This is a genomic window from Streptococcus sp. SCPM-O-B-15304 (M98), assembly GCF_058200215.1.
Window position 1 is genome coordinate 1 of the sequence record NZ_JBYQGQ010000003.1, and the last position, 57671, is coordinate 57671.

The window sequence follows — 57671 nt, forward strand, 5'->3', positions numbered from 1 at the left end:
TGTGCTTGCTGATGTGCTTGCACTTGTTGAAGCTGACGTGCTTGCTGATGTGCTTGCGCTTGTTGAAGCTGATGTGCTAGCTGATGTACTTGCACTTGTTGAAGCCGATGTGCTTGCTGATGTGCTTGCACTTGTTGAAGCTGACGTGCTTGCACTTGTTGAAGCTGATGTGCTTGCACTTGTTGAAGCTGACGTGCTTGCTGATGTGCTTGCACTTGTTGAAGCTGATGTGCTTGCTGATGTGCTTGCGCTTGTTGAAGCTGATGTGCTTGCACTTGTTGAAGCTGACGTGCTTGCTGATGTGCTTGCGCTTGTTGAAGCTGATGTGCTTGCTGATGTGCTTGCACTTGTTGAAGCTGATGTGCTTGCTGATGTACTTGCACTTGTTGAAGCTGATGTGCTTGCACTTGTTGAAGCTGACGTGCTTGCTGATGTGCTTGCGCTTGTTGAAGCTGATGTGCTTGCGCTTGTTGACGCTGACGTGCTTGCTGATGTGCTTGCGCTTGTTGAAGCTGATGTGCTTGCACTTGTTGAAGCTGACGTGCTTGCTGATGTGCTTGCACTTGTTGAAGCTGACGTACTTGCGCTTGTTGAAGCTGACGTGCTTGCTGATGTACTTGCACTTGTTGTGGCTGACTCAGATGCTGATGTGCTCGCTGATGTGCTCGCTGATGTACTTGCGCTTGTTGATGCTGATTCAGATTGTGAAGACGATTGGCTTGTATTTGAATCCTCTTCAACAATTAAATTGAAAAAATTGGTAAAGTTTGGATCATCGCTTCTACCGGCATACGGACTAAATGTAAAGGAGGTATCTCCCCCAGATTGGATTATTGGAACGGTCCACGACGAGTTGAAACTTTGACCTAGCTTGGCCTGCCTCCCCATTAGCATGCCACCATTTCCCCAACTATAACCACTACCTTGTGTTGTTGTTGTAGAAGTATTATACTTCGTAACGACTTTACCACTCGAGTTTGTTATATAATTTTCTACATCAGATGGAGCACCAAAACCACTACCCAAAGTAAACATGGTTTGTCTAGATGTTCCAGTGTTATACAAAGGATACCCATCAGGTAAATTTGTAGGTTTTTCAACTGTTGAAGTTGTTGCAGGATTATCAAAAGTAATAGTATAGACAAAAGTCATTTTAGACCCATCATTTGTCACAGTCAACTTATAATAGATTGGAATATTATAAGTTGGAACTGTCCCTTTACCTGTGTACACTTTTGTATCGCCTACTGCAATGTCTAAGCTTGCACTTATAGCAGGACTGCCATTAACAGTTGTGTTGCCCGAAAAACCTGCAGTAGTCAAGGCTGACATTAACTCATCAACTGCACTTCCGAGTTGTTCCCGTTGTTGAGCATATTGTTCCAAAGTTGCATTTGATTTCAGTAAGCGATCACTATTAGAAATTTCAAACTGAATTTTTGCAATAGCAGCATCCAAAGAAGCCTTGTGCCCCAAGTTTGTTACTTTTGATGAATAATTTCCTGCAAGATTTGCAAGTATTTCTGCTTCTGATAAGTTTTGATCCAAAAGAACTTTAGCAGGTGATGACGAACCTTGACTAGTTGTTTCTCCTTCTTTCAAATCTTGATTAGAAGTACTTTGAGAAACAAAAGCTGCTATAGAATCACGAGCTAAAGTAGCCTTACTCACTGCCACGGTCAAATCGCTATTTGAATCTGCTAAAGCTTTTTCAATTTCTAATATAGCCGAATTTACCTTAGTGATAGCTGAATCAGCATCTGGCAAATCTACTGTTTTTGCAAGATATTCACCCATTTCAGCTGAAAGTTTAGCAAGTTTCTTACGATCTTCTTCTAACTTCTTAGCAGTTGCTTCTGTAGCAGCAGTTGTGGCTACAAGATCCGTTGCAGACGCTGAGAAGTTGGTAGTTGAATCTGCAACTTTCTCTACTTTAGAAATTTGGTTAGCAAAGGTTACCTTACCCTCTAAAGTTGTCGATACAGTTTCTGATGATTCACCTACTTTATCAGTTAGCGAGCTTGTTTCTTTGCCAGCTTCGGTTACAGTTTCTTTCGTAGCTGTTTGTGATCCTGCTACAGTTGATGAAGCAGAGATACTTGTTGAAGCAGACTCAGATGCGCTTGTACTTGCTGATTTAGAGGCACTTGTACTAGCAGATGCTGAAGCAGAGGTACTTGTACTAGCAGATGCTGAAGCAGAGGTACTTGCAGACTCAGACGCTGATGTGCTTGCTGACTGACTAACACTTGTACTAGCAGATGCTGAAACTGAAGCGCTTACTGATTCTGACGAAGATTCACTCACACTTAATGACTTAGAAGTTAAATCTGAAGTTGGTGTTTCTTGATCACCTTGCTCAACTGTTCCCAAGGTAGTTTGATCTGCATTAGCAAGAACTTCCTTACCTTCAACTACTTTTTCGACAGCAGTCTGTTCATTAGCATGAACATGAGATTGAGTCGCAATCCCTCCACCTATGACAGTCCCTGCAGCAGCTATCCCCTTGAGGATATCAAGCCCAGTTAGGGAAGATGAAGCACGATCTTCAACGACTTCTGTTGTAACTTGAGCTGTATCAATACCCCCACGAAGAACCTTGAACAAACCAAAAAGAGAGGTAGATGCTCGAAGCCAGTGTTTCCCTGACTTAATCAATTTATACCTTGTTACTCGGTCTGTTTCTCTATATCGTCCTTCCTGACGTCTAAAAAACATTTTTTTATCTCCTGTTGAATATCAGGATAATTTATTGAGATAAGACTCCAAAGTTCTTCAAGCTCTTCTTGAACTGTTTTTGTTGATTTCAAAACCATATCTTGTTTTTTCTTGCCATTCTTACGGATATAACAAAATTGATAAATTTCTTTCGAAAACAATGATTTATTAATCTTCGTTTCTACAAGATAAAGATGGTCTACATCTCTTAGATCTAAAGCTTGCGTTCCTTTATAGTAGGTGATGAGGTGGTTTTTATAGAGAATTACTTTTAGATTTTCATCATAAAATTCTGCTAAACCAGCCATATTTTCAACGTTTCCTTGCAATTCTGGATAGGCTTGATAAATTTCTTCCAGAGAAGCAATCGTTTTTTTTCGAATAAGAAAGGCACTTACTACTAAAAACACTCCTGTTCCTCCAAAGAAAATCACCCCAATGATAAATATCCAGCCATCATTGGCATGTTCAGTCGTACTTAAATAAAGATTGCTATTCATATTTTGATAAAGAACTGATGATGGTTCAAGGATAGACTTTAAAAAACCTGATAAATCGACAATACGATTATTTCTTGACTTATTCTTTTTGGTAGCAAGTGGTTGTAGTTGAGTTCCAATTATAGTTGCTGGATGATCGTAAAGCGTTCTAGCCTCTGCTTGCTCCATGATACTCTTAATTGTGGCATCATTCTCGCTAGCTTCAATCACTGCATATTTCCCATCTCCGTCCTTACTATATTGGACAAGATAAAGTACACTTCCGCCTTCAACTTCCCCTACCACTTCTGGATAGATATCATAAACCGGCATTCGTACTTCAACTCCTGAATAACTATCACTGGCAAATTCTTTTGTGGGATTTTTATGCTTACTCCCCAAAAATCCCATCAATCCTGCCAAAGCCAAGAAAATCAGCGCAATGACTAGGGCAGAAATAAATCCTTTATTTCTTTTTTCCTTAAACATAAGCGTCTCCTTTAGTTTGAACATTAAATTATATCAAAATTGTTCAGTTTTTAAAATACATTTTTAGATTGTTAATTTCCTATCTAAAAAGAGTTTGAGAAAATCCCAAACTCTACTATTTCTGATATTATTGTCTAGCTATCTTTTCATCTTCCTCTAGTTGCTTAACCAATTGATTAACGCTATCAAATTTTACCATATCACGGATACGGTCCAACCAGGAAACGATGACAGTTTCGCCATAGATATCCTCAGAAAAATCAAAGATATGAACTTCAAAACGCTCTTCTTCGCCATCAAAGGTTTCATTTTTACCTAGACTCGCCATACCACGATAGACTTTTCTTTGAATTTCAACGTCAACGGCATAAACACCATCAGCTGGCATATATGTCCGATCCAAGTTGACTAGATTAGCTGTCGGGAAGCCAATAGTTCGACCTCGAGCATTTCCGTGAACCACTACACCTCTCGTTGGTAAAGGAAATCCCAAAAGTTTGCCTGCTTCTTTTACATCTCCTTCTAGAATGGCTTGGCGGATACGCGTTGAACTAATTTTCCCCTTTTCATCCTCAACTGGTGGAACAATAACCACTTCACCATGGAAGAGTTCTTTTAAATCCTCAGCTGTTTTTCTATCTGAACCAAGAGTATAGTCAAAACCAACTACAATAGTATCTGCCTTTGCTTCCTTGACATAGGTCTCAATGAATTCTTGGGCAGTCATATTTGCTACTCGACTAGTAAAATCCATCAAATACAAACTCTCAACTCCAGCTCTCTTCAATCTACGTTCACGTTCACTAGCATACAAAATATGCAATAAGTGTTCAGGTGAGTATTGATTCAGAGTTAGTTTTGGTGATTCGTTAAAAGTTACTAGAGCTACTCCCTGGCGCTTTTCAGCAGCAATGTTAGAAGCTATTTCAAATAATTTTTGATGTCCAAGATGAACTCCATCAAAATAACCAAGTACAAGGACGTTTGGTCCTGGTGTTGCAATATCTTTTTCTGTTTTAATAGGTACTGTAATAATCATAGTATTTATTATACCAAAAAAATGGCGCTTTCAAAACAATTTAGACTGAATTCAGCATATAAAACTTAGATCAAACTTTCTCTGACTTCATTTCGCAACATTTCTAGACTTTCGATCCCGTACTTATCCATGACTTTTGGTAGATTTTCGATAATATCTGGACAAGCATATGGATTGGTAAAGTTTGCTGTACCGACTCCGATAGCTGATGCACCAGCCAGATACATTTCTAAGGCAGTTTCAGCAGAATCCACTCCTCCCATACCAATGATTGGAAGCTTAGTTGTTTGAGCTACTTGACGGATTAGTTTAAGAGCTACAGGAAAGACTGCAGGTCCAGACATGCCACCTGTCCCATTTGCAATAATCGGCTTTCTAGTTTTGAGATCAAAACGCATCCCTACAAGGGTATTGATCATGGTGAGTCCACTAGCTCCAGCATCTTCTGCAGCCTTAGCAATGGTTACAATGTCAGTAACACTTGGAGTCAATTTGACGTAAACGGGCACTTCTGATGCTTCTACGGCAGCCTTCACCACATCATAGGCCAACTCAGGATCTTGTCCAATTAAAAGTCCATGATTCCCATGATCAACGTTAGGACAAGAGATATTGAGCTCAATAGCTTTCACGTTAGTTACCTTAGAAATTCCATGAGATACGCCCGCGTATTCTTGTTTTGAAAAGCCAGCAACATTTGCGATTATAGGGAGATTTGGATATTCTCTTTGAAGCCAAGGTAATTTTTCAGAGAGAACGACTTCTAAACCAGGATTTTGTAAACCAATGGCGTTTAACATACCTGCTGGTGTTTCTGCCACTCGTGGAGTTGGATTTCCAAACCTGGGTTCAAGTGTAGTAGCCTTAATCATGATAGAGCCCAAGAGATCCAAATCATAGTATTTGGCATATTCTTGACCGAATCCAAAACAGCCTGAAGCAGGAATGATGGGATTCTTTAATTCTAAACCTGGTAGAGAAACTTGTAATCGATTTGTAGTCATGACACTCTCCTTATAAAACAACTGTTCCTGTTTTAAATACAGGGCCATCTTCACACACACGTTGACTAACTGTTTCACTATCTGGTACTTTCAATACGCAAGCGTAGCAAGCTCCCATGCCACAGGCCATACGGGATTCAAGAGATAGATAAGCTCTTGGATGGTCGTAAAATGTTTGATTGATGTATTTCATCATACCAGGTGCTCCGCATGAGTAAATTGCATCGAATTCAGTGTCACATTCGTTAATCACTACAGAAATATTTCCTTTAATACCATAAGACCCATCATCAGTCGTTACAAAGACTTTGCTGTATTTGGATAATTCATCTTCCAAAATAACTGCATCTTTAGTAGCAAATCCTAGAACTGTTGTAACATCTACACCACGTTCATCTAATTGTTTAGCTACTTCAAGTAAAGGAGGCACACCAATTCCTCCACCGACTAGGAGAACATGACTCTGCTTATCTAAATCAGATAAGTCAAAGCCATTTCCTTGAGGTCCCATAACATCTAAGCTATCACCTGTTTTTAAGGTTGAAAAAATTGCCGTACCAGAACCTTCGATACGATAAATAAGATGGCATTGTTTTTTAGCCTTATCTATAGACGAGATTGAAATCGGACGACGCAAGAGATGGGCATCATCGGGCACACGTAAATGAAGAAATTGTCCAGCTTTCATAGCTTCAACCATTTCTCCTTCGAGAACTAGTTCAAAGATCGCTGGTGCGATTTCCTCTTGCTCAATCACTTTCATGTTTTCTAAACGAATAGCACCCATGCGTTTTTTACAATTTGGATTCATAACTTTTCCTCCTTAAATTTTAAGGGGATCAGATAAAGAAAAACCTTGCATTGCAAGGTTTCAGTTAAGATATTCACACAAAAGTAGCAAATAAGCACTTGCTTACTTGTTTCAATCGTAGTTTCTTTTCTCTGACACCTTGTAAGTCTCTCTGGACTTCCCTTAAAGGTTAAATTTTCACTAGTATACTGTATCAAACGTGAAAAGTCAAGTAAAAATAGGTAAGGTATCAGTTCATAAAAGTTGCTTACTTTTGTGAAGAAAGAATCTGCTCTAATTTTTGATAATCTTTAACACTATCGATTTCATAGATAGAGTTTTCTTCCAACTCTTCTACGTAAACATCTAGTTCTTTGATATTATCTTTAACCATATTGTCCCAATAGAGGTCAACAAACTCGCCACTTGCATAGGCTTCATCGATAAAACCAACAATCTTTTCAGCTGTTGGAGCATCCCAGAATGATACACCACTCAAGATGCGTCCATTTTTGCTATCGACAATAATATCTTGAACTTTGTAGTCATCACCGTAAACTAGGAACCATTCGTTGGTACAATCTTCACGATAAACACTGAAATAAGTCGAACGAGTCAAATCATTGCGGAACATATTCTTGAAAAGATAATTATCCGCATCAATAACATAGCTGTTAGCCAACTCTTCTTTCACCAAGTAAAGTGAGTAAAAGTTATTGTAATCAGCATACTTATCGTTGAATACCAACCGAACTCCGTACTTTTCTTTAAGATAGTCGAATTGTTCTTTTAAATAACCTACAACGATGATAATGTCATCAATTCCGCGTTCTTTTAAAAATTCAATTTGATATTCAACCAATGGCTTTTGATTGACTTTAACCAATGCTTTGGGAGTGTTTTCTGTCATGGGTCTCAAACGAGTTCCCAATCCGGCTGCTAAGATAATCGCTTTCACGCGTTTTCTCCTTTATTCTTTAATAATAATATAAACACCAGCCATTACGATAAGTGAAGTAATGATGGTCAGTAAATTAAGGGGCGAGCCCAAGAAAATTGCTGCAAACAAAACAGTCCATACTACATAACTCACATTTAGACCTGTTGCTTTTGCTGGCTGCAATCGATTAATAGCAATATAGTAGGCTAGATAAGAAATCATATTACATGCTGCAAAGACAATCAGAAGTCCCAACAATTGTCCATTTGCCACTTCTGCAAATGAATGATGCGAGAAGAGAACAATAACAAGATAGGACAGGAAGGAAGTTACTTGTCGAATCAAGAGGGCTTCGAGTTCACTGAGATCACTTTCCATAGCAAATGAGCTTAGAACACTTTCGCTTCCCCAAGCAAGAGCACAAATCAAGGCACACAGAATTCCGATATAGAAGGAATTAACTTGTTCAACCTTGTAAGTCTGAGCAATAATCCCTGCAATGATTAATAAAATTCCAAATACTGTATTCTTAGAAACCTTGTGCTTTAAAATAAAGAAGGCCAGAAGGACAGAAACTGCAGGATAAATTGCTGAAACCGAAGAAGCTAAAGAGCTACCAATATACTTAACCGCATAGAGATTGGCCTGCATACCAATCGGCCCAGCTAATAATGCTCCAATAATGACACTAACATTTCGAATGTTCAAGAAGATTGAAAAACGTACTTTTCCTTCTTTAACTAAAAGATATCCTAGCAAGATAAAAATACTAAGAAAGTCGTGTGCTGCTGCTACTACAAAAGGTGACAGCTCTGTAAAGATTGAAAAAATATAAGCACTAATAGTTAATCCTAATCCCCAGAATACACCTGATAGTAGACCAAAGGAAACTCCATTTTTATTTTTCATCTGAACCTCCATAATATGTCAAACCTTTAACAGCTCTATTATAACGAGAAATTCCATAATCTCCAAAATCTGCACCATTTTCTTCTTTGTAAATAGTCCAAAGGCTCCAAATAATGTCTTGTAAAATCTTATAAATACGAATTTTTTCCCTAGAAACTGGTGTCTGTTCACTCTCGTAATAAGCTAGAAATTCTTCCTCTTCTTCCGGTGTAAATTCAGACTCTAGAAAGAGAGCTGCCAAGTCCCACATAGGGTCATTCATGGAAGAATATTCCCAATCGATGAGGTAGAGATGTCCATCTGGCGCTTCAATAAAGTTTTCTGGAACCAAATCAATATGACAAGATTTCTTCTCAATTCCAATTTCTTCAAGTTGGTCTTTTAGAGAAATTACCGATTTTCTGACAGCTTCATAGTTTGGATAGGAAATCTCTCCTTGAATCAAGGATTCATATTTTTTGATTTCCTCAAATGGAGCAAACTCTCCTTTTAATTCTTTACCAGACGCATGAATCGTTTGTAGAATTGGCGCAATCTTTTCAAATTTGGTTTTAATGATAGTTGAATCAAGCGTTTCAGCATTTTCAATGTACTGATTAACCTTAATTCCTGCTTCAATATCGAAAAGATAATTTTCTACATCTAATTTTAAATCTTTCAACAATTCAAGATTGTACTTTTCATTCTGGCGGTCGATTAATTTATCCGTACCTTTACCGAAAAACTTAACGATGTACTGGTTTGAGGATGTTTTAACCAAATAGTTTTGATTAGTCATTCCACCCAACTGTTCAACGCTCTGAATTTCTTCATCACCAGCTAATAAAGAAACAATCTTTTCTTTAACGATTTCCTTCACAATAATCCTCCATTAGACTTTCCACTTAAATACTGTCTTGAAGGCAGTATTAAGGTCTGTTGCAAAAACACGATGAATGTCCTTGATTTCTCTCACTGGTTCTTCCAGATAAATGATATTTTTCAGACGATTTGCAAATTTTTTAACTTCCATCATCTGTATTGCATTTTCAAAGTCAACTCTTCCAGAACGAGAAGAGCCAACTAATAGTAGACCTTTTTCCAAGGAATCTCGAGTATTGATATTTACCTTGTACTCACTAACACCCATCATCAAAATGGTTCCCTGTGGTTTGATATAACGAATGAGATCATTAATAGCAGGTCCACAGCCATCACCACCACAACATTCGAAACCGTGGTCAAAACTAAGATCTTCTGGGATGCTATCCGTAATATAGAGCTCTTTAGCAAAAGAGAAGAGTTCCAATTTCTCCCAGTGGCGCCCAATGACGATAATCTCTGCTTCAGGCAAGGTATAGTTGATAATATTAGCCATGACAAAAGCTAGACTACCATCCCCAATCACTGCAATACGCTGACGTCTACTGTGAGAAACTGTCAAGAAACGATTCATGGCGTGCATGCCAACACTGACAAATTCAGTAATGGCAGCTACTGTATCTTCGATGTCCTCATAAGATACCACACGATCCTTAGGTAGAGAAACGAATTCTCGCATAAACCCATCATAACCACTCGATAGGAAATAAGTTCCAGTCATGTAGTTTTCATAAAATTCCTCGTCACTCTGCATAGGTGGTTGATTTGGAATCATGACAACCTTCTGACCCACTTGATAAGTACCAGTTGGATCAGAAATGACCGTTCCACAAGACTCGTGGATCATAGCCATTGGAAGTTTCTTTGATAAGATTTTTGGATCGCGTTTACCTTGGTAGTAGCGTTGATCCGCATGACAAACTGCCATATAGTTTGGTCGAATAAGGATTTGATTCTCTTGATCAATCTCTTCTTCTTGATATTTGATATTGATAAACTTTGGCTTTGTCAGTTGATAAATTTGATTAATCATGTCTTTAGTCTTTCTCAATCATGCTTTTAGCAATCTTCAAGTCTGTAACTGTTGTAATTTTAAGGTTAGAGTATTCACCCTTAGCCAAGGCTACATCTTTTCCCTTAATGACAAAGATTTTACATGCATCTGTCAAAATTTCTTTTTCTTCTGCTGATAAAGAACCATAGAGATCTATAAAGTCCTTGCAACGGAAGGTTTGTGGAGTTTGTCCTTGATAGAGATGGGCACGGTTTGGAATATCTGTGATGAATTGTCCGTTTGTACTCTCTACAATGGTATCGACTGCTTCAACCACGGTATCGACAGCATCATGATTTTTAGCCAGTTCAATGTTGTCTTGAATCATTCGAAGTGTGATAAAAGGACGAACAGAGTCATGAGTGACCACGATATCATCTTCTGCGATTGGACGGTAAGCATCAATGGCTTCGATGATCTTTTCAATACTAGAATTTCGATCTGCACCACCTTTGGTGATAATGATACGATCTTTATGGAGTGGAAGGAATTTTTCAACTAAATCTTCTGCGTGTGTCACCCAGTCCCCGTGAACTCCAACTACAATTCGCTCAATACTTGGTTCCAAAACAAATTTCTCAATAGTGTGAATTAAGATTGGGCGATCTCCCAACTCAAGAAATTGTTTAGGCAAATTACTGATCCCCATGCGTGTGCCAGTGCCACCCGCTAAAATTCCAGCGTAGATCATTTTTATACTCCTTTAGTTCATTCTAAAAAAAACTTATTGTTAACTATTATATCACAATCTGGCTCTATCTTGAAAGAAATACAAAGACTTTATGCCTAGAAAACGCTCTTTTTAAACCTTAATCTGAACATTATTTCTTCCTAGTGAACTTTCTTTTATAAAATACAAATGATTTTCTCATTTCTCCTATCAAGATCTAATCAATTCTATTAATATAGAGTTCTTCAGAATAGTATAGAAACCTTAAAGAAACCTTAAAGTTTAAAGTTGGTTCTAAGATAATACTTAGATTTAAATTAGACTTTTCTAGTTAAAATTGTTAAAATAATAGGGAAAATAAAAGAAAAGGAAGCTATTTACCACCATGATGAATATGCAAAACATGATGCGTCAAGCTCAAAAACTTCAAAAACAAATGGAGCAGAGTCAGGCTGAACTTGCTGCTACAGAATTTGTTGGAACTTCTGCCCAAAACCTTGTAACTGCCACACTAACAGGAGACAAGAAAGTTACAAAAATTGATTTCAATCCAGCAGTTGTTGACCCAGAAGATATTGAAACTCTATCAGATATGACTGTTCAAGCAGTCAATGCTGCTCTTGAACAAATTGATGAAGCAACTAAGAAGAAACTAGGTGCTTTTGCTGGTAAATTACCTTTCTAATAGCATAAAAAGAGGCTGATGTTCAATTCAGCCTCTTTTGTCTTACCTAGAAAGTAAATATTTCTGCTGCTTTCTTGAGAAGCAAGTCCGTATATTCAGGATCTTCCTGAGCGGTCTCAAGCTCTTCTTTAATTCTTTCTAGATCATCTGTTATCATACCATCAACTCCCAAACGTAGGGACTTATCAAAGGATTCCGAACTATTGATTGTCCATACATAGAGTTTTTGTTTTGTATTCCAAAGCTTGGTTACAAAATATTCATCTAAGGTAGAATATTCCATGGTATAGCCTGTTGCATTCGTTCTTGGAAAAACGGAATTGTAGGGCAGAATGAAATAGACTGGAATTTCCTTATCATACTGAGTTACTTTTTCAATAACATGATAATCCAAAGATTGCATCTGATGCCCATAGACTTTGATCTTTGCCCCATATTGATCTAGAAAATGATCCATCATTTGGGCACTATCTTTTCGACTTGTTTTTATTTCGATCAGCAATTTCTGATGAAGGTCATTGGCACGATTTATATAATCATCAAAGCTGGATATTTTGGTCTGATAACCATTTTCATAAATATCTAATTGCTTCAACTCATCTAAAGTTAAGTCTTGCGGTGTTACATTTAATCCCGCTAAACTTTTTAGGTTCGCATCATGCATCATGACAAACTGACCATCCTTAGTTTCTTGTACATCCATCTCAACTAAATCTGGTTTTAACTGAGCTGTTTTTTCTAAGGATTCAACTGTATTTTGGACACCATTTCCATTAGAAACACCTCTGTGAGAGATGACAAGTGGAGGATTGACTACGGGTGCCTCTAGATAAACATAACCCTCAATCGCAAAGAAGACACTTGCACACCCCATTACACCCCATCTCATGATATGATCTTTCTTTCGTCTTGGCATAATATCCAACTCCTCACCAGTTAAAAAGGAGGTAAACTTAACCAAGAAGTAAGTCAAAGCCATATAGTGGATATTTTTAATCAATATATAGTTCGAAATAGCAAGAACCAATGATTCTCGATGTGTGAAACCATCCGCTAAAGACTGTATCAACAATAGAGGTATTAAAAGCAAATAGAAGAAAAGATTCGTTTTGACAAGGATTAGAAAGAGATGCCAAGCGTAAAACCAAAAATGATTCCTGGTTTTTTCTAGACTGTAGACTACAGCATCCTTAACTGTCATCTTGTCATAAAAGATTTTAGGAAGGGCAAACATCACTCTTACAGAGATGTAGAGAAATAGGATAGTTAAGATAAAAATAGATAACCACCACATCCAGTATTTGTCTTCCATATAGGTCTGAATAAATTCAGGTATCACTATTTTATTAAAATAATAAATTTTAAAAATCTTCCTGATAAACGGAAAAATCATAGCAATATATACGAAGATAAACAAGGCCTTGGAAAGAGTCAGACGTTTCATGAAGGCTATACTTTCACGAAAGACTTTGCGACTATACTCAATCAAGGTTCGTTTTTCATGATAGAGAAGGTGTCGAGCCCCAATGAAGAGAAGGCTAATTTGAAAATAGGCTACTAAAAGGTTAATGGCTATTAAGATTAAAAAACCAAAGCTGACTAAAGGCGCATTTTTGATAATCTCAAAAATATTATTGTAAGAAATAAACAAATAGCCCGTCTGACTTAGTAAAAAGCCTGCTATCAATGAGTTCAGTGGCAACCAAATATAATCTACTAGCATGAAGATTAAAAAAAATAGAAAGAGGATTTTATCCAGATTCAAGTAAATCTTTTTAAAACCCAATTTTTTAGGTTTTTCAGGTTTCATAAAACCTCCTAATCAAACAGCTGTGATAAATCTAAACCACCGAAAGGATTAGAGTTTAGACTACTCTTGGAGTCCAGTAAGATTCTACTTTCATCAGATTCTAGGAAAGCTTCATAAACACGCGCAGTCATTCGCGCATCCTTTAAACTATTATGAGATTGACCCTTAAATCCTAGAAATTCAGCCACAGTCTGTAACTTGAGATTTGCAATGCCGTGAAGATCAGAACTGCGTCGCTCAAAAGCTTCATCATAGAGATCAACTAGATATTGGCCACTATAATCCAAACCATATTCCAACAAAATCGGTAAATCACTCTTGGCTGCATTATAACCAACAAGGGGTAACTCACCCACAAAGTCTTGAAAATTCTTAAGAACTTCCTCCACCATCGGAGCATCTTTCAAGGTTTCAGACGTGATACCCGTTAAACCATTAATAAAACTTTTCAAAGGCACATCGGTATGAACATAAGAGTCAAAAGCTCCAATTTCTTCACCATCTTTAAAACGGACAGCAGATACCTGAATCAAGTGAGTTTTATCTTGGTGTTCATTAAATTCCAAATCAAATGAAATGTAATCTCTTAATTTTTCCATTTTATCCATCCCTTACTGTATGTGTAAAAAGAAACTACTTGGTTATACCTAGAAACCAAGCAGTTTTTTCTTATCCTCCAAATAAGCGAGCAAAGAAGCCTTTCTTCGTTGCTTGTACTTCTTGCTTAGCCTGATCCAACTCCAACTGAAGGTTTTCTTGGTCCTTCATGGCTTGTAGGGTTAACTGTTGTTGTTGATCCAATTGCTTATCTTTTTCTGCGATTTGACGGTCTTTAACACGCATCTGTTCATCTTTTTCAGCTAACTGTTTGTCTTTGGCTTTTAATTGCTCATAAAGACGGATGATTTCAGCGTTCTTTTCATCAACAAGAATCTCCATTAACTCACGTTGCTTCACATCATCACTAACAGGTTCATCTTCAAAAATAGTTTTTTTGTAGATTTCTTCAAGCTTAATCAAGCCACTACGAGTTACCACAGTGACTCCTTTATCATTTTTAGTCGTATCTTCTTCAGGTAATTCCTTGACACGGTTATTGATTGCTTGGCGGGACAAGCCCAAGACCTCAGCAATCTCACTAACAGTCATCTCAATACTCATAATATCCTCTGAAAGTTTTCTAGCTTTTCTTTATTTAAATATTATCATAAGCAAGCAAAACTGTCAAATATCACCGTGTTTTCAACCCTTTTTCAAAATAATTTTTCTTCTAAACTAAACTGTCTATCAACTTTTTCAAACTAAACATTAGTTTACAATTTTGCCACCAGCTCTAATCAATAGAAAACCTTTCTTGGTTTATAAAGAGTATCCCGTTTCTCTAAAATGGCTAATAACTTATCACCTTCAAAACCAGCCAATTCCTTCTCAGTTTGTTCCAATTCAATAAAGCGACCAAAACGCACTTCTTCAGCCTGCTCTGGTGTCAAATAAACCTTAACTAAGTCACCTGTCCCAATCTCTAATGGATGAAGAAAGTCTAACTCACCAGCTTGAACCTTTTTCTCAATTTCATTCAAGGTCAAAGCATCATCTAACTGTAAGCCCGCAGCGCTTGTTCGTGTTAAATGAGACATATGAGCTGCATAGCCAAGTTTTTCTCCCAAGTCAACTGACAAGGTCCGGATATAGGTTCCCTTACTACATTTTACACGGAAGGTAAATCGAGCCAGATTATTTTCATAGGAAATGGAACTGGTTCTTTCGAAACTATAAATCGTCACCTGACGTTCTGGACGCTCGACTTCCTGACCAGCACGCGCATATTCATAAAGTTTGCGCCCATTGACCTTGACAGCGGAATACATTGGGGGAATCTGAGTGATAGGACCTGTTAGACTAGCGATTGCTTGATCTACAAGCTTTTCATCTAAAGGGGACAAGACCGGTGTCTCAGCAACTACCTCTCCACTAGCATCCTCGGTTGTTGTAGAATATCCCAGAGTAATTTCACCCTCGTAAATCTTACCTTCGTCCTGCATAAACTCAACCATGCGAGTCGCCTTCCCTACAGCAATGGGTAAAACACCCACCACATCAGGATCCAAGGTCCCACCATGGCCGATTTTTTTAGTTCCTAAAATCTTACGCAGTTTAAAAACCGCATCATGCGAGGTCATCCCCGCTTCTTTTTTTAAGTTGATAATACCGTTCATTTATTAACTTTCTAAAAATACTAAAACTCTCTTTTGGAAATTTTCATTCTGTTCATAGAGTGCATGCCCACACCCTGGCAAAATAATCAGTTGACTCCCTTTAATATGCTGTTGCAATCCAAGCGAACCATCTACGCCAAGAACATCATCTTTTTCTGCTCCAATGATTAACGTAGGGCAGTTAATTTTTTCCAAAAAAGCTAGACTATCATATTTCAAACAAGATAAAGCCTGAATATCAATACGTTGTTTATCTTTAATATGACCAAAGATTCCCATTATTCGATAAAGATATTTAAATTTTCCAAAGGATTTAGTCGTGTAAGAGTGACGAGCAATATCGATCATCAGATCTTTATAAGTACCTGACTGACTCAGGTTTAGCCAGCAACTAATTCTTTCCCTACCTAGATTATTTAGTTTTGCAGTTGTAACAGCCAAAACTAGCTTTTCAACCTTTTCTGGGAAGTTTGCAGCTAGCCATTGAGCAATCATTCCACCTTGTGAAATCCCTATAACATAAGCGGCATCTAGGTTTAGTGTCTCCATTGCTTCTGCTACATCTGCTGCCATATCCCGTGTCGTATAACCCTGCCTCAACTCATTGATTCGAGAAAAAACATAGATTTTATAGCGCTTGGCAAGTATACGGTATGTGATTGAAAAAGGCATAGCCATACCTTTAACCGTCTGTAGTCCATCACCCAATCCTGGTATGATAACGAGAGACTTCTTTCCTTTACCAAAGGTCACATAATCCATAGTTTTTCCATTTATAGACAAGGTTTTGCTCTTTGCTGAGTACAAAAACTATTCCCCCTTCAAGGCATCAAACTTAGCCTTCATAGTCGGATTCTTCCGAGTCAATTTTTTAACGGAAACATCATCCAATTTGTTGTTAGCGAGGCGGAGTTGATTTTCTGATGTAGTCAAGAATTTCTTGACTTCTTCCATCCGCTTAATAGCCTTGTCAATTTCATCGATGGCCTTGCCGAAGTTGACCGAAGCTGAATTGTAGTTCTTAGCAAAGGCTACTTTGAAGGCGTCTAAGTCTTCTTCAAAATGAGTGATATCAATATTTTGTTCACGAACAAGCGCCAATTCCTGCTTGTATTTGAGAGAATTCAGTGCAGCATTGCGCAAGAGTCCAATCAAATGGATAAAGAACTGGGGACGAATGACATACATCTTCTCATACTCGTGGCTAACATCGACAATCCCTGTATTGAAGTAGTCGTTATCGGCTTCTAACATCGATACTAATACAGCATACTCACAGTTCTTCTCGCGGCGGTCTTTGTCTAATTCCTTGTAGAAATCGGCATTCTTATGCTTCTTCTCTGTCCCGTCTGCTTCATTTTTCATCTCAAACATAATGGAAATGAATTCTAACCCGTTTTCATCAAAATCACGGAAGATAAAGTCCCCTTTAGAACCACGTGCTGAAACCTTGTTGTCCTTTTCGAAGTAGGCATTGGGGAAGGCAAAGCTACGAACCTTGTTGAACTCACTCTCAGCATAGTGTTCCAAACTTTCACCGATTGCCTTGGTTGATTGTTGTGCCTTGAAATTCTTGTAGAATTCAACCTGCTCACTGGCTGCCTTTAGCTGGGCTTCATAATTTTGTTTTACAGAGGCTATAGACAACTCATTTTCTTTTTCTTGTAAAAGGAGCTGGTTTTTGACCTGATCACGTTCTTTCTCTAAATCAGATAGTGTTTTTTGTAGTTGATTTTCATGCTCTAAGCGCAAGGTAGCTAGCTGGTTCTCCAAAGCTAGTACTTCCTTGTCCTTGGCTAGGAGAGCCTGACTAGTTGATTGCTCGACTTCTTTTTTGGCCAATTCTTTTTCTGTATCAAAGTTTTGGATTTGGCTTTGGAGTTGAGCTATTTCTTGGTCTTTTTGAGCTAGTTTGGTCTGTTGCTCATTCAAAGCCTTTTGCTCAACCAGAGACAACTCTTGTTTTATTCTGTCATGCAATTCCTTATCAAACTCTGCAGTGCGAACTTGAGAAAGCAGTTCTGCATATTGGCTTTCATTGACTGTAAATACTTCGCCACAATTTGGACATTTAATCTCGTTCATGTTATTCCTCTAAATTTATCTATTCTACTTTCATTATAGCATGGATAAACAAAAAGAAAAAGTTGGAATCTATCCAACTTTTAATCTACGTATGTGTCTTCATTTTTGTTAAGGAAGGCGTATGGTAAACCAATCAAGAGACCACCACCGATAAGGTTACCGATGAAGGTTACACCCCAGTGACGAAGGATATTACCAATACCAAAGTTAGCAATTGTATCTGCAGCAACACTGAACTTCACAATAGCAAATGATGCAAAGTTTGCGGCGATGTGCTCGTTTGTTAAGAATACAAACATGTAAATGGCTGATAGAACCAACCAAAGTTTAGCTCCACCATCCTTAACTAAAACGAATGAAAGAATCGCGATATTTACAAAGACATTAGCCAAGATAGCTTCAAGCAAGATAAGTTCATTTGAACGGCCCAACTTCATCTCCACAACTCCAGAAATAAAGCTATCATGGGTAAGGTTTGCATAAGCTGCTGAATGGGCGAATCCCCAACCTGCTATAAGAGCACCGATTAAGTTGAAGAAAGTACAGTATAGAAGAATTTCAGCTGTTTTTCTCCAGCTAATTTTTTTCAAAAAGCTACCAGCTGTCAAGAACATCATGTTAGATGTTACTAACTCAGCATTCAAGAAGACAATGTAAGCCAATCCCCAAGCGAAAACAAATGGGAAGAGGAATCGTCCACTACCAGGAGCAATCTTATTAATCAAGTCGGCTCCAACTGCACCAGCTGCTGTACTAAATGTTAAGAATGCACCAGCAAACATTGAACGGATAGCATACTTGAATTTACTTTGACTGTAAAGACTTTCCTTTTTCTTACAAGCAAATTCAATTTTTGAGATAAATTCTGAAGAAACCATATAAACTCCTAAAACTTTTATTTGTGAATATTATAACATAAAATCGAAATTATGGGAAGGCTTTCTTAATTCTATTTACAATATTTTTATCACTTTTAGCAATCGTTTCCATTTGCTTTTTATCAATATCTTTAATGTTTTCAACCCTTTATTTTTAAATCCTCTATTCTATATATTTAATATATGTTTTTGTTTTAATCAATATTGAATTTACAAAAAAGTTTCTTTAGTTTTCAGCTAAAATCCATGCACTAATAATATGTTTGAATTTATAGACAGAGAAAATAACGTTTTTATCAAAAGGTTCTTTAGCCAAAAAAATCGAGGTCTGGATTTTTAGTCCCGACCTCCTCTATTATCGATTTTCATTATATTTTCAAAAGCTTGTACTAATCAACATAAGTCTCTTCATTTTTATTAAGATAAGCGTATGGTAATCCTATCAAGAATCCTCCACCAATCAAGTTAGCGATAAAGGTAACTCCCCAATGGCGTAGGATATTTGGAATGTCAAAGTTAGCAATTTGGTCAGAAACAATACTAAATTTAATAATGCTAAAGGATGAAAAGTTAGCTGCAATGTGCTCATTTGACAAGAAAACAAACATAGAAATACCTGACAAGATAATCCAGAGTTTGGCATTGCTATCCTTAACCAAAATAGAAGATAGAATGGCAATATTTACAAACATATTTGCCAAAATCCCCTCCAACAATACCAAATCACTAGGTCGTGCTAACTTCTTAGCAACAATCTTTGCTAGATAACTGTCGTGTGTTAGATGTGAAAATGCAGATGAATTAGCAAAGCACCAACCTGCTAAGATAGCTCCAACTAAGTTGAAAAAGGCACAATAGACTAAGATAATAAAGGCTTTCTTCCAATCAATCTTCTTCAAGAATGTTCCAGCTGTCAGGTACATCATGTTTGATGTGACCAATTCAGCATTTAAAAATACAATGTAAACCAGTCCCCAAGCAAACACAAAGGGAAAAAGAAAATAGCCAGCACTAGGAACGATGCTATTTAGTAGATCAGCACCGATAGCCCCAGCGGCTGTACTAAAGGTTAAGAAAGCACCTGCAAACATCGAGCGAATGGCATATTTAAACTTGCTTTGGTCAAATAGACTCTCTTTCTTATGGCAATAATAATCAATCTTTGAAATAAATTCTGACGAACTCATATAAACCCCTTAAAATATAATCATTAATATTATAACATAAAATATTTTAAGTGGAATAAATTTTTTTCTTTACATTTGAATGTTAGCAAAAGCTTCAATTTCTTCTGCAGTCAATCCTACCAGCTCTGAAACCCACAAGCCGATAATATCGGACAAAATAGAATCACAAACATATTCATCCTCAGCATGAACATATTTACAAGTGAAAAGAGGGGTTCTTATGGCTGATTGATAAAATTTTAAGGCTAACTCTTGCAGTTTCTCAGGGTGAAATTCGAGTCCCAACTTTTGTGCAAGTCCAGTTCTCACTTTATCCCAATCTTCACCTTTTGACTGATAGTTTTCTCGTATTTTGTTGGTAAATCCTTGACAAAATTTTGCCAACAATTCCTTGTTTTTGTAGAGCAAACGACAAGAAAAATCAGAGATAGAACCAGCATGAAGTAAGAAGGTAAGCAGGTCATCAAGGCTTTCTGCCACTCTCCCAACTTGGCCTTCACTCCCTATAAAGCCGATACTCTCATCCTCAAGAATTACATATTCTCCCCCACTACCGTCTTTAGCAAAAGCTATGGGCGAAAGAGAATAAACTTCGTTGTTCTGAGAAAATTCAACCTCTTTCAACTGGTCATAAAAGAGAATATCGCATTCTTGCATCAATAAAATTCTTAGTTGTTTATCTTCTCTTATTACTTGTAGTTGATTCATATTAGCTACTCTCCTGGCTTTGACAATTGTCACAAGTGACAACAGAAATCGACTCTTAATAATAATAATAGATTTTAATATGGCACTTCTTGGCCACATTGGCAAGATTTTTCACTAACTCCTCGTTTCTTTTGCTTTTTCCAAAATGAAAAGTAAAAGATTTTCCATCTTTCCTTGTAAAGTACAGATGATACCTGTCCCCATTCATTCTTCTCCCTCGAACGTAATCAATATCAATCTGTCTAATTTCAGCTAGAGGAACAATCCTTTTTCTAAAAAGAATAATCGTGTGAATGTATAATCTTCCCTTTGCAATATGAAAAGGATCCAACATACTCCCACCACTTTTTAAGGATGTCTTAACTCTTTGGAAAAAAAGATAGAAATAAAATAGTGCTAAAAAAATTAACAAAAATCTAATGACCTGATGTTTCCAAAGGACTTCAAAAACTGAAATACGATAACTATACATATTAAAATAATTCCTTTTTTCTTTATTATACCACTTTTGTTGAGAGTCTGGGGCTATAGAAAAAGAAAAAGACTGAACAGAGTTCAGACCTTTTCATGAATACTTGATGTGATTTCATTATCTAGTCAAATCAAGTCGCTTACCGATTTTTCCGATAAGAATAGCACCAACAATGAGTGAAGCAAATTCTCCGATAGCAGTTGTAAACCAAGTAAAGAAGAAAGGTGCTTCTGCTACGATGTTCAATTCTGCAGCAATGGTGATCATTGAAATCGAAAATAGAATTGAAAAGAAGAAATGATCTTTTCGGATCAATCCATTAAAAAGATAGTCTTTACTATATTTGCTGAACAACCATACTCCCAGGCTAAGGAATACCAGTGTAGAACCGCCTCCAACAGCGACATCAATAATTCCAAAACTGAAGAAATTAGCAATCATACATCCAAGAGTAACACCGATAATGTACTTAGGATTGTAGAAAGCCAAGAAATTCATCATCTCAGAAATACGGAACTGATAAGCGCCATAGCTGATGGCATTAAGGGGCGGTGTGATTGTCAACACCACATAAATGGCTGCGACAATGGCAATATCCGCCATATCACGGACAGTTAGTTTTTTCATGTTTTCTCCTTTAGTGACAATATCACATATAATATGCTTGGTGAAAGAAGCTAAGCACCAAGGGTTGAGCAAGTCAACCTTACAAGTATAGCACATTTATATCCTTTATGCTATACTATTTTTATGAAAAGATACATAAAAAAATTCTTCGATAATGAAATCCTCTCCTACTTATTTTTCGGGCTTGCAACTACCCTTGTTTCGATCATTGTTCGTATCACGATTTTTTACCTTTGCCAACAAGAATTATGGGCGACTGCTCTGGGAAATATAACTGGAATTTTGTTTGCTTTTTTCACCAATGATACCATTGTTTTTAAACAAAAACGAAAAAATTGGTTCAAGCGTCTGATAAAATTTACGACCGCAAGATTCATTACCTTCCTCTTAGACCTGCTTCTAACCTTTATTTTTGTGACGAGTTTCCCCCATATTATCGGTCAGTTTGTAGGTGATAATCTCAATACTATCAATACAATTGAGACTATTTTTGCACAAGTTACTATCATAGTCCTCAATTACATCTTCAGTAAAGTTTTTGTTTTTAAAAAACACTAAGCATATTTCTTGCATTCAACAGATGATTAAGTTATAATTTGGGTTGTAAAAATTTCGAAAGGAAAAAGAAAATGTTAAAGGATCTTAAAGAATTTTTGCTCCGCGGTAATGTTGTAGACCTTGCTGTCGGTGTAATCATCGCTACTGCTTTTGGTGCTATCGTAACTTCATTTGTTAATGATATCATCACTCCACTTCTATTGAACCCTGCCTTGAAAGCTGCGAAAATCGAACGTATTGCTGAACTTTCATGGAATGGGGTTGCTTACGGTAACTTCTTGAGCGCTGTTATCAACTTCCTTGTAGTTGGTACAGTTCTATTCTTTGTGATTAAAGCAATGGAAAAAGCTCAAAATCTTCGTAAAAAAGAAGAAGTCGCTGAAGAGGCACCTGCTGGTCCAACTGAATTGGAAGTTCTTCAAGAAATCAAAGCACTTCTTGAGAAAAAATAATCATCTAGAGGATTCGGTTCAATACTGAATCCTTTTTTACTACTCTTTTTGTTGAGTCTAGAAAAAACTTGAGTTCAGCTCTCTTTTTTGATATAATAATTAAAGTTTCCACCCTTAGTGTAATGGATATCACGTAAGATTCCGGTTCTTGAGATGGGGGTTCGATTCCCTCAGGGTGGATTGATGAAAACAAAAAAAGCAACGGCGCTGTTGCTTTTTTTTCTGTGTTACCCTTGTCTTTGAATATAGAACATTGATACTAAAGAAAGAAAAATAACTCCAAGTCCAATAATTAAAAAGGAAACTAAATGGACGCTTGGTAGAAAGGTCATTAACCCTTTCGCAATTGGCATAAAGAGAATTGCCAGTGTAAAAATGGTACTCAATACTCTCCCCAGATAGTCTCCGTCAACCTTGGTTTGTACCTGAGTGAAAAAGTGAATATTAAAAATTGTCATAAATAATTCACAAACTAGGTTCCCAGAGAAAGTTAGAAAATTGGGCAGTGGCAATCCCATCATGAAAACTCCTACTCCTGTGAGGATTATTAAGAACAAAAGTGTATTCATACTCGATTTAAATTTATTTGCAATCAATGCTCCGATGATTGAGCCAATTGCACCCATGGTTAAGATAGTTGCATAGGCTCCGTCTACACCATAAAGTTTATTTGAAAAAGGGAGCAAAAACTCAAAAGCTGAAAAAAAGAAATTAACACTGGAAGCCACTAACAAGAGAAAGAAAATTTCTTTTTGATGCCAGATATAGTGCAAGCCATCTTTGATGTCCGCAAAAATATCTTTCCCTGTAAAACTCTTCTTCTTTTGAACCTTTGGTTCTTCTTTTGGAAGTAAAGCAACTAGGGCAAAAGCAATGAAAAAAGTCAGAGCATCTAGTAAGAGCGTCATATGAAGACTTGCAAATTGTAAAACAAGGAAAGAAAGCACAGGAGAACTAACACCAACAACCTGCAAAACTAACTCTAAGCGTGAATTGTAAGTCACTATCTCGTCTTTTTCTACAACTTCTGTGATAATAGCTTTATTGGCAGGCCGAGAAAAAGCAAAGGCAATGGCCTGGACAATATTAGCAAAGATCAAAGCTCCAATCATCCAGCTATCATTTCTGATAAAAGAAATGACCAAACAGAGAATCCCACAAACCAAGTCTGTTGTCATCAAAATCTTGCGACGGGAAAAACGGTCTGAAATCACACCTCCAAAGGGATTAGCCAATATAGCTGTCACCAACTCCGAAATTTGATAGATCCCTAATACCGTCTTTCCTATATTTCCCATTGATGCCAGCCAAACACTATTCCCATAATCATAAAGCATATTTCCTAGTTTGTTAATAGCTCCACGACTAATCAACTGTACTGCGTATCGATTCATAAAAACTCCTCTCAAATTTTGAAACTATTGTATCAAAACTAGAAGGAGTTTCTCATTTTTCCCTTATTTGGGAAATTAATCTTTTACAAATTTATCGTAATGTTCCTGATAGTAAGCTACTTGCTCCGGAAGACCTAGCACATCAAAAATATGCATTGCTTCCTGCATTTGTTTACAACCTTCTTCTTTTTGCCCCTTCTGATAAAGAGCAAATCCTTTAAGAAAGTGGAAAACATTACGCTCATAGAGTTTGATGCTCTTACCTATGATCTTTTCTATATAAGCTTCAAAATAGTTAGCATTTTCAAAAGCAAGATGTTCTAAACAATGCTGGTAACAGTTAAGAGCCAAAATCAAGACCAGTTTTCGATGGCGTCCAATTTCTTTGTAGAAATCCTCCCTCTCCATCACTTCTCTACCAAGTCGAGCAACATAGTCCACATCATAAAAGCTATAGAGATTGCCAAAGAGGATCAACTCATACATGGTCCATTCATCTGTTTGGAAAAGATAATCTGCCACCTTATCCAGATCACCTTGCTTCATACTGAAGCTAGCATCTCTTTGACAAATCAGACCTTGTAATAAAATCCAGTTCAGCTCAAAATAGAGGGGATTTGTTGAACTCTTAGCCTTTTCAAGTTGTTCTTCTTGAAGCTTTTGAAAACCTGCAATATCATTTGAGTAGTATAGCGGAATAATCTGAGCCATCAAGCTGACATGCTCATGATGTTGAAAATTTCTAGTCTTATCCATAAAATTCTCAATCGTCACGTGAATATTATCTAATATTTCAAAGAAACGAGATGCAGCCAGATCCGACTCCCCCAATTCAAAGCGGGATAATTGGGAGGTCGAACAGGCCTCTCCTGCAGCTTCTTTTAGAGAGTAATTTTTACTGATTCGAAATTCACGAAAGACTTTTCCAAGATTTTCCATCTTACACCTGCTCCGATAATTCTTCCCACTCAAGCATAGCTTCTTCCTGACGGTGGCTGATTTTATCCAGCTCTGCCTGCAATTCCATGAGTTTATCTGCATCATTGGTGGTATGCATTTGTTCAGAGATAGCTTGGGCTTGCGTTTCCAGTTCTTCGATTTCTGCCTCTAGGTTTTCGATTTGTCTCATCAACTTACGAAGTTCTTTTTGACTCTCTTTTTGGGCTTGATAGTCATTAACTGGAGAAGCTTCTTTTTCTTGGCTATAAGCCGCCGCTTCTTCCTCTTGACTAGTTGCCAGCTCTGTTTTTTTCTCAACATAATAGTCATAATCTCCCAAATAGAGGGTAGAACCATTTTCGGACAATTCCAGAACATGTGTAGCTACACGGTTGATGAAATAACGGTCGTGACTGACAAAAAGAAGAGTTCCATCAAAGTCAATCAGTGCATTTTCCAGAACTTCCTTGCTATCGATGTCCAAGTGGTTGGTCGGTTCATCGAGAATCAAGAAGTTGTTGTTTTCCATGGAAAGTTTAGCTAGAAGCAATCGAGCTTTCTCTCCACCTGATAGCATCCCAACAGATTTCTTAACATCGTCACCAGAAAAAAGGAAGGCACCTAGGCGATTACGGATTTCAAGTTCAGGTGTCAATTTAAAATCATTCCAGAGTTCGTCTAAGACTGTATTGCTCGGTGTCAGTTTGCTCTGAGTCTGGTCATAGTAACCAACCTCAACATTAGCACCAAAGCGCTTTTCACCCTTGATAAAGGGAATTTGGTCCACAATAGACTTGATAAAGGTTGTCTTTCCAATCCCATTCGGACCAACAATGGCAATAGCGTTCATCCTACGAAGGTCGAGGTTGATAGGCTCTGATAAGATTTCACCATCATAGCCAATAGCAGCATTTTCAACTGTCAAAACGACATTACCAGATACCCTATCAGAATGGAAGGTCATATTAGCTGACTTTTTACCAGCTTCAGGCTTGTCCAAACGCTCCATTTTCTCCAGTTGCTTGCGTCGAGATTGAGCACGTTTGGTTGTTGATGCTCGAACAAGATTTCGGTTAACAAAGTCTTCTAAGGCAGCAATTTCCTTCTGCTGCTTTTCGTAGTTTTTAGCTTCAGTTACGAGCTTCTGCTCCTTCTGCTCCATAAAACTTGAGTAGTTTCCTACATATCTGTCCAAAGAATGTTTGGTTAAGTCGAGTGTTATGGTCGCAACCTTATCGAGGAAATAACGGTCGTGGCTGACGATAATTAAAGCACCACTGTAGTTGACCAAATAGTTTTCTAACCAGGCAATCGTTTCAATATCTAGATGGTTAGTCGGCTCGTCCAAGATCAAGAGATTAGGCTTTTCAAGGAGCATTTTGGCAAGGGCTAAACGAGTATTTTGACCACCGGAAAGCTCAGCGATTCGCATCTGCCACATGGACTCGTCAAACTTGAATCCATTTAAGATAGAGCGAATATCGGCTTCATAGGTAAATCCTCCAGCCTGACGGAAATTTTCTGATAGGCGATCGTAGTCAGACATAAGTTTGTCTAATTCTGCACCAGTCTTTTCACCCATGTCCAACTCCATCTGTCGAAGTTGTCTTTCAGTCCGACGCAAATCATCAAATACATGTAGCATTTCATCGTAAATTGTATTTTCAGACTCAAAGCGACTATCCTGTGCTAGATAAGAGAGGGAAATATCTTTTTTCTTATTGATTTCACCAGTGGTTGGCTCCTCTTCTCCAACCAATATCTTGAGCAAAGTAGACTTTCCAGCACCATTTTTCCCAACGAGAGCAATGCGATCTCTTTCATCTACTTGTAGGTTTATATTATCAAAAAGAACCTCTCCAGCAAAAGAACGTTCAATTTTATTAGCTTGTAAAATAATCATACAGTTAGTATAGCATGTTTCGGTAAGCCGTTCAAGACTTGTGGTTTGGGTATATTTCATAACTATTTCAGAAACTCATGCTAACGTTTTACTAAAACTACAAATCGTGGTATAATGTAAGCGATTAGATTATATATTAAAGGAGATTTCCTATGTCTTACCAAGAAAACTACCAAAAATGGGTTGATTTCGCAGAACTTCCAGACTACTTTCGTCATGATTTGGAAAACATGGACGAGAAAACTAAAGAAGACGCATTCTATACCAATCTTGAGTTTGGTACTGCAGGTATGCGTGGATTGATTGGTGCTGGTACTAACCGCATTAACATCTACGTTGTCCGTCAAGCAACTGAAGGTTTGGCTCGTTTGATTGAGTCAAAAGGTGGAAACGAAAAAGAACGTGGTGTAGCCATCGCTTATGATAGCCGTCACTTCTCTCCAGAATTTGCCTTTGAATCTGCAGCAGTTCTTGCTAAACACGGTATTAAATCTTATGTTTTTGAAAGTCTCCGTCCAACACCAGAGCTTTCATTTGCTGTTCGTCACCTCAACTGCTTCGCAGGTATCATGATTACTGCTAGCCACAATCCTGCTCCATTTAATGGTTACAAGGTTTACGGAGAAGATGGTGGTCAAATGCCTCCACACGATGCGGATGCTTTGACAACTTATATCCGTGCTATCGAAAATCCATTTGCTATTGAAGTTGCTGATGTAGAAGCTGAAAAAGCATCTGGTTTGATTGAAGTTATTGGCGAAGCAGTCGATACCGAATATCTCAAAGAAGTCAAAGATGTGAACATCAACCCAGATTTGATTGAAGAGTTTGGTAAGGACATGAAGATTGTCTACACTCCTCTTCACGGTACTGGTGAAATGTTGGCGCGTCGTGCTCTTGCACAAGCAGGATTCGACTCAGTTCAAGTTGTTGAAGCTCAAGCTACTCCAGACCCAGACTTCTCAACTGTTAAATCTCCAAACCCAGAAAGCCAAGCAGCCTTTGCCCTTGCAGAAGAACTTGGTCGCCAAGTAGGGGCTGATGTGCTTGTCGCAACTGACCCTGACGCTGACCGTGTCGGTGTTGAAGTCCTTCAAAAAGACGGAAGCTACCTTAACCTTTCAGGGAACCAAATCGGTGCCATCATGGCTAAGTACATTTTGGAAGCTCACAAAAATGCTGGTACACTTCCTGAAAATGCAGCCCTTTGCAAATCTATCGTATCAACTGACTTGGTAACTAAGATTGCTGAAAGCTACGGCGCAACTATGTTCAACGTCTTGACTGGTTTCAAATTTATCGCTGAAAAAATCCAAGAATTCGAAGAAAAACACAACCACACTTACATGATGGGATTTGAAGAAAGCTTTGGTTACTTGATTAAACCATTCGTGCGTGATAAAGATGCTATCCAAGCTGTTCTTGTCGTTGCTGAACTTGCTGCCTACTACCGCTCTCGTGGTTTGACTCTTGCAGATGGTATCGAAGAAATCTACAAAGAGTACGGCTACTATGCTGAAAAAACAATCTCTGTTACTCTTTCTGGTGTTGACGGTGCTGAGCAAATCAAAGCAATTATGGCTAAATTCCGTGAAAATGGTCCAAAAGAATTTAACGCAACAGCAGTTTCAACCACTGAAGACTTCAAAGCACAAACATCTACTGCAGCTGATGGCACTGTAACAACCTTGACAACTCCTCCAAGTGATGTATTGAAATACACTCTTGCAGATGGTTCATGGATTGCAGTTCGTCCTTCAGGTACAGAACCAAAAATCAAGTTCTACATTGCAGTTGTTGGTGAAAGCAACGAAGATTCACAAGCTAAGATTGCTAACATCGAAGCTGAAATCAATGCCTTTGTAAAATAAAGCAACTATATAAAGGTCGGGAAAAATCCTGACCTTTATTCTTGATGATGAAGTAAAAGCTGACTGTAATTTATGTCTTCTTTTAGCTCTTTTGAGCAAAACTTCAGTTTCTATATTTTTAAAGACACAGGAATATAGGACTAGAAAATCAGACTTAGTTTACTGATTTCTGCACCACCATCTATTCGCGTATCAAAACTGAGCAATTTTAGAAACTTTATGGCATACTAGACATATCAATGAAAGCGAGGTAATCTCATGGAACAATTTTTAGAAAACATCAAAGATCTTGAAGTTACAACTGTAGCGCGTGCTCAAGAAGCACTTGACAATCAAGAAACAGCAACTTTCTTTATCGGACGCAAAACTTGTCCTTATTGCCGTAAATTTGCTGGTACATTGGCTGGTGTGGTGGCTGAATCCAAAGCGCACATCTACTTCATCAATAGCGAAGAGCCAAGTCAACTTGAAGCTTTACAAGACTTCCGCTCACGCTATGAAATCCCTACTGTACCAGGATTCGTCCATGTTGCAAATGGACAAATCAATGTCCGTTGCGACTCTTCAATGTCAGCTCAAGAAATCAAAGAATTTGCTGGCTTGTAAAATAGTCTATAAAAAAGAAGGCTTGTGCCTTCTTTTTTATATATCCGTCAATGGTGTTGCAGTGTCTGGTGAAGTATCGTAAACTTGAAAGTCTACTCCAACTCCAAGATCTGCTTGAGCTAACTGATTAACCATGGTCATGTGGGCCAGCTCTTTGATATTATTTTCCTTGGACAAATGGCCTAGGTAAATCTTCTTGGTACGATTACCTAGTGTGCGAATCATAGCATCTGCTCCATCTTCATTTGAGAGGTGACCAAGGTCAGACAAGATACGCTGTTTAAGTCGCCAAGCATAAGATCCAGCTCGCAGGATTTCAACATCATGATTTGACTCGATCAGGTAGCCATCTGCGTTCTCCACAATGCCAGCCATTCGGTCACTAACATAGCCCGTATCCGTCAGCATGACAAAGCTCTTATCATCCTTCATAAAACGATAAAACTGTGGCGCGACTGCATCATGACTCACACCGAAACTCTCGATATCGATGTCACCAAAGGTTTTGGTTTTTCCCATCTCGAAAATATGCTTTTGAGATGAGTCAACCTTACCGAGATACTTACTATTTTCCATAGCCTGCCAAGTTTTCTCATTGGCATAAAGATCCATGCCGTACTTACGAGCCAGAACGCCCACACCGTGGATATGGTCTGAATGTTCATGCGTAATCAAGATAGCGTCTAAATCCTCTGGTTTACGATTGATTTCACTCAAAAGGCTTGTAATTTTTTTGCCAGATAGGCCCGCATCTACTAAAATTTTCTTTTTTGGTGTTTCCAAGTAAAATGAATTTCCACTGGAACCCGATGCTAAAATACTGTATTTAAAACCGATATCACTCATTCTAGTCTTCTAGTTCATCCTCCCAAATCTCTTCTTTCACGGCATCCTTATCGTATGGCAGTACGATAGTAAAGGTTGAACCCTTACCGTATTCACTCTTAGCCCAGATAAATCCATTATGTTGTTTGACGATTTCTTTAGCAATAGCAAGTCCTAGACCAGTACCACCTTGAGCACGACTTCTTGCCTTGTCAACACGATAAAAACGGTCAAAAATCTTTGGTAGATCTTCTTTAGGAATCCCAAGCCCTTGGTCCGAAATTGATAAAATCATCTGATCATCTGTAGTCTTCATGCTTACAGTGATTTTTCCACCATCTGGTGAATACTTGATAGCATTATTCAGGATATTGTCAATCACCTGGGTCATCTTATCCGTATCAATCTCAATCCAAACAGAGTTAATCGGATAATCTCTCACCAACTCGTACTTCTTCTCCTCATCCTGACTTTTCATTTTATCAAAACGATTGAGAATAAAGGTGATAAAGGCAGTAAAGTTAATCAACTCAACATCCAAGTGACTGGTCTCATTGTCGATCCGTGAGAGGTGCAAGAGGTCCGTCACCATCCGCATCATACGATTGGTTTCATCCAGAGAAACCTTGATAAAATCTGGAGCAACTGGTTCTGTTAGGGCTCCTTCGTCCAAGGCCTCAAGATAGGATTTTACACTGGTCAAGGGTGTACGCAACTCATGACTAACGTTAGAAACGAAAAGCCTTCTCTCACGTTCTTCCTTCTCTTGTTCAGTCGTATCATGTAGAACTGCTACTAAACCAGAGATAAAGCCAGACTCTCTACGAATCAAGGCAAAACGCACGCGCAAGCTGATATACTCGCCATTCACATTTTGGGAATAAATCATCAATTCAGGACTTTGGGTAATGAGATCTCTCAGCTCATACTCTTCTTCAATCTTGAGCAACTCTAAGATATTTTGATTAAGAGCATCATCCTTTTCAACTCCAAGTTGTTTCTTGGCCATGTCATTAATCATGATAATTTGACCACGACGATTGGTCGCAAGTACTCCGTCTGTCATGTAGGACAAGATACTATGCAACCTTTTACTCTCTTGTTCCAGATTTTCTTGAGTCAAACGGATTACTTCTGACAAATCATTAAGATTGTTAGTGATATTGGTAATCTCTGAACTTCCCTGCATATCCAAAACCTGAGAATAATCACCAGCAATCAAATCCTTAACCTTCTGGTTTAGCTGTCTAAGGCGAATATTATCACGACGGCTCTCAAGTAAGAGAAAAGTCACCAGCAAAATAAAGCCAATTAGGATGAGGATATAGATAAAGTCACTCGTCAAAATTGTTTGTCTAATTACTTCAATCATTATTTCTCATATAATATCCTACTCCACGACGAGTTAGGATGTATTCAGGTCTACTTGGTGTGTCTTCGATCTTCTCGCGCAAACGTCTAATTGTTACATCAACTGTACGGACATCTCCAAAATAGTCATATCCCCAAACAGTTTCAAGAAGATGTTCTCGGGTAATAACTTGACCAAGATGAGAAGCTAAATGATGTAAGAGTTCGAATTCACGGTGGGTTAGGTCTAACTCTTCACCATATTTCTTAGCCACGTAGGCATCGGGTAAAATCTCCAAATCGCCAATCTGCAGACTTTGTAATTTCGTTTCAGGTTCTTGGTTATCAACTGAAACAATATCTGTACGACGGAGAAGAGCTTTAACACGGGCCTGTAGTTCACGATTTGAAAATGGCTTGGTTACATAGTCATCCGCTCCAAGTTCAAGCCCAATAACCTTATCAAACTCGCTGTCCTTTGCTGAAAGCATGATAATAGGAACACTACTTGTCTTACGAATAGTTTTTGCAACTTCAAGTCCATCAATCTCTGGAAGCATCAAATCCAAGATAATAATATCTGGTTGCTCAGCTTCAAATTGTTCAAGAGCTTCACGACCATTAAAAGCAGTTACAACTTCATAACCTTCCTTGGTCATATTAAATTTTATAATATCTGAGATGGGTTTTTCATCATCTACAATTAGTATTTTTTTCATTTAGTCACCTTTTTCCTTATCTCATTATACCAAAAAAATGTAAAGAAGACACGAAAGACCGATACTAGCAGCTTCTTTTCAAGTAGGCTTGCCAAATCTTTTGCTGAGGTTTAGCTAGGGGATAATTGATAAATTCTTCCGGACTTAACCAAAGGACTTCTCTATCTGCATATTCCTGTGTTTCAGTAACTCGGCCTGCAATTATCTGGATATGCCATTTACGATGGCTAAAAATGTGCTTGACCTCTTCAAATCGTAGATCTTGCCAATCAACTTCAAGATCATAGTCCTGTTCAAAACTCTCCTGTGGAGATGGTCCAAGCTGTAAAATTGATTCCGCTACTTGACTAAAAAGATCCAAATCTTGATTTTGGTCTGAGAAGTCATCAACTTCAATCAAGGGAAAATGCCAAAATCCAGCCAAGAGTTTTTCACTCTCATTCTTTTCTAATAAAAACTGACCCTGACTATTTTGTACTACAAGAGCCTTTAGATAAATAGGGATTGGCTTTTTCTTTGGAGCCTTGATAGGATAGCGATCCATGGTCCCATGTTGGTAAGCAGCACTGAACTCCTTAACAGGACTCTCCTCCGGTCTTGGATTAACAGGAGCCTCAATATCTGAACCTAAATCCATCAAAGCCTGATTGAAATCACCTGGACGATCAGGGTCTATCAGAACTTCCATCATCGCTTGAAATATTTTTCGATTGCTAGGATTTCCAATATCATGATTGACTTCAAATAAACGTGCCAAAACACGCATGACATTGCCATCTACTGCAGGCTGCGGAAGGTTAAAGGCAATACTAGAAATTGCACCAGCTGTATATGGACCAATCCCTTTTAAGCTTGAAATACCTTCATAAGTAGACGGGAACTTGCCTTCAAATTCATTCATAATCTGTTGAGCAGCTGTTTGCATATTACGAACACGAGAATAATAGCCAAGTCCTTCCCAGGCTTTTAATAAGCGTTCCTCAGGTGCATTTGCTAAACTCTCTACAGTCGAAAACCAGTCTAAAAAACGTTCATAATAGGGAATGACGGTATCAACTCGAGTCTGCTGCAACATAATTTCAGATACCCAGATATGGTAAGGATTCTTACTCCGTCTCCAAGGTAAATCCCGCTTATTTTCGTCATACCAGGCTAATAGTTTTTGACGGAAAGAGAGAATCTTGTCCTCTTCCCACATGGTCACACCATATTTCTCCAAATCTAACATATTTCTAGTATAGCATAACCTTTTAGGATACTCAAAAAATCAAGATAGGGCTTGTTAAAACACTCTCTTAAACTCTATTAGAAAATTAGCAATTTAGCCTTTACAAACCAGCTGCTTCTATCATTTTCCCTACTTTTTTGATATAATAAATTTAATGATTCTTCAAAGGAGGCATCTATGCGTTTTAATCAATTCAGTTACTATCCTGTAAGCCAGAAAGAAGCTTTACAGGAATTATCCAGCCTTGGATTCAAGCTTGACCAATCAAATTCTGATAAAGAACTGTTTGAAGCTTTTGTTAGAACTTGTTTTTTCAATTACAAAAATACAGATTATCCCCTCTCAACTTTAGCGGTTGATAAAGAAACTGATCTGCTCACTTTCTTCAATTCTGATCGTGAATTAACTGCAGAAATTTTCTATACTGTTGCCTTTCAGTTGCTTGGTTTCAGTTACTTGACAGACTTTGAAGATGGTCTTGCTTTTCATAAAGAAACAGCATTCCCAATTGTATACGGAGATTTGATTGACAATCTCTATCAACTCCTTAACACGCGCACTAAAAAGGGAAATACCTTGATCGATCAATTGGTTAGCGATGGTCTTATCCCTGAGAACAATGATTACCACTACTTCAATGGCAAGAGCTTGGCAACCTTTTCTGCAAACAATGCTATTCGGGAAGTTGTTTATGTGGAAAGTCGTATTGATTCTGATAATGATGGACTGCCAGATCTTATCAAGGTAAACATTATTCGTCCATCTTACCACGGCAAAATTCCAGCTGTTATGACGGCAAGTCCTTACCATCAAGGAACCAATGATAAAGCAAGCGATAAAGCTCTTTACAAAATGGAAGCTGAGCTAGAAGTCAAGGAACCGCATGAAATTTCTCTAGAAAAACCAACATTAGACTTGGTTGAACCTGTTGGAGAAGCTGAATTCGTTCCAGAAGCTGAAGAAAAACTCACTCATATCAATAGCAGCTACACACTTAATGACTACTTCCTTCCAAGAGGATTTGCAAATATCTACGTATCTGGTCTTGGAACCAAGGATTCTCAAGGTCAAATGACCAACGGAGATTACCGACAAGTTGAAGCCTATAAAAATGTCATTGATTGGCTCAATGGTCGTTGTCGTGCCTTCACAGACCACAGTCGTAAACGTCAGGTCAAGGCTGACTGGTCAAATGGAAAAGTTGCCACTACTGGTCTTTCTTATCTAGGAACAATGTCTAATGGTCTTGCCACTACAGGAGTTGATGGTTTAGAAGTCATTATTGCTGAAGCAGGTATTTCTTCTTGGTACAACTATTATCGAGAAAATGGTCTGGTAACAAGCCCTGGTGGCTATCCAGGAGAGGACTTCGATTCATTAGATGAATTAACTTATTCTCGTAATCTCTTAGCAGGTGACTTTATTCGTGGAAACGAAGCTCATAAAGAATCTATAGAAGAACTCAAGAAAAATCTAGACCGTAAAACGGGTGATTATAACCAATTTTGGCATGACAGAAACTACCTACTCAATGCTGAAAAAGTTAAGGCTGAAGTTGTCTTTACCCACGGTTCGCAAGACTGGAATGTAAAACCACTTCATGTCTATCAAATGTTCAATGCTCTTCCAAGCAATATTAAGAAACATCTCTTTTATCATAACGGTGCCCATGTTTATATGAACAACTGGCAGTCTATTGATTTCCGTGAATCCATGAATGCTCTTTTGACGCAGAAATTATTGGGTCAAAACACTGACTACCAACTTCCAAGAGTCGTTTGGCAAGACAATACAGCTCCTCAAACATGGATGACTCTTGAAGATTTTGGAAATCAAACTGACCAAAAAACTTTCACATTAGGTACCGAAGAAGCTGTCATTGAAAACCACTATCAAGACTCAGACTTTGAACGTTTTGGAAAGACCTACCAAACCTTTAACAATGAACTCTATCAAGGGAAAGTCAATCAGGTAACTATTGACCTGCCAGTGACAGAAGACCTTCATCTTAATGGGCGTGTTAAACTAAACCTCCGTCTCAAATCAAGTACAAATAAAGGCTTACTATCTGCACAACTTCTCGAACTTGGTCAAAAGAAATACCTACAACCGTATCCAGGAGTCTTGTCTGCTCGTACTATTGATAATGGTCGTTACCACATGCTGGAAAATCTTTGCGAGCTACCATTTAGCCCAAATGCACAGCGCGTTATCACCAAAGGCCATCTCAATCTTCAAAATCGTCATGATTTATTGAAAATTGAGGAAGTTAAACCGGATGAATGGATGGAATTTCAATTTGAACTCCAACCAACTATTTACAAACTAAAAGAAGGCGATACAGTACGTCTCGTTCTTTATACTACAGACTTTGAGATTACTGTACGTGACAATACAGACTATCACTTGACTGTCGACCTTGCACAGTCCAATCTTGAGATACCTTTTCAAAGGGAGGTAACTGTAGATGAACAAAGCCGAGCAAAGACACCAGCTCATCCGAGCCCTAATCACTAAACAAAAAATTCATACCCAAACTGAATTACAAGAACTACTGATTGAAAACGGAGTACAGGTCACACAAGCAACACTTTCAAGAGACATTAACCTGATGAATCTTTCTAAGATTCGTGAAGGTGAACACTCCTATTATTCAATCAACACTGGCTCTACATCCAAGTGGGAAAAACGGCTAGAAGTCTATATGGAGGAAGCCCTCTACATGATGCAACCCGTCCAACACCAAGTTGTTATCAAAACCTATCCAGGTTTGGCACAATCCTTCGGATCTATCTTGGACGCCCTAAATTTTCCTGAAATAGTCGCTACTATCTGTGGAAATGATGTCTGTTTGGTTATCTGCGAGGATAAGGAGCAAGCTCAATCTTGCTTTGAACGCCTCAAACAATTTGCACCACCTCTATTTTTTGATCGGTAACAAAAACCCGTGATGACTTTCATCACGGGTTTATTTTATGATTTGCTATTTTCAGCTTGCTTTTTAGTTCTTGCTAGTCTCAAAGCTCTATTTGGATTGAGGCGATTAAACAGTTCTTCTAACTTCTTCTCATTCCAGACATCTGCTGCAGAAACAAAATTTCCATCAGCATCACGGAAAGATATCGGTTTATCTCCCATAGCTATCTCCTAGTCCACAAATTCAAACTCAAACTTACCGATACGAACCAAATCTCCATCCTTGGCGCCACGGGCACGGAGAGCTTCATCAACTCCCATGCCACGCAACTGACGAGCAAACTTCATAACAGACTCATCACGGTCAAAGTTAGTCATGTTAAAGAGTTTGATGAGTTTTTCACCTGAAAGTACCCAAGTTGCATCATCATCACGACTAATTTCAAATGGTTTTTCTTCTTCATCAAAGCCATAATAAACTTCTTCTTCCATTTCTGACTCGTCATAAAGAAGGAATTCTGGAGTCTTATCAAGAAGATCTGCTGTTGCATCTAGTAAAGGTGCTAAACCTTGTTTGGTCAAACCTGATATTGGGAAGATTGCTGGTAATTCCTCGAACTCATCAAAGTTAGTTGCCAATTTTTTCTTGAATTCTTCGAGATTTTCTTGACTCTCTGGCATATCCATCTTATTAGCGACAATGATTTGGGGACGCTCCATCAGACGAAGGTTATAAGATTCCAACTCCTTGTTAATAGCTAGATAATCTTCGTAAGGATCGCGACCTTCACTGGCTGACATATCGATGATGTGAAGGATAACGCGAGTACGCTCAATATGGCGAAGGAACTGAGTTCCCAAGCCCACGCCTTGACTAGCACCTTCAATCAATCCAGGTAGGTCTGCCACTGCAAAGGACTCCCCTGATTGGGTACGGACCATACCAAGATTAGGAACGATTGTTGTAAAGTGGTAGGCACCAATTTTAGGTTTTGCAGAGGTAATTACACTGAGCAGAGTTGATTTTCCAACTGAAGGGAATCCAACCAAACCAACATCAGCAAGAATCTTAAGTTCTAACTGTAATTCACGTTCTTGACCAGGTTCTCCATTTTCTGAGATTTCTGGCGCAGGATTTTTAGGTGTTGCAAAACGGATATTTCCGCGACCACCACGACCACCGTGAGCAACAATAAACTCTTGGCCGTGCTCAATCAAGTCAGTGATAACTTTTCCAGTTTCTGCATCACGTACAGTTGTACCTTGAGGCACTCGAACAATCAAGTCCTCTGCTCCTCTACCATGCATTCCTTTGGTCATCCCTTTTTCACCCGATTGGGCTTTGAAATGACGATTGTAACGGAAGTCCATCAGGGTACGTAAACCTTCATCTACAACAAAGACAACGTTACCACCACGGCCTCCATCACCTCCCCATGGACCGCCATTAGGGACGTATTTTTCACGGCGAAAGGCAACCATCCCATCGCCACCATTTCCAGCCTTGACCTTGATCTTGGCTGTATCTAAAAACATACTCATATTCTTTTCTCACTCTAAAAAGGGCTGGGAAATCCCAGTCACCAACTATTACAACTTGCTAGAAAATCTAGCATTTTAAAATCTGCTAAATACACCTATGGCTGTAGCAAAGATACCTGCTAGGGTTACAAATAACATAATCAAAACGACAAACATTGTTAGTTTTTCAAAGAAAGTTTTTTTACGTTTCCCATTATCACCAAATGCCATTTTTTCTCCTTTACTATTCTTAAAATTCATCTGATACAGGAGCGATTGCCCACAAAATCAAGTAAGCAATAAGTCCAGCACCATAACAGAAAGCTAGAACTCCCCAAATCACACGTACAATTGTAGGATCAATATCAAAATAATTAGCTAAACCAGCGCATACACCACCGATTTTTTGATCTCTACCACTTCTCATAAATTTCTTTTTCATTTTTTTTCCTTTCTTTGATTCGATTAATCGTTCAAATATTTTCTTAAATGACTCAACTGTTTTCTAGAAGCTTTCAACATACGTCTTGAACCCTTGACTGGCATAGACACTGCTTGTTGTGGTATATAGAATACTGTCTTTAAAATGCGTTTCGTAACAGGTTCATCTGCAGTCAATTCTTTTTCAAAATTATTTGAAATAATAACATCTAGATAGAATTCATGCACTCTCTTAGCAAAATTCTCAGCCGAAATTTCATACAATTTTTCAGCCAAAAGTTTCTCATCCATCTTTGGAGTTGCAATTAAAGCTTCTAAAATAGCCCCTGCTAGATCTCTCTCTTCATAATAAAGCGTTCCAAACATTTTATGATTGATGAGGTTATCAAGATAGGGATTTCCATGAGCTATTACCGGAGTCTTACTTGCAAGACTTTCAAGATAGGTCAAGCCTTGAGTTTCACTAGTTGAAGCTGAGATAAAGAAGTCAGCCGCCTTATAATAGAGCGCTGTCTCACTCGGGGCAACCATACCAGTAAAGATAACAGAATCTTGAATCTTTAAATCTGATGCTTGCTCCTTGAGATTTTCCAGATAAGGACCATCTCCAGCTACGACTAATTTAACATTTTGCTCTTCTTTTAGAACATCTGGAAATGCTGCCAGAACGGCTTGAATGTTCTTCTCGTAAGAAACACGCGAAAGGCTAAGAAGCATCTTTTCATCTTCCTTAATACCTAGTTTAACCCGTAAGTCTGCGATATGTTCTGGTCCAATCTCTGGTCGTTCAAACTTGGCTAGCTCAATCCCTGTAGGAATAACACGCTTTTCAACTTTGACCTTATAATCTGATAGAAGGTCGCGCACAATTTCACTCGGACAAATCACACCATCAACATCATGAAGGAAGCCCCTCACAAGATACTTGACCATACCTGGACGAATCAACATCCCTTTAGCGATATAGTGAACATAATCCTCGTACTGGGTATGATAGGTATGTATAACAGGGATTTTCAACTCACGCGCTATCCAAATCCCTAATAAACCAAGAGAAAATTCGGTCTGCGTATGAATAATATCCAGCTTGTATTGCTTTGCTATCTCAAGAGCTTTCGTAAATCCACGATAGGCGAAACGACGATCCTTAAAGGCAAAGAAAGGAACACTAGGGATACGGATAATCTGCCAGTCTTCATAACGATTAACATCCTTGTCTGTTGTTGTAAAGATAAAGACGGCATGGCCTTGCTTTTCAAGTTCTGTTTTTAAGGTTCGAATACTGGTCGCAACACCCGAGACCTGCGGGAAATAAGTATCTGTAAATAAACCAATTCGCATATACTACCTCATTTTTTTCCTAAAGCTGCTTGCTCCCGATAGAATTTTAGCCAGATTTCAAGAAGATGCTCTTCTGAATATTCTCTTGAAATAGCCTTAGCCTTTTCTTTTAATTCTTTTAGTTCTTCTGGATGCTCGCGATATTCCAAGATAGCCTCTCTCATCTCTTCAACATCACTTGTTGGTCTGTAATTTCCTTCAAGAATGACCTTGTAAAGATCTAGATCACGAAGCATAATGGGTGCTTCACAACTCGCAGCTTCTAGAATAGTCATTGGAAAGAGCTCGTTATAACTTGGAAGCAAGAAAAGATCAGCCAAGGCATAGAGTTCTCTCATCCGTTCTGGATCTACAATCCCTGGGAAAATTAGATTTTCAGGAGGATTATCCATAATTTTTTTATAGCGCTCATAACCATCGGTTATTCCCCCAAAAGAGAATCCACCAGCCCAAATAAAAGTGATATCAGGTAATTCCTCAGCTAGAGTGATAAAGTCATCTATTCCTTTACGCTTCTGAACCTGACCTGCACCAACGACTACAAACTGATTCTCATCAATCCCCATATCTTTACGAAGTTGTTCAATTTGCTCTATAGGAAGTGGATGCCATTTTTCTTTGTTGACAAAGTTAGGAATATAGGTCACTTTTTCACGTGGAATTCCAGCAGCAACCAAATCCTCAATGAAGGTAGGATTGACCACTACCAGATGCTCCATACGGTCATAAAAAGAAAACACATAGCGTTTGACAATCCCCTTTAAGAAGAATGGAATCTTCAAACTACCTTCCAAGGTATCCGGTAAGAAGTGAACATAGCCAATCTTACGTCCAGAACGTTTTTTCTGAAAGGTCGAGAGATAATAAGGAAAATCAATCGTATGAAAATGAGTAACATCCGCTTCGATTGGAAGATTTTCTGTTACGATCAGTTGGTCTTTCGCATCTCGTTTTAAAAGCTGTACCAGTTCACGGTATGCACCAGACACACCTTGGCCCGCCACTTTTTCACTTGAACTTAGCATGTTGATGCGTAATTTCTCTTTTTCCATAGTAACCATTATACCATTTTCTTCAAATAAAATCAGCAAATAAAAAGAGAGATAGCATAAAAGCTGGGAATTCCTGGCGTCTACACTATTTCTCTTTTCATAATATACTTACTTGATACCTAAAGCGATACGAGCATAACGGCTCATTTTTTCAACCGTCCAAGCTGGATACCAAACTAATTTCACTTCAACGTTAGTAACCTCTGGAACGTCCGTCATAGCATCATAGATTTGGTCGGTTAAAAGATCTGCCAAGGGACAACCCATGGTTGTTAAGGTCATATCAATTTCAGTCTCACCTGTATCGCCATCAAAACGAATCTCGTAGATCAGACCAAGATTGACGATATCAATTCCCAATTCTGGGTCAATAACTTCTTCTAATGCTGACAAAATACGTGTTTTGATATTTTCAATCTGTTCTTCTGTGTAAGCCATCTTCACTCTCCCTTAACTTAATCTTCAATGAAATCACGAAGTGGTTTGCTTCGACTTGGCTGGCGAAGTTTTCTCAAAGCTTTGGCTTCAATCTGACGGATACGTTCACGTGTTACGTTAAAGACTTTACCAACATCTTCAAGAGTACGCATTTTCCCATCATCGAGACCAAAACGAAGACGCAAGACATTCTCTTCACGGTCTGTCAGAGTGTCCAAGACTTCATCCAACTGCTCACGCAAAACGATACGAGTTGTATAGTCCACTGGATTTTCAATCACTTCATCCTCGATAAAATCACCAAGGTGGCTATCGTCCTCTTCACCGATAGGTGTTTCTAGAGAAACTGGCTCTTGGGCAATCTTGAGAATTTCACGGACCTTGTCTGGTGTCATATCCATGCGTTCGGCGATTTGTTCAGGAGTTGGATCTTGTCCCAACTCTTGAAGAAGATTACGTTGTTCACGAACAAGCTTGTTAATGGTTTCCACCATGTGTACTGGGATACGTATAGTACGAGCTTGGTCAGCAATGGCACGAGTAATGGCCTGACGAATCCACCAAGTCGCATAAGTTGAGAATTTGAACCCTTTAGAGTAGTCAAATTTATCAACGGCCTTCATCAAGCCCATGTTTCCTTCTTGGATCAAGTCAAGGAACTGCATTCCACGTCCAACATAACGTTTAGCAATAGATACTACCAATCGAAGGTTTGCTTCTGCAAGGCGTTGTTTAGCTTCGATATCACCCGCTTCAACAGCAAGAGCCAATTCTTTTTCCTCTTCATTTGTAAGCAGAGGAACAACCCCGATTTCTTTCAAATACATACGAACAGGGTCATTGACCTTAGCTGAGGTTGAACCGATCAAATCTTCATCAGTCAACTCTGGTTCTTCCTCAGTGCTCAAAACACGCGCACTTGGATTTCCTTCGTTGTCCGTAATTGAGATACCAGCATCTTGAATACGTTGCAAAAGATTCTCAATACCTTCCACATCTAAAGTGAAGGGAATTACGAGGGCGTTATTGATTTCATCATCAGTTGCTGTACCAGTTTTTTTATGATTGCGAATAAATTCCGCTACTTGGACGTCAAAGGTTGTTACTTCTTTTTGTTTTGTTGCCATTCTTACTCCATTCTTCTTTTTTGGGCAATTAAGCGTTCTAGCTCTTCTAATGCGGTGTCTGTATCACCGACATGGCTAGCTTCCTGAACTTTCTTTTTAATTTGCAGATTTTCCTGATTCAAGAGAGCTCTTTTTCGAGACTCTTCCACTTCAGCTAACTCGTGAGGGGACATCTCAGGTGGCAAATCTAAGGCTAGGACTTGATACCAAGCACTCTCCACTTCTCTGGTCTGATGAGCCAAATCCTCAGATGAGATACTTCCATTATCAATCAAGAGTCCATACAAGGTCTGAAACTCTGGAGTTTCAAAGATAAAATCCTCTCTTAAGCGGTAGTCATTGAGCACCAAGGGATGTTCAATCATTCTGTAGAGAATATGGGCTTCCGCTCTCATCACTGCTGTCAGCTGCTTGGTAACAGACATAGTGACAGGACTCGGACTATAGGTCTCCTTGACCTTCTCCTTTCTCTGTCTGACACGACTTTCATTGACAATATGTTCTACTTGCTGATAGTCAAAAGATGGCAAGTGATCCGTCAAAATGTGAATGTAGGAATTCTGAGCTGTGATAGAGGGTTCCTTGGCGATTAAGGGAGCAATTTTCTCTATAAATTCAATCTGAGCTTGTAGATTTTCACTGTTTTCCGGTCTGAAATGATGGATGTAAAACTCAACAGGACTAATGCGTGTATTGGTTAAGAGATAAGCCAAGTCTTGAGGAGAGCTTTTCTGCAAATATTCATCCGGATCCATCGCGTCAGGAATCTGGACTACTTGGACAGGTATATCTTTAAGCTCGTCCAAGGCTTTAGCCGTCGCAGCTTGCCCAGCTTTATCTCCGTCATAGGTGACGATCACTTTTTTGGTAAAGCGTTTCAGATGCTCCACATGTTCACTCGTCAGTGCGGTACCCATAGAAGCAACTGCATTTTCAATACCAGCACGATAAGCCGCAATGACATCCATAAACCCTTCCATCAGGTAGATTTCAGGAGCCTTGCCCGATCCTTTTTTTACCCTCTCCAAATGATATAATTCGTAACTCTTGTTAAAAATTGCCGTCGCTCGACTATTTTTATACTTTCCAGTTTGAGAATCAGTCTCTTGCCATACACGACCAGAAAAGGCAATCACCTTTCCTTGATCATTTGAAAGAGGAAACATAATGCGATTATGAAAGGTATCAAAGAATTGGTTACTCTCAGATAGATAAAACAAACCTGAATCCAGCAAGTCCTTCTCACTATAATCATCTGCTAAACGTTGATAGAGATAAGAGCGTTCTGCTGGAGCCAAACCAATCATAAAATGCTTTAGAACATCATCTGTTAAGCCACGTTTATAGAGGTAGTTTCTCGCCTCTTCGCCCATCTTAGTCGTCATGAGGATGGCATGATAAAAACGAGCGGCTTTTTCATGCATATCGTAAAGATTTTGATGGGGTGACTTAGGCTGTACAGAACTATGAACAGGCGCTGCCATCTGAATCCCAAGTCTCTCAGCTAATATCCCCACTGCATCCGCAAAGGTTACCTGCTGATACTCCTCGATAAACTTAAAAACATCTCCAGAGCGACCACATCCAAAGCAGTGGTAAAACTGCTTATCTTCGACCACGTTAAAGGAAGGGGTCTTTTCACCATGAAAAGGACAGAGCCCTAAAAAGTTCCGTCCAGATTTTTGTAAAGAAATCACTTCTCCTATGATTTCGACAATATTGGTATTGTTTTTGATCTCTTCGATGAGTCTCTTGTCAACCATAGACAATACCTCCATTTTATCACAGTTTACTCTAACTAGTATAGCTTATTTCTGAAAAAAAGTAAACCATTTCATACACTTTACATGAGACTATTTCATAAAACTAGCTAGTCACTTTCTCCACTTTTACATCATTTTCAGATACAATATCCACTAAAAAATGCGTCGACATTAATTTGTAGTGATGGAGCTTTTTATTAGCTATATTTGCAGAAGCGACCAAATCACCAAATTCTGCATTCTCGACTTCATAGATATAGTTGGTCAGATAAAGTGGTCTGTTCTTTGCTAATCCTTGCTCCCAGTAACTATCTATTAATTCTAAACTTTCGTAGACTGAACGGAAAGCCCAAACTTTTGTAAAGGTAAATTTAAATTTTTCTGAATCTTCCAAGTAGGCAATTAGAGTATCCCCGTCTATATTTATCTCGATACCATAGTCGCCAAAAGGGATGAAGTCCGGTTTAATTTTCGTCCATTTTTCCATCTCATTTCTCCAAGTTCTATTTTCTGATAATTGTATTACAGCGGTGTACATGTTTGATTAGCAAATTTTCTAGTATTGACTGATATTTAATTTCAAATTTGCAGAAACAAGAATCTCCACTACACTATCTTGAGTTATGATGATATAATGCCGTGAATTCAAAGTTCCTGCACTACCATAGGCTGTATATCCGAGTTTATTCACTAATTGACTATTCTTGACTTCGTAAATGATATTTTGGAAATTATTTTTTTTAAATTTTTTAAACATCTCCTTATCCAGAATTGCAGATAAATACAATTCCCTGCTAAAGACTCGTGCTTCATCATAGCAAAAACATGATAATTTAAAACGGTTCTGCTCTCCAATCAGCCTAATTTCTTGACCATCTGACAAGTTTGTCAACAAGACTTTTAACTTATAGTTATCTACAGGAATCAAACCTTTAAAGACTTCTACCCATTCTTCATTTTTAGTTTCTAGCTCTGATGTCATATATACCTCCATTATTCCATTTTACGTTTTAAACCTCTAATTTTCATCTATTTCACTTGATCTTCGAGATTATTTTTCAATATCCTGCTAATATACTGACCATCTTTTCTACTAATGCAAGCCGTTGCAAAAGTCATCGGTGCTTTATAAACTTCTCCTCTATAAGATGGATCGGTCAAGACCGGCATAGAATAATAGGCATTCTTTTTATTTTTAAGATCAATAAACCATTTACCTCCTAGGTGCTTGCGGAAGGTTTCACCGATATAAACTGTCAAATAATCCAACATCTTGCGGTCTGCTATCAAAGCATGGTGGTCTTCATAGTTCGCCAATATCCAATCCTCCAAATCATCCAAAGACTTCATGCTATAGTCTAAATGAAGGCCTTGTTCCTCAGCAAACTCCCTAGTAAAATAGTCCATCTTAAATCCAATTTGAAAAATCCATTCTTGAAAATCTTCTTGTGTGTATGCCATGTTTTTATCTCCTTACTTTTATCAAAGTTTAAGATTCTTATACTGATTATACTCTAAAGTAAAACTGACGAAAAGGAAAAAACAGTAATATTTAGAATTCACCAAAAAACTTAGAAGCAAAAGCCTACTTCTAAGTTTTTAAGGATACTTGATTTAAAAATTATCTACTCAAAAAGTTGATAGTAATCAGAAATCTTCATCTTGGCTTTTTCATCCTTATTCAAATCTTGGATGATTTGTCCATCTTTCATAACAATCAAGCGATTTCCATACTTGAGAGCATCTTCCATATGGTGAGTAATCATCAAAGCTGTTAGATGGTCCTTGTTGATAAAGTCATTTGTCAATTCCATCAAGGCGACACTTGTTTTAGGATCAAGAGCAGCTGTGTGTTCATCCAGTAAAAGGAGCTCTGGACGCTTCAAGGTCGCCATCAATAAACTCAAGGCCTGTCTTTGTCCACCAGATAAGAACTCAATCGGTGTATCCAGGTGTTTTTCTAGACCATTTCCAACCTTCTCAATAGTTGCTTGAAATTCATCCTTGTAAGCTGAGAGTCTTCTTGGAAAAAGACCACGTTTTTCTCCACGGAACTTAGCAATCAAGAGGTTTTCTGCAACTGTCATACGAGGGGCAGTTCCCATTTTTGGATCTTGGAAGACACGAGAGAGATACTTAGCACGTTTCTCAGGGCTGAAATGAGTCACATCCTCACCCATGATACGAATGCTACCGCTGGTTAAAGGTAAAGTTCCCGCAATGCTATTAAAGAGGGTTGATTTCCCTGCACCATTTCCACCCAAAATTGTGATGAAGTCCTGTTCATAAATATCAAGTGAAACATCGTTTAGAATAATCTTTTCTTCATCAAAGCCATTTTTCACAATTTTAGTGGCATTTTTTAATTCTACAATTGCTGTCATTTGCTTAACTTGACTCCTTTCAAATATTTATCCTTAAGAGTTGGGATTACCAAGCAAGTTGCTAGGATAAGGGCACTATATAGACGGAGGTAGCTAGTGTTAAAGCCGAGAGCAATGACTCCCCATACCAAGAATTGATAGCTGATGGAACCAACTACAATAGTAACCAAGCGTTCTGCTAAGGTAAGACTCTTAAAGAGAACCTCACCGATAATCAAGCTGGCAAGACCAACAACGATAACACCGATACCACGAGAGACATCCGCATAACCTTCTTGTTGAGCGATAAGTGCGCCAGCAAGTGCGATTACACCATTTGACAAGACCAAGCCCATAAGCTCCATACGTCCTGTATTGATACCAAAACTACGAGCCATATCTGGATTATCCCCTGTAGCGATATAGGCCTGTCCAAGTTTGGTATCTAGGAAGAAAAGCATGAGAAGGATAACAAAAGTCACAAAAATTAAACCTGTAAACAATTGATTAACTTCAAATGAGAAAGGAAGAACATCCTGGATTTGCTTGGTATTTAAGAGTCCAAGGTTAGCCCGTCCCATAATCATGAGCATGATAGAATGACAAGAAGTCATGACCAGAATTCCAGACAAGAGTGTTGGAATCTTTCCTTTGGTATACAATAGACCAGCTGCTAAACCAGCAAGACAACCTGCTCCTACAGCCGCTAAAGTCGCAAGAAAAGGATTAACCCCTTGTGTAATCAGAGTAACTGCTACTGCTCCTCCAAGTGGGAAGGAACCCTCCGTTGTCATATCTGGAAAGTTCAGGATACGGAAGGTCATAAAGATTCCTAAACCTAGGATAGCCCAGACCAATCCCTGTGAAATAATAGATATTAGCATGTTTGATTCGTTTCCTTTATTCTAAAAATTGGAGGAGATGTCTCCAACTCCTCCTTCATTCTTATTCGATTACTTGACCTGCTTCTTTGAGAACTGATTCAGGAATAGTGATTCCAAGTTCTTGAGCAACTTTTTTGTTGATCACTGATTTACCAGTTGAGAAGACATTGACTGGTGTATCTGCAGGTTTTTCACCCTTCAAGACTTTGGCAATCATTTTACCAGTAGCAACACCAAGATCGTGTTGGTCAACAACGACTGATGCCAAACCTCCAGCTTCTACCATGGCAGTCGCACTTGGGTAGATTGGTTTTTTAGCTGTTTGATTGCTTGAAACGACAGTTGAGAATGCAGATGCGATTGTGTTATCGATTGGAACCCAGATTGCATCTACTTTACCAGTCATAACGTTCACTGTTGAAGCAATTTCGTTCGTTGATGGAACTGCAAAAGTTTCTACTTTCAAACCAGCTTTTTCAGCGTAAGCTTTGAACTCTTCGACTTGTGATTTTGAGTTATCTTCGCTACTTGAGTAAAGAGCTCCAACCGTCTTGACATCAGGTGTCAAAGTTTTGATCAATTCAACCTGTTGTTCAGCAGGGTTGTGGTCAGATACCCCTGTGATGTTCCCACCTGGTTTTTCCAAGTTTTGTACAAGGTTAGCACCAATTGGGTCTGTGATAGCTGCCATGATAACAGGAAGGTCTTTTGTTGCACTTGCAAGTCCTTGAGCAGCAGGTGTTGCGATTCCAACGACTACATCGTTTCCGTTTGCAACTAATTGTTTACTCATTGTCGCAACCTTACTTTGGTCACCTTCTGAGTTCATAAAATCAATTTTAACTTGGTCACCTTTATAGCCTTCTTCAGCAAGTCCATCTTGGATCCCTTGGTAAATCAAGTCGAGTGATGGGTGACTGACGAACTGTAGAACACCAACTTTAGCAGTTTTATTAGCTGTCTCAGTTTTAGTTTCTTGTTTCGTTAAGCTAGAATATACTAAGCTTCCACCAACTACAAGTGCTAATGCTACGATAATACCGAGTAGACGTTTGTTTTTCATAATTTTCTCCTTATTTTTCAATTCTTACTTCTAATTTTACCTTTTAAATCGCTTAACCAAGCGTCGCCATCGTTTGAATTCCATTATTTATCCTCCCCATAGAAAAAGTCCTCACACAAAAAACTTGTGTGAGGACGTCGATGCGCGGTGCCACCTCAATTATAGGAACTATTCCTATCGCTCTTACTCGCTTCACGAGTTGCACTGTAAGGTGTGCTCACCGAATTCTTATGATTTCAAATTCTTTATAACATTCAGCCCAATTTTCATCACTTCCATCTGTCTGTTTCCACCAAACACAGACTCTCTATAAAACTTTAATGATTACTTTCTGAATGCTTAAATTATATCATTTTACTATAACTTGTCAAGGGTTTTCATAAAATATTTTAAATATTAACAAAAATTCCTACGTTTTTTATAAAATCTAACTTGTATCAGCCTGAATTACGTAATCCTGTAGCAATTCCGTTGATAGTTGTATGGATCAATCGTTCTTCATCTGAAGATAGCTCACCACGACGTTGACGCTTAATCAATTCCAACTGAATATAGTTAAGGATATTGAAATAAGGCATCCGGTAGTTGAGACTGTCTTTCAAATAAGTATTTTCTGCCAACAGCTCCTCATGGCCTTCAATAGCCAAGATAACGTCCTTAGTCAACTGCCATTCATCCAAGATAGTATAGTAAATTGCTTGTACTTCTTCACTTTCACACAGTTTAGCGTACTCAAAGGCGATGTTCATATTTGATTTGGACAAGACCATATCAACATTAGATAGGAGTGACTGGAAGAATGGCCAATTTTGATACATATCACGAAGGAATTCAATATTTTTTGGATCTTGGTCAATAAATTCCTTGAAGCTTGAACCAACACCATACCAACCTGGGAACATAACACGACTTTGTGACCATGAGAATACCCAAGGAATCGCACGTAGACCACCGATTTCAGTGATTGTTTTACGAGCTGCTGGACGAGAACCAATATTGAAACTTGAAATAGCCTTGATTGGACTAGATTCAAAGAAATAATCATAGAAATGGTCATTTCCAAATACTAGCTCACGGTAGATATCGTAACTACGTTCTACTACTTGGTCCATGATAGCTTCATAGCGATTTGATGTATTGGTATCACTCTTCTTCTTGGTAATCATACGGTTGATAGCTGCTGAAACCAACATTTCAAGGTTATAGTAGGCAGCATCCTTGTTTCCGTATTTATTTCCAATAACTTCCCCTTGCTCTGTCAAACGGATACGATCCTTAATGGACTTGAGTGGTTGAGAAGCAATGGCATCATAAGTAGGGCCACCACCACGGCCAACGGTACCACCACGACCATGGAAGAAGGTTACTTTGACTCCAAATTCGTCACCAATAGCAGTCAATTGTTGTTGGGCCTTATAAAGTGTCCAACAAGATGATAGATAACCGCCATCCTTATTACTATCAGAGTAGCCAAGCATGATTTCTTGGTAATTGTTTTTAGAAGCAATCCATTTCTTAGCAAGTGGTAGAGAGAAATACTTTCTCATTGTTTCTTCAGAATGGTCCAAGTCCTCAATTGTTTCAAAGAGAGGAACAATCTGAACACGCGCTTTTTCAGCATCTACCAGACCAACTTCTTTTAGCATAATAGCCAACTCAAGCATATCTGACACGCTTGTTGCATGTGAGATAATCGTTTGACGAATGACATCTTCTCCTAAACGGTCTTTTAATTCACGTGCTGTTTGGAAAATAGCCAGTTCTTTTTCGAGAAGTTCAGACTTCTCAGCATGAGTTGCAGACAAGATTCGAGGATCTTCTAATAATTCATGCAAAAGCAAGTCACATTTTTCATCTTCTGATAAATCACTATAGTGGTCATTGATTCCAGCAGATGCCAACAATTCTGCTACACAGGCTTCGTGGACGCTTGAATCTTGACGCATGTCGATGGAAGCCAAGAAGAAACCAAAGACTTCTACAGCTTCTAAAAGTTCTGCAAATTCACCTGTGAGTAAGGCCTCTGCCTTGTTTTCAAGTAATGAGTCCTTAATAATGTATAGATCTTGCTTAAACTCTTCGACTGTTTCGTAAAATGGTGGACGATCTTCAGCCAGCTCTTGAATAGCTCCTGAAAGTCGATTGCTAATATAGTCTGTAATCACTCCTTGTTGATGCCCTTGCGTACCGAGAAGACGTTCAACAGGATGACGTTCATCAGCTGACGAGCCAACAACAGACCATTCTTTTAAATTCAAGAGAGTTTGAATCAATTTGGACTGAATCAAATGAAAGGCACGACGATAGGGTTCTTTCTCACGAAAGACTGATGTATCTCCAGACTGAGCAGCCATTTCTTCAACAGCTTTGCTAGTTTTTGATAAATTCGTTGAAAGAGAGAAGGTACGATACAGACTAGAAATCTTACTGATATAATAGTTCAAAACCACTTCACTTTGAATGGTAGCAGAACGCAGAAGTGTCTCAGCAGTTACAAATGGATTTCCATCACGGTCTCCACCGATCCACATTCCCATAGTAATAGGTTTGGCTTGTTTAAGATCAATTCCTTGCTCTTTTGCTAGACGTTTGTACTCTAACATCAAGTTAGGGACAGCCTGTAGGAAGGAACTATTGTAGTACTCCATCACATTGGTGATTTCGTTGGTTACTTTTAGTTTCTTCTCACGAATCATATCTGTCTGCATGATAATCTCAATATAGCGACGAAGATCATTATGCCATTTTTCTTTGTTGATGAGTCCCATTCTCACGTCACGATATTTACGCAAAAGGGTATGGATATGAGTGGTCAAATCCAACATACTCTTACGTTGAACCTGAGTTGGGTGGGCCGTCAAAACTGGTACCACGTTCAAGTGTTCAAGAATCTCAGCAGCGTTTTCTTTTTCAGCCACCATTTTGATCGTTGTTGACAATTTACCCAGATAGTCTTGATCGACATTATTTAGATGGTTAATCTCATAAGCCAAGTCAACATCTTCAGAGATGTTAATTAAAAGAGGCAAAATAGAGAAGTATCTAGAAATGTAGACCATCTCATCATTTGAAAGACCTGTTACTACTTTATCTAGCCCTTGATAGTCAAGTTTTGACGAAAGTTCCTTCAAGTGCATAATCTTATCAAAGGTTTCAGCAGGAAGCATATTTTTTGTAATATCTTCCAGCATATCTGTCAAGATTTGAACTTCTTCTTGTACGACAGTTTTGTTACTATAATTTTCTAACTTTTGAAGAGACATTTTTTTCTCCTTGTTATCTATGTCTTAAAGCTGTGCTTCGTATTCACTAAAAAGTCGCGCACGCTTCTCACTGGCATCAATATTTAATACAAATGCTATGGCTACCGAAAGAACCAAGAGGCTATTTCCCCCTTGCGAAAGGAAAGGGAAGGTAACCCCTGTTGAAGGAATCAAGCCTGAAATACCTCCAATGTTAACAAAAACCTGTATCAGAATCATACCACCAATACCGATTGCTACCATTGAGTTGAAAGGATCCCTTGCTCGAATACCTACCAAAATGATTCGTAGAATTAAGAAGAATAGGAGAGCGAGAATAAGACTTGCTCCTACAAATCCAAACTCTTCGATGACAATCGAAAAGACAAAGTCTGTATGGGCTTCTGGCAGATACCCTCGTTTTTCAATAGAATTTCCTAATCCCAGACCAAACCATCCTCCATTAACCATGGCATAGTAGGAATTGGCCAACTGGTGTCCAGCTCCAGCCAAGTCATTAAATGGGTTGAAAAAAGCACTGAACCGCTTGGCAACATAACCAAATACGGGAATTTTAGAGAATTTCTCAACACCGATTATCCGAATGGCTGTTAAGGAAATCATAGAGACACCAGCTAGTAAGCCCAGAATAGTTGTGAACCATCGATAAGCTATCCCACTGATGGTATACATGAGCAAGGATACCAAAATCAAGATGGTAGCATTCCCAAGGTCTGGGAAAATCGCCAAACTACCAATCATAACCAGTAGAACAAAACGCCAATCATTAAATGCTCTTGGCAACCACTGATTGAGGGTTAAAACTTGGAAGTCGTATACAGCTATTTCATCCTGTTGTTTTGAAAAACGCTGTGCTAGATACCAGACAATAATAATTTTCAAATACTCTGCTGGTTGAATCGTGATGGGACCAACCTTAATCCAGCCATAGGCACCGTTGACAGGAATCCCAATTAAACGTGCTAGTGCTAGTAGTATCAGCTCAACAAACATGACGATAAAGAGTAATCGCTCATTTCGTAGAAATCCTAATTTCAATTTATAAATCAAGGCAATTAAAAACAAACTGGCTATCCAGAAAATTCCTTGGTTTCGAACCAGTTGTAAGGTGCTTTTCCCCTCTTGGATAAGAGTTGCACTCGTTGTCGAATAAACTACTATCAATCCTAAAACGGATAACAGTAAATAAGGAATCAAAATGGAATAATTCAGCAGGTGCCTTTTACTTATTTTCATATGTCACCTATCTTTCGGAAAAATATTTTTATTTTCCCTTATTATTTCTAGTTTTACATGCTATTATACCATTTTTTAGCCTAGAAAAAAACTCTTACAGTATAAACATTCGAATTTTACTCAAAACAAACTCTGGACTAGAATGTCTTGAGTGATCCCCTTATCCGACCTATCGAGCGTTTTAAGTTACTAGGACTTTTAAAACTATAATCTTGATATTTTATAAACCTAAAAACTACCTTCCAGACAGAGGAAGGTAGTTCATTACTATCTTAGTTTGAGGCGCTACTGCTGCTGTCAGAAGTTGTTTCGCCTTTGATGTATTGTGTAAAGATATTTTGGAAGGCCGGATCTTTAACTTTAATGTTGGCATCTTGCAATTCTTTACTAATAACACCTTGAACAAAGGTTGCATCATTTTGTTTTTGAGTCAAAATGATTGTTTTAAGTTTTTCTTTATAATCATCCAAGTTAGAAGATTTTTCTGATTTCTTCGTCAACTTAACAATGTAGAAACTACTTGTATAAGCTTGAGTTCCTGGAGCAGTGATAACATCTGAAATTCCGTTGACATCAAGCGCAAAAGCGGCTTTCTTAACTACGTCTGGTAATTCTGTTGATGCAGAGTCAAAAGTAATTTCTCCACCATTTTCTTTTGTCTTTTCGTCTGTAGAATTGTCTTTTGCAAGTTGTGCAAAGTCAGCTCCAGACTCTTTTGCTTTGGCAAGAACTTCCTTAGCCTTATCTTCACTATCAAGTTTAATAATTTGAGCCGTTACTTCTGGAGTATACTCTTCAAAAGCTTTTTTGTAGTTTTCATCTGTTAATTCAGCTTCAGCGGCTTTCTTAACAGCATACTCAACTAATTTACTTGTACGAATTTGAGCTTTACGGCTTTCTGCAGTCATACCTGAACGAGCGAGAATCGTTTGATAGCTATCACCGTATTTCTTTTGTTCTTCTGCAACTGCATCATCTACTTCTTTATCACTTACTTCTGAACCATATTGTTTTTCAAAAACTTTTTGAATGGTCATATTCAGCAAGACTTGTTGAGCAGTCGCATTATTTTTGACTTCTTCAAAGAATTGATGCTCAGTAATAACATCGCCTTTCATGCTAATCAAGTCAGTTCCTTCAGAACTGTTTGAACAAGCAGCCAAAGTAGCTACTGACAACAATGTGATGGCTCCCGCCATTAGTTTTTTCTTCATGTTTACTCCTTTTGTTCACTAAATAAAGGTTTACCTTATCTATTTTACCAAATTGTCTTAAAAATATCTGAAATCAATCAATATCAGGCAGTTCTACTTCTGATTGATTCTTTCTTAGCATAAGAATCCCATCTCCAAGTGGAACCAAGCTAGCGGTTAAGCCAGGATTATCTAAGGTTGCATCAAATAGTCTTTGCAAGCCACGATAAATCGTCCGTTGTCCACGTCGGACTTCCATAATATCCCTCGCAATATCTCCTCCTTGGAAAATATCATCCAAGACAACGACTCCACCTACTTCGAGGTGTTTGAGGATTTCTGGTAGAAAGACGATGTATTTGGACTTGGCAGAATCCATAAATACAAAATCATAGGTCTCAGTCAACGTTGACAGGACATCTACCGCATCACCTTCTAAGAGAGTGATTTGTTTGCGGCTATCAAATTTTGCAAAATTCTCCTTGGCAAAACCAATCATCTCAGGATTTCGGTCAATAGTGGTGATTTTTGACTTAGGTGAATGCTCTGCCATTAAAAGTGCTGAAAATCCAATAGCAGTCCCGATTTCCAAAATGTTTTTTGGTTGAATGGTTTCCATAAGGAAACGAAAATAAGCGACGGTTTCATGAGGAATAATAGGAATATTCTCCTTGCGAGCAAATTTTTCTAGCTCTTTTAGAGAACCCGTCACCTGCTTTTGTCTGTGGCGCATGAACTCGACAATCTCATGCTTGACAACAGGACGTCGCATGTTATGATTGGCATTTTTACTATAAGACTTTACCATCTGCCTTATGCCAATCCTAATTTTTCAACAAGGGCTTCAAACTCATCCAAACGGCGTTCAAAGACTGCAAAAGCATCGTTGAGATAGTCCTCTTTTTCCATATCAACGCCAGCTTTACGCATGATATTGAGTGGATAGTCTGACTTGCCTGCCTTGAGGTAGTCAATATAGCGGTCACGATCATCTTGGCTACCGTGAACAATCTTTTCAGCCAAGGCTGAAGCAGCTGCAAAGCCTGTTGAATACTGATATACATAATAGTTATAGTAGAAATGAGGAATTCGAGCCCACTCATACTGGATTTGAGGATTATCTTCCTTACTCAAGCCATAATATTCTTGGTTCAAGTCAGCATAGAGATTGTTTAGAAACTCACTTGTCAAGACTTCACCATTTTGATCGGCTTGGTGGATAGCATGTTCAAATTCAGCAAATTGAGTTTGGCGGAATACTGTTCCACGGAAACCATCCAAGAAGTTGTTGAGAATCGCAAAGCGTGTTGCATCATCTTGAACTTCTTGCAATAATTTTTCTGTTAGGATGTTTTCATTAGTAGTTGAAGCAATTTCTGCCAAGAAAATTGAGTAATCTCCGTATACATAAGGTTGTGTTTCACGCGTATAGCTTGAATGCATACTGTGACCTGTCTCATGTACGAGAGTGAAGAGATTATCTAGGTTATCTTGCCAGTTAAGGAGCATAAAAGCGTTGGTATCATAAGAACCGCCAGAATATGCACCTGAACGCTTGCCTTGATTTTCATACACATCAATCCAACGTTCGCTGAAGGCACGTTTAACTCGGCTCATGTAATCCTCACCAAGAACTGCCAAAGCTTCTTCTGCCTTCTTCAAGGCCTCCTCATAAGTAAAGCTGTATTCCACTGAAGACAATGGGGTATAAACATCGTACATCTTGAGATCTGGAATACCCAAGATTTTTGAACGAAGAGCCAAATAACGATGCAAGAGTGGCAAATGCTTACGAACAGCAGATACTAGATTGTCATAAACACTTTCTGGCACAAAGTTTGCCGCAAGAGCTGCTTCACGCGCACTCTTGTAGTTACGGACTTTGGCACGGTAGTTTTGCACTTTAACATTGGTCTGCAAGGTTTTAGCGTAAGTGTGCTGGTATTGTTCATAGGTAGAGTAAAGGGCTTCATAAGCTCCACGACGAACCTCACGATTCTTAGATTCTACCAAGCGCATATAAACGCCGTGTGATAATTGAACTTCATTTCCATCTTCATCTTTAACAAATGGAAAGACGATATCTGCATTATCTAAAATAGCAAAGGTTTCACTAGCAGCACCGAAGATTTCCCCAGCACCTGCAAGCAACTCTTCTTCACGTTGTGAAAGGACATGGTCCTTATTTTGCAATAGTTTATCAAAGAAGTGTTTATAAGGCTGGAGTTTTGGTTCTTCTGCTAAAAAGTTTTGATACTGGTCTTCTGTAATAGCCATAAATTCTGGTTCATAGAAAGAGAAGACTTGATCAAGTTGACTATAAAGAGTCATTGCTTTTGCATAGTATTCTTGATATTTAGCTACTCGTGTATCTTGGTCGTTTTTCATATGTGCATAGACATAAAGTTTTTCAAGACGACGACTCAAGTCCAGATAACGCTCTGTAATGTCAAGAAGGCTTTCTGCACTATCCAAGAGATGTCCTTCAAGACTAGCTGCTTGTTTTGTATCTTCCGTTAAAAGGGCGAGTTCTTCTTCCCATTTCTGGTCAGATTCAAAGATCGTTGATAGATCCCATGTATCTTTTTCATTGATTTCATTTCGTTGTAATACCATAAGTTTCCTCCATCCTTTCTATTTTACCATATTTTTTAAGAAATATTGCTGATAAAAGGCAGGTGGATAGAGCTTTTGTAACTCAGTTTGAGGATTTTTTTGATAATAAATTCGAAAGTTGCGATAATAATCACTAATATCCTGTTTAATTTGACAAAAAGAATCATGTTCTATCGGCCTTACTTGAGGATACCAGTCTTGATTCTTCAGATTCAAAAGGTTCTCCCCTCTCAAGTAGGCCTTGGCTTGTTGCTTCATCCAATAGGGATTTTGATAGTAGAGTTGTTTTTGAATGTAATGACAAATGTTCCTGTCCTGTTTCACTGAAAAAGTGATAATATTTTGTTGCTGATAAGGAGTCCGTAATATTTCTAGAAGATTTCCTTTGCCATAAGGAAATTCCTTGACCTGATAATGGAGTTTCCCTTTCAAATCTTGGTGGAGGAGGTACTTGAGTCTCAAAACTTGTTTTTTATGGTCTAACTCCCAAATATGAAAGCCCATGTTATTACTAAAGTAAAGAAAATCTCTCTGAAGTTGAGTTAGTCGTTCTTTTAGCCAGAGCTTTTCTCCTAGTAGCCAAAGAACTTGAATTCCCAAACTTCGATAACCATTGCTTCTCTCCCGTAAAAGTTCACAAGAAATGGGACTACACTGAATTTCTAGAGCTAGTTGCTTGTTGATAAAGATATCAGCAATCTGCTTCAGTTCAGGTATGGGATATTCCATTTCAACCTCATCATTCTCCTTAGCCCAATAAAACAGTCTTTTCTTGTTTTCCAGATGCTCTGGTCCTTCATTTTCATGGAAAAAATCACATTTTTTGAGACTTTCATGCGCAAAATGCCTTCTCACATTTTTCCCTTTTCTCATGCGAACACTTGTTCCACAAGCTGGACAATAATAAGCTTGTTTGACTAGTTCATCCTCCAAGGCATTGACTAACCTCCCATTTTCATCTCTAGCTAAGAACATAAAACCTCCTCTT

The 57671-nt window shown here is 38.4% G+C and carries 56 protein-coding genes, 1 tRNA gene, 2 pseudogenes, 1 riboswitch and 1 other annotated feature; of the genes and pseudogenes, 9 read left to right on the plus strand and 50 right to left on the minus strand.

Annotated elements, in window-relative coordinates:
• Positions 1-1332, minus strand: a pseudogene (locus tag AC3E7H_RS02280) (accessory Sec-dependent serine-rich glycoprotein adhesin); the annotation flags it as partial.
• 409 nt (positions 1333-1741) lie between these two features.
• Between AC3E7H_RS02280 and AC3E7H_RS02285 the strand changes: the two are divergent.
• Positions 1742-2242, plus strand: a complete 501-nt coding sequence (locus AC3E7H_RS02285; protein ID WP_490676033.1) for a hypothetical protein — start codon at positions 1742-1744, stop codon at positions 2240-2242.
• 236 nt (positions 2243-2478) lie between these two features.
• Here AC3E7H_RS02285 and AC3E7H_RS02290 read toward each other — a convergent pair.
• From AC3E7H_RS02290 to AC3E7H_RS02335, 10 genes and pseudogenes are all read right to left on the minus strand, one after another.
• Positions 2479-2718 (minus strand): annotated as a pseudogene (locus tag AC3E7H_RS02290) (accessory Sec-dependent serine-rich glycoprotein adhesin); the annotation flags it as partial.
• Complete coding sequence (locus tag AC3E7H_RS02295) at positions 2670-3686, minus strand: hypothetical protein (protein WP_490676034.1); 1017 nt, start codon at positions 3684-3686, stop codon at positions 2670-2672. The gene AC3E7H_RS02295 and the pseudogene AC3E7H_RS02290, both read right to left, overlap by 49 nt.
• A 127-nt stretch (positions 3687-3813) precedes the next feature.
• Positions 3814-4725 (minus strand): bifunctional riboflavin kinase/FAD synthetase, encoded by a 912-nt coding sequence (locus tag AC3E7H_RS02300; RefSeq protein ID WP_490676035.1) that lies wholly within the window; start codon positions 4723-4725, stop codon positions 3814-3816.
• 65 nt (positions 4726-4790) lie between these two features.
• Complete coding sequence (locus tag AC3E7H_RS02305) at positions 4791-5777, minus strand: dihydroorotate dehydrogenase (RefSeq protein WP_320692513.1); 987 nt, start codon at positions 5775-5777, stop codon at positions 4791-4793.
• On the minus strand, positions 5740-6540 hold the full coding sequence (locus AC3E7H_RS02310) for a dihydroorotate dehydrogenase electron transfer subunit (protein WP_320692395.1): 801 nt from the start codon (positions 6538-6540) through the stop codon (positions 5740-5742). Before AC3E7H_RS02310 ends, AC3E7H_RS02305 begins: the two co-directional genes overlap by 38 nt.
• A 247-nt stretch (positions 6541-6787) precedes the next feature.
• On the minus strand, positions 6788-7477 hold the full coding sequence (locus AC3E7H_RS02315) for a CTP--phosphocholine cytidylyltransferase (RefSeq protein WP_049549506.1): 690 nt from the start codon (positions 7475-7477) through the stop codon (positions 6788-6790).
• Positions 7478-7489: 12 nt separating this feature from the next.
• Entirely contained in the window at positions 7490-8368 is an 879-nt protein-coding gene (locus tag AC3E7H_RS02320) for a DMT family transporter (protein ID WP_060955664.1), read from the minus strand.
• Positions 8358-9227: a phosphotransferase family protein gene (locus AC3E7H_RS02325; RefSeq protein ID WP_049504988.1), complete on the minus strand. Its 870-nt coding sequence runs from the start codon at positions 9225-9227 to the stop codon at positions 8358-8360. Before AC3E7H_RS02325 ends, AC3E7H_RS02320 begins: the two co-directional genes overlap by 11 nt.
• A gap of 12 nt (positions 9228-9239) precedes the next feature.
• On the minus strand, positions 9240-10262 hold the full coding sequence (locus tag AC3E7H_RS02330) for a ribitol-5-phosphate dehydrogenase (protein WP_060955663.1): 1023 nt from the start codon (positions 10260-10262) through the stop codon (positions 9240-9242).
• A gap of 4 nt (positions 10263-10266) precedes the next feature.
• Positions 10267-10974, minus strand: coding sequence for an IspD/TarI family cytidylyltransferase (locus AC3E7H_RS02335; RefSeq protein WP_049504984.1), 708 nt, complete (start codon positions 10972-10974; stop codon positions 10267-10269).
• A gap of 364 nt (positions 10975-11338) precedes the next feature.
• On the opposite strand from AC3E7H_RS02335, the gene AC3E7H_RS02340 reads away from it, so the two are divergent.
• Entirely contained in the window at positions 11339-11638 is a 300-nt protein-coding gene (locus AC3E7H_RS02340) for a YbaB/EbfC family nucleoid-associated protein (RefSeq protein ID WP_000981533.1), read from the plus strand.
• Between the two features lie 46 nt (positions 11639-11684).
• Here the strand turns inward: AC3E7H_RS02340 and AC3E7H_RS02345 are convergent, their stop codons facing one another.
• The 11 genes from AC3E7H_RS02345 to AC3E7H_RS02395 form a co-directional block, all read right to left on the minus strand.
• A complete protein-coding gene (locus AC3E7H_RS02345; protein ID WP_000801696.1) occupies positions 11685-13448 on the minus strand; it encodes a glycerophosphoryl diester phosphodiesterase membrane domain-containing protein in 1764 nt (587 codons plus the stop codon).
• A gap of 8 nt (positions 13449-13456) precedes the next feature.
• A complete protein-coding gene (locus AC3E7H_RS02350; protein WP_000413635.1) occupies positions 13457-14047 on the minus strand; it encodes a 3'-5' exonuclease in 591 nt (196 codons plus the stop codon).
• Positions 14048-14117: 70 nt separating this feature from the next.
• Complete coding sequence (rocS, locus tag AC3E7H_RS02355) at positions 14118-14609, minus strand: chromosome segregation protein RocS (RefSeq protein WP_000021254.1); 492 nt, start codon at positions 14607-14609, stop codon at positions 14118-14120.
• Positions 14610-14785: 176 nt separating this feature from the next.
• Positions 14786-15664 carry a tRNA pseudouridine(55) synthase TruB gene (truB, locus tag AC3E7H_RS02360; RefSeq protein WP_490676036.1) on the minus strand — a complete coding sequence of 293 codons (879 nt, stop codon included), beginning with the start codon at positions 15662-15664 and terminating at the stop codon, positions 14786-14788.
• Between the two features lie 3 nt (positions 15665-15667).
• Positions 15668-16471, minus strand: coding sequence for an alpha/beta fold hydrolase (locus tag AC3E7H_RS02365; protein ID WP_490676037.1), 804 nt, complete (start codon positions 16469-16471; stop codon positions 15668-15670).
• A 3-nt stretch (positions 16472-16474) separates the two neighbouring features.
• A complete protein-coding gene (locus AC3E7H_RS02370) occupies positions 16475-17749 on the minus strand; it encodes a DUF2130 domain-containing protein (protein ID WP_490676038.1) in 1275 nt (424 codons plus the stop codon).
• A gap of 80 nt (positions 17750-17829) precedes the next feature.
• On the minus strand, positions 17830-18627 hold the full coding sequence (locus tag AC3E7H_RS02375; protein ID WP_414269325.1) for a formate/nitrite transporter family protein: 798 nt from the start codon (positions 18625-18627) through the stop codon (positions 17830-17832).
• Positions 18628-19016: 389 nt separating this feature from the next.
• Positions 19017-19814, minus strand: coding sequence for a formate/nitrite transporter family protein (locus AC3E7H_RS02380; RefSeq protein WP_414269326.1), 798 nt, complete (start codon positions 19812-19814; stop codon positions 19017-19019).
• A gap of 69 nt (positions 19815-19883) precedes the next feature.
• On the minus strand, positions 19884-20522 hold the full coding sequence (locus AC3E7H_RS02385) for a hypothetical protein (protein WP_414269327.1): 639 nt from the start codon (positions 20520-20522) through the stop codon (positions 19884-19886).
• A gap of 55 nt (positions 20523-20577) precedes the next feature.
• Entirely contained in the window at positions 20578-20994 is a 417-nt protein-coding gene (locus AC3E7H_RS02390) for a hypothetical protein (protein ID WP_373115205.1), read from the minus strand.
• A gap of 117 nt (positions 20995-21111) precedes the next feature.
• The gene (locus AC3E7H_RS02395; protein ID WP_490676039.1) at positions 21112-21621 is read right to left on the minus strand and encodes a QueT transporter family protein; all 510 of its coding nucleotides are present in this window, start codon (positions 21619-21621) and stop codon (positions 21112-21114) included.
• A riboswitch (PreQ1 riboswitch) is annotated at positions 21619-21716 on the minus strand. Its footprint overlaps the gene before it by 3 nt.
• A gap of 28 nt (positions 21717-21744) precedes the next feature.
• Here AC3E7H_RS02395 and AC3E7H_RS02400 point away from each other — a divergent pair.
• The 3 genes from AC3E7H_RS02400 to AC3E7H_RS02410 all read left to right on the plus strand — a co-directional run bounded on the left by AC3E7H_RS02400 (position 21745) and on the right by AC3E7H_RS02410 (position 22811).
• Complete coding sequence (locus tag AC3E7H_RS02400) at positions 21745-22179, plus strand: GtrA family protein (RefSeq protein ID WP_490676040.1); 435 nt, start codon at positions 21745-21747, stop codon at positions 22177-22179.
• Between the two features lie 71 nt (positions 22180-22250).
• Positions 22251-22631, plus strand: coding sequence for a large conductance mechanosensitive channel protein MscL (gene mscL / locus AC3E7H_RS02405; protein WP_490676041.1), 381 nt, complete (start codon positions 22251-22253; stop codon positions 22629-22631).
• Positions 22632-22739: 108 nt separating this feature from the next.
• Positions 22740-22811: transfer RNA gene (locus AC3E7H_RS02410), tRNA-Arg, on the plus strand.
• A gap of 47 nt (positions 22812-22858) precedes the next feature.
• On the opposite strand, the gene AC3E7H_RS02415 is transcribed toward AC3E7H_RS02410, so the two are convergent.
• The 3 genes from AC3E7H_RS02415 to AC3E7H_RS02425 form a co-directional block, all read right to left on the minus strand.
• Entirely contained in the window at positions 22859-24025 is a 1167-nt protein-coding gene (locus AC3E7H_RS02415; protein WP_490676042.1) for an MFS transporter, read from the minus strand.
• A gap of 75 nt (positions 24026-24100) precedes the next feature.
• Positions 24101-24964: an XRE/MutR family transcriptional regulator gene (locus tag AC3E7H_RS02420; RefSeq protein ID WP_490676043.1), complete on the minus strand. Its 864-nt coding sequence runs from the start codon at positions 24962-24964 to the stop codon at positions 24101-24103.
• Position 24965: 1 nt separating this feature from the next.
• Positions 24966-26867, minus strand: coding sequence for an ABC-F family ATP-binding cassette domain-containing protein (locus AC3E7H_RS02425; RefSeq protein ID WP_490676044.1), 1902 nt, complete (start codon positions 26865-26867; stop codon positions 24966-24968).
• A 152-nt stretch (positions 26868-27019) separates the two neighbouring features.
• On the opposite strand from AC3E7H_RS02425, the gene AC3E7H_RS02430 reads away from it, so the two are divergent.
• Positions 27020-28738 (plus strand): phospho-sugar mutase, encoded by a 1719-nt coding sequence (locus AC3E7H_RS02430; protein WP_490676045.1) that lies wholly within the window; start codon positions 27020-27022, stop codon positions 28736-28738.
• A gap of 258 nt (positions 28739-28996) precedes the next feature.
• On the plus strand, positions 28997-29344 hold the full coding sequence (locus AC3E7H_RS02435) for a DUF6568 family protein (RefSeq protein WP_000434664.1): 348 nt from the start codon (positions 28997-28999) through the stop codon (positions 29342-29344).
• A 36-nt stretch (positions 29345-29380) separates the two neighbouring features.
• Here the strand turns inward: AC3E7H_RS02435 and AC3E7H_RS02440 are convergent, their stop codons facing one another.
• The 4 genes from AC3E7H_RS02440 to mutY form a co-directional block, all read right to left on the minus strand.
• Entirely contained in the window at positions 29381-30190 is an 810-nt protein-coding gene (locus AC3E7H_RS02440) for an MBL fold metallo-hydrolase (RefSeq protein WP_001279898.1), read from the minus strand.
• A 1-nt stretch (position 30191) separates the two neighbouring features.
• Positions 30192-31541 (minus strand): cell wall metabolism sensor histidine kinase VicK, encoded by a 1350-nt coding sequence (gene vicK, locus AC3E7H_RS02445; protein ID WP_000573602.1) that lies wholly within the window; start codon positions 31539-31541, stop codon positions 30192-30194.
• Positions 31534-32238 carry a response regulator YycF gene (gene yycF / locus AC3E7H_RS02450; protein WP_000722070.1) on the minus strand — a complete coding sequence of 235 codons (705 nt, stop codon included), beginning with the start codon at positions 32236-32238 and terminating at the stop codon, positions 31534-31536. Before yycF ends, vicK begins: the two co-directional genes overlap by 8 nt.
• A 64-nt stretch (positions 32239-32302) precedes the next feature.
• The gene (gene mutY / locus AC3E7H_RS02455; RefSeq protein WP_490676046.1) at positions 32303-33466 is read right to left on the minus strand and encodes an A/G-specific adenine glycosylase; all 1164 of its coding nucleotides are present in this window, start codon (positions 33464-33466) and stop codon (positions 32303-32305) included.
• 177 nt (positions 33467-33643) lie between these two features.
• Here mutY and AC3E7H_RS02460 point away from each other — a divergent pair, with 177 nt between their 5' ends.
• Entirely contained in the window at positions 33644-35983 is a 2340-nt protein-coding gene (locus AC3E7H_RS02460; RefSeq protein ID WP_490676047.1) for a Xaa-Pro dipeptidyl-peptidase, read from the plus strand.
• The gene (locus AC3E7H_RS02465) at positions 35934-36404 is read left to right on the plus strand and encodes an arginine repressor (protein WP_001030117.1); all 471 of its coding nucleotides are present in this window, start codon (positions 35934-35936) and stop codon (positions 36402-36404) included. Before AC3E7H_RS02460 ends, AC3E7H_RS02465 begins: the two co-directional genes overlap by 50 nt.
• 35 nt (positions 36405-36439) lie before the next feature.
• Here the strand turns inward: AC3E7H_RS02465 and AC3E7H_RS02470 are convergent, their stop codons facing one another.
• The 21 genes from AC3E7H_RS02470 to AC3E7H_RS02570 form a co-directional block, all read right to left on the minus strand.
• Positions 36440-36604, minus strand: coding sequence for a hypothetical protein (locus AC3E7H_RS02470; RefSeq protein WP_000502583.1), 165 nt, complete (start codon positions 36602-36604; stop codon positions 36440-36442).
• Between the two features lie 9 nt (positions 36605-36613).
• Positions 36614-37924: a GTPase ObgE gene (obgE, locus tag AC3E7H_RS02475; RefSeq protein ID WP_007556074.1), complete on the minus strand. Its 1311-nt coding sequence runs from the start codon at positions 37922-37924 to the stop codon at positions 36614-36616.
• Between the two features lie 75 nt (positions 37925-37999).
• Entirely contained in the window at positions 38000-38134 is a 135-nt protein-coding gene (locus AC3E7H_RS02480; protein WP_000863850.1) for a DUF4044 domain-containing protein, read from the minus strand.
• 19 nt (positions 38135-38153) lie between these two features.
• Positions 38154-38345 (minus strand): PspC domain-containing protein, encoded by a 192-nt coding sequence (locus AC3E7H_RS02485; RefSeq protein WP_000726417.1) that lies wholly within the window; start codon positions 38343-38345, stop codon positions 38154-38156.
• A 23-nt stretch (positions 38346-38368) separates the two neighbouring features.
• Entirely contained in the window at positions 38369-39685 is a 1317-nt protein-coding gene (locus tag AC3E7H_RS02490; RefSeq protein WP_075228348.1) for a glycosyltransferase family 4 protein, read from the minus strand.
• A gap of 8 nt (positions 39686-39693) precedes the next feature.
• On the minus strand, positions 39694-40737 hold the full coding sequence (locus AC3E7H_RS02495) for a glycosyltransferase family 4 protein (protein WP_490676048.1): 1044 nt from the start codon (positions 40735-40737) through the stop codon (positions 39694-39696).
• A gap of 108 nt (positions 40738-40845) precedes the next feature.
• A complete protein-coding gene (locus tag AC3E7H_RS02500; protein WP_490676049.1) occupies positions 40846-41175 on the minus strand; it encodes a metal-sulfur cluster assembly factor in 330 nt (109 codons plus the stop codon).
• 17 nt (positions 41176-41192) lie between these two features.
• Positions 41193-42302 carry an RNA polymerase sigma factor RpoD gene (gene rpoD / locus AC3E7H_RS02505; protein WP_000201894.1) on the minus strand — a complete coding sequence of 370 codons (1110 nt, stop codon included), beginning with the start codon at positions 42300-42302 and terminating at the stop codon, positions 41193-41195.
• Positions 42303-42304: 2 nt separating this feature from the next.
• The gene (gene dnaG / locus AC3E7H_RS02510; RefSeq protein WP_490676050.1) at positions 42305-44065 is read right to left on the minus strand and encodes a DNA primase; all 1761 of its coding nucleotides are present in this window, start codon (positions 44063-44065) and stop codon (positions 42305-42307) included.
• Between the two features lie 103 nt (positions 44066-44168).
• Positions 44169-44552 carry a hypothetical protein gene (locus tag AC3E7H_RS02515; RefSeq protein ID WP_490676051.1) on the minus strand — a complete coding sequence of 128 codons (384 nt, stop codon included), beginning with the start codon at positions 44550-44552 and terminating at the stop codon, positions 44169-44171.
• A 69-nt stretch (positions 44553-44621) separates the two neighbouring features.
• Positions 44622-45047 carry a hypothetical protein gene (locus tag AC3E7H_RS02520; protein ID WP_490676052.1) on the minus strand — a complete coding sequence of 142 codons (426 nt, stop codon included), beginning with the start codon at positions 45045-45047 and terminating at the stop codon, positions 44622-44624.
• A gap of 47 nt (positions 45048-45094) precedes the next feature.
• Positions 45095-45526, minus strand: a complete 432-nt coding sequence (locus AC3E7H_RS02525; RefSeq protein WP_490676053.1) for a hypothetical protein — start codon at positions 45524-45526, stop codon at positions 45095-45097.
• 164 nt (positions 45527-45690) lie between these two features.
• Positions 45691-46449 (minus strand): ABC transporter ATP-binding protein, encoded by a 759-nt coding sequence (locus tag AC3E7H_RS02530; RefSeq protein WP_490676054.1) that lies wholly within the window; start codon positions 46447-46449, stop codon positions 45691-45693.
• Positions 46446-47312, minus strand: coding sequence for an ABC transporter permease (locus AC3E7H_RS02535; RefSeq protein WP_490676055.1), 867 nt, complete (start codon positions 47310-47312; stop codon positions 46446-46448). Before AC3E7H_RS02535 ends, AC3E7H_RS02530 begins: the two co-directional genes overlap by 4 nt.
• A 61-nt stretch (positions 47313-47373) precedes the next feature.
• Positions 47374-48375 (minus strand): tryptophan ABC transporter substrate-binding protein, encoded by a 1002-nt coding sequence (trpX, locus tag AC3E7H_RS02540; RefSeq protein WP_000792189.1) that lies wholly within the window; start codon positions 48373-48375, stop codon positions 47374-47376.
• A gap of 127 nt (positions 48376-48502) precedes the next feature.
• Positions 48503-48720: a binding site (T-box leader), on the minus strand.
• 92 nt (positions 48721-48812) lie between these two features.
• Positions 48813-51638, minus strand: a complete 2826-nt coding sequence (ppc, locus tag AC3E7H_RS02545; RefSeq protein ID WP_490676056.1) for a phosphoenolpyruvate carboxylase — start codon at positions 51636-51638, stop codon at positions 48813-48815.
• 24 nt (positions 51639-51662) lie between these two features.
• Complete coding sequence (ftsW, locus tag AC3E7H_RS02550) at positions 51663-52874, minus strand: cell division peptidoglycan polymerase FtsW (RefSeq protein WP_000703366.1); 1212 nt, start codon at positions 52872-52874, stop codon at positions 51663-51665.
• 272 nt (positions 52875-53146) lie between these two features.
• The gene (prsA, locus tag AC3E7H_RS02555) at positions 53147-54088 is read right to left on the minus strand and encodes a peptidylprolyl isomerase PrsA (protein WP_045763302.1); all 942 of its coding nucleotides are present in this window, start codon (positions 54086-54088) and stop codon (positions 53147-53149) included.
• Positions 54089-54161: 73 nt separating this feature from the next.
• Positions 54162-54875, minus strand: coding sequence for an O-methyltransferase (locus AC3E7H_RS02560; RefSeq protein WP_490676057.1), 714 nt, complete (start codon positions 54873-54875; stop codon positions 54162-54164).
• Positions 54876-54880: 5 nt separating this feature from the next.
• Positions 54881-56683 (minus strand): oligoendopeptidase F, encoded by a 1803-nt coding sequence (gene pepF, locus AC3E7H_RS02565; RefSeq protein WP_490676058.1) that lies wholly within the window; start codon positions 56681-56683, stop codon positions 54881-54883.
• A gap of 18 nt (positions 56684-56701) precedes the next feature.
• The gene (locus tag AC3E7H_RS02570) at positions 56702-57658 is read right to left on the minus strand and encodes a competence protein CoiA (protein WP_049503537.1); all 957 of its coding nucleotides are present in this window, start codon (positions 57656-57658) and stop codon (positions 56702-56704) included.
• Positions 57659-57671 lie beyond the last annotated feature (13 nt).

Excerpts from the sequence above, each read along its gene's own strand:
- AC3E7H_RS02300 (WP_490676035.1), bottom strand. The coding sequence starts at position 4,725 with ATGATTATTACAGTACCTATTAAAACAGAAAAAGATATTGCAACACCA.
- AC3E7H_RS02430 (WP_490676045.1), top strand. The coding sequence starts at position 27,020 with ATGTCTTACCAAGAAAACTACCAAAAATGGGTTGATTTCGCAGAACTT.
- AC3E7H_RS02515 (WP_490676051.1), bottom strand. The coding sequence starts at position 44,552 with ATGGAAAAATGGACGAAAATTAAACCGGACTTCATCCCTTTTGGCGAC.
- ppc (WP_490676056.1), bottom strand. The coding sequence starts at position 51,638 with ATGTCTCTTCAAAAGTTAGAAAATTATAGTAACAAAACTGTCGTACAA.
- rocS (WP_000021254.1), bottom strand. The coding sequence starts at position 14,609 with ATGAGTATTGAGATGACTGTTAGTGAGATTGCTGAGGTCTTGGGCTTG.
- AC3E7H_RS02520 (WP_490676052.1), bottom strand. The coding sequence starts at position 45,047 with ATGACATCAGAGCTAGAAACTAAAAATGAAGAATGGGTAGAAGTCTTT.
- AC3E7H_RS02480 (WP_000863850.1), bottom strand. The coding sequence starts at position 38,134 with ATGGCATTTGGTGATAATGGGAAACGTAAAAAAACTTTCTTTGAAAAA.
- AC3E7H_RS02385 (WP_414269327.1), bottom strand. The coding sequence starts at position 20,522 with ATGAATCAACTACAAGTAATAAGAGAAGATAAACAACTAAGAATTTTA.
- AC3E7H_RS02330 (WP_060955663.1), bottom strand. The coding sequence starts at position 10,262 with ATGATTAATCAAATTTATCAACTGACAAAGCCAAAGTTTATCAATATC.
- truB (WP_490676036.1), bottom strand. The coding sequence starts at position 15,664 with ATGAACGGTATTATCAACTTAAAAAAAGAAGCGGGGATGACCTCGCAT.
- AC3E7H_RS02390 (WP_373115205.1), bottom strand. The coding sequence starts at position 20,994 with ATGTATAGTTATCGTATTTCAGTTTTTGAAGTCCTTTGGAAACATCAG.
- AC3E7H_RS02340 (WP_000981533.1), top strand. The coding sequence starts at position 11,339 with ATGATGAATATGCAAAACATGATGCGTCAAGCTCAAAAACTTCAAAAA.
- AC3E7H_RS02525 (WP_490676053.1), bottom strand. The coding sequence starts at position 45,526 with ATGGCATACACACAAGAAGATTTTCAAGAATGGATTTTTCAAATTGGA.
- yycF (WP_000722070.1), bottom strand. The coding sequence starts at position 32,238 with ATGAAAAAAATACTAATTGTAGATGATGAAAAACCCATCTCAGATATT.
- prsA (WP_045763302.1), bottom strand. The coding sequence starts at position 54,088 with ATGAAGAAAAAACTAATGGCGGGAGCCATCACATTGTTGTCAGTAGCT.
- vicK (WP_000573602.1), bottom strand. The coding sequence starts at position 31,541 with ATGATTGAAGTAATTAGACAAACAATTTTGACGAGTGACTTTATCTAT.
- AC3E7H_RS02395 (WP_490676039.1), bottom strand. The coding sequence starts at position 21,621 with ATGAAAAAACTAACTGTCCGTGATATGGCGGATATTGCCATTGTCGCA.
- AC3E7H_RS02465 (WP_001030117.1), top strand. The coding sequence starts at position 35,934 with ATGAACAAAGCCGAGCAAAGACACCAGCTCATCCGAGCCCTAATCACT.
- AC3E7H_RS02295 (WP_490676034.1), bottom strand. The coding sequence starts at position 3,686 with ATGTTTAAGGAAAAAAGAAATAAAGGATTTATTTCTGCCCTAGTCATT.
- AC3E7H_RS02425 (WP_490676044.1), bottom strand. The coding sequence starts at position 26,867 with ATGATTATTTTACAAGCTAATAAAATTGAACGTTCTTTTGCTGGAGAG.
- AC3E7H_RS02310 (WP_320692395.1), bottom strand. The coding sequence starts at position 6,540 with ATGAATCCAAATTGTAAAAAACGCATGGGTGCTATTCGTTTAGAAAAC.
- AC3E7H_RS02350 (WP_000413635.1), bottom strand. The coding sequence starts at position 14,047 with ATGGAAAAATTAAGAGATTACATTTCATTTGATTTGGAATTTAATGAA.
- trpX (WP_000792189.1), bottom strand. The coding sequence starts at position 48,375 with ATGAAAAACAAACGTCTACTCGGTATTATCGTAGCATTAGCACTTGTA.
- AC3E7H_RS02485 (WP_000726417.1), bottom strand. The coding sequence starts at position 38,345 with ATGAAAAAGAAATTTATGAGAAGTGGTAGAGATCAAAAAATCGGTGGT.
- AC3E7H_RS02420 (WP_490676043.1), bottom strand. The coding sequence starts at position 24,964 with ATGGAAAATCTTGGAAAAGTCTTTCGTGAATTTCGAATCAGTAAAAAT.
- AC3E7H_RS02320 (WP_060955664.1), bottom strand. The coding sequence starts at position 8,368 with ATGAAAAATAAAAATGGAGTTTCCTTTGGTCTACTATCAGGTGTATTC.
- obgE (WP_007556074.1), bottom strand. The coding sequence starts at position 37,924 with ATGAGTATGTTTTTAGATACAGCCAAGATCAAGGTCAAGGCTGGAAAT.
- AC3E7H_RS02400 (WP_490676040.1), top strand. The coding sequence starts at position 21,745 with ATGAAAAGATACATAAAAAAATTCTTCGATAATGAAATCCTCTCCTAC.
- dnaG (WP_490676050.1), bottom strand. The coding sequence starts at position 44,065 with ATGGTTGACAAGAGACTCATCGAAGAGATCAAAAACAATACCAATATT.
- AC3E7H_RS02435 (WP_000434664.1), top strand. The coding sequence starts at position 28,997 with ATGGAACAATTTTTAGAAAACATCAAAGATCTTGAAGTTACAACTGTA.
- AC3E7H_RS02530 (WP_490676054.1), bottom strand. The coding sequence starts at position 46,449 with ATGACAGCAATTGTAGAATTAAAAAATGCCACTAAAATTGTGAAAAAT.
- AC3E7H_RS02380 (WP_414269326.1), bottom strand. The coding sequence starts at position 19,814 with ATGAGTTCGTCAGAATTTATTTCAAAGATTGATTATTATTGCCATAAG.
- AC3E7H_RS02375 (WP_414269325.1), bottom strand. The coding sequence starts at position 18,627 with ATGGTTTCTTCAGAATTTATCTCAAAAATTGAATTTGCTTGTAAGAAA.
- rpoD (WP_000201894.1), bottom strand. The coding sequence starts at position 42,302 with ATGGCAACAAAACAAAAAGAAGTAACAACCTTTGACGTCCAAGTAGCG.
- mutY (WP_490676046.1), bottom strand. The coding sequence starts at position 33,466 with ATGTTAGATTTGGAGAAATATGGTGTGACCATGTGGGAAGAGGACAAG.
- AC3E7H_RS02495 (WP_490676048.1), bottom strand. The coding sequence starts at position 40,737 with ATGGAAAAAGAGAAATTACGCATCAACATGCTAAGTTCAAGTGAAAAA.
- pepF (WP_490676058.1), bottom strand. The coding sequence starts at position 56,683 with ATGGTATTACAACGAAATGAAATCAATGAAAAAGATACATGGGATCTA.
- AC3E7H_RS02415 (WP_490676042.1), bottom strand. The coding sequence starts at position 24,025 with ATGAATCGATACGCAGTACAGTTGATTAGTCGTGGAGCTATTAACAAA.
- AC3E7H_RS02335 (WP_049504984.1), bottom strand. The coding sequence starts at position 10,974 with ATGATCTACGCTGGAATTTTAGCGGGTGGCACTGGCACACGCATGGGG.
- AC3E7H_RS02370 (WP_490676038.1), bottom strand. The coding sequence starts at position 17,749 with ATGAACGAGATTAAATGTCCAAATTGTGGCGAAGTATTTACAGTCAAT.
- AC3E7H_RS02535 (WP_490676055.1), bottom strand. The coding sequence starts at position 47,312 with ATGCTAATATCTATTATTTCACAGGGATTGGTCTGGGCTATCCTAGGT.
- AC3E7H_RS02440 (WP_001279898.1), bottom strand. The coding sequence starts at position 30,190 with ATGAGTGATATCGGTTTTAAATACAGTATTTTAGCATCGGGTTCCAGT.
- AC3E7H_RS02305 (WP_320692513.1), bottom strand. The coding sequence starts at position 5,777 with ATGGCCCTGTATTTAAAACAGGAACAGTTGTTTTATAAGGAGAGTGTC.
- AC3E7H_RS02345 (WP_000801696.1), bottom strand. The coding sequence starts at position 13,448 with ATGAAACCTGAAAAACCTAAAAAATTGGGTTTTAAAAAGATTTACTTG.
- AC3E7H_RS02490 (WP_075228348.1), bottom strand. The coding sequence starts at position 39,685 with ATGCGAATTGGTTTATTTACAGATACTTATTTCCCGCAGGTCTCGGGT.
- AC3E7H_RS02470 (WP_000502583.1), bottom strand. The coding sequence starts at position 36,604 with ATGGGAGATAAACCGATATCTTTCCGTGATGCTGATGGAAATTTTGTT.
- ftsW (WP_000703366.1), bottom strand. The coding sequence starts at position 52,874 with ATGAAAATAAGTAAAAGGCACCTGCTGAATTATTCCATTTTGATTCCT.
- AC3E7H_RS02570 (WP_049503537.1), bottom strand. The coding sequence starts at position 57,658 with ATGTTCTTAGCTAGAGATGAAAATGGGAGGTTAGTCAATGCCTTGGAG.
- AC3E7H_RS02560 (WP_490676057.1), bottom strand. The coding sequence starts at position 54,875 with ATGGTAAAGTCTTATAGTAAAAATGCCAATCATAACATGCGACGTCCT.
- AC3E7H_RS02500 (WP_490676049.1), bottom strand. The coding sequence starts at position 41,175 with ATGGCTTACACAGAAGAACAGATTGAAAATATCAAAACACGTATTTTG.
- mscL (WP_490676041.1), top strand. The coding sequence starts at position 22,251 with ATGTTAAAGGATCTTAAAGAATTTTTGCTCCGCGGTAATGTTGTAGAC.
- AC3E7H_RS02460 (WP_490676047.1), top strand. The coding sequence starts at position 33,644 with ATGCGTTTTAATCAATTCAGTTACTATCCTGTAAGCCAGAAAGAAGCT.